Source organism: Candidatus Binataceae bacterium (assembly GCA_035500095.1).
Taxonomy (GTDB): Bacteria; Desulfobacterota; Binatia; order Binatales; family Binataceae; genus JAKAVN01.
This window is the reverse complement of sequence record DATJXN010000022.1, coordinates 1-57,430: the sequence shown is the minus strand read 5'-3', so window position 1 is coordinate 57,430 and position 57,430 is coordinate 1. Positions and strand designations below refer to the sequence as shown.

General features: G+C 63.2%; 53 protein-coding genes. 24 read left to right on the top strand and 29 right to left on the bottom strand.

All coding sequences use genetic code 11. The features are described from left to right. Positions 1-115: 115 nt before the first annotated feature. Positions 116-454, top strand: coding sequence for a P-II family nitrogen regulator (locus tag VMI09_03350; protein HTQ23705.1), 339 nt, complete (start codon positions 116-118; stop codon positions 452-454). Positions 455-638: 184 nt separating this feature from the next. Here VMI09_03350 and VMI09_03345 read toward each other — a convergent pair whose 3' ends face one another. After that, complete coding sequence (locus tag VMI09_03345) at positions 639-995, bottom strand: hypothetical protein (protein ID HTQ23704.1); 357 nt, start codon at positions 993-995, stop codon at positions 639-641. A 325-nt stretch (positions 996-1,320) separates the two neighbouring features. On the opposite strand from VMI09_03345, the gene VMI09_03340 reads away from it, so the two are divergent. Then, complete coding sequence (locus VMI09_03340; protein HTQ23703.1) at positions 1,321-2,676, top strand: glycine--tRNA ligase; 1,356 nt, start codon at positions 1,321-1,323, stop codon at positions 2,674-2,676. Positions 2,677-2,768: 92 nt separating this feature from the next. Then, complete coding sequence (ppdK, locus tag VMI09_03335; GenBank protein HTQ23702.1) at positions 2,769-5,504, top strand: pyruvate, phosphate dikinase; 2,736 nt, start codon at positions 2,769-2,771, stop codon at positions 5,502-5,504. Positions 5,505-5,532: 28 nt separating this feature from the next. Here ppdK and VMI09_03330 read toward each other — a convergent pair whose 3' ends face one another. Further along, positions 5,533-6,441: a S1C family serine protease gene (locus VMI09_03330; GenBank protein HTQ23701.1), complete on the bottom strand. Its 909-nt coding sequence runs from the start codon at positions 6,439-6,441 to the stop codon at positions 5,533-5,535. A gap of 244 nt (positions 6,442-6,685) precedes the next feature. On the opposite strand from VMI09_03330, the gene VMI09_03325 reads away from it, so the two are divergent. The 3 genes from VMI09_03325 to VMI09_03315 are packed head-to-tail and all read left to right on the top strand — an operon-like array spanning position 6,686 to position 8,724. Next, the gene (locus tag VMI09_03325) at positions 6,686-7,162 is read left to right on the top strand and encodes an aromatic-ring-hydroxylating dioxygenase subunit beta (protein ID HTQ23700.1); all 477 of its coding nucleotides are present in this window, start codon (positions 6,686-6,688) and stop codon (positions 7,160-7,162) included. 2 nt (positions 7,163-7,164) lie between these two features. Beyond that, entirely contained in the window at positions 7,165-7,404 is a 240-nt protein-coding gene (locus tag VMI09_03320; GenBank protein HTQ23699.1) for a hypothetical protein, read from the top strand. Between the two features lie 51 nt (positions 7,405-7,455). Next, complete coding sequence (locus VMI09_03315) at positions 7,456-8,724, top strand: Rieske 2Fe-2S domain-containing protein (GenBank protein ID HTQ23698.1); 1,269 nt, start codon at positions 7,456-7,458, stop codon at positions 8,722-8,724. A gap of 5 nt (positions 8,725-8,729) precedes the next feature. Here the strand turns inward: VMI09_03315 and VMI09_03310 are convergent, their stop codons facing one another. After that, positions 8,730-9,950 carry a CaiB/BaiF CoA-transferase family protein gene (locus VMI09_03310; protein HTQ23697.1) on the bottom strand — a complete coding sequence of 407 codons (1,221 nt, stop codon included), beginning with the start codon at positions 9,948-9,950 and terminating at the stop codon, positions 8,730-8,732. Positions 9,951-10,132: 182 nt separating this feature from the next. Here VMI09_03310 and VMI09_03305 point away from each other — a divergent pair, with 182 nt between their 5' ends. After that, positions 10,133-10,855 (top strand): enoyl-CoA hydratase/isomerase family protein, encoded by a 723-nt coding sequence (locus VMI09_03305; protein HTQ23696.1) that lies wholly within the window; start codon positions 10,133-10,135, stop codon positions 10,853-10,855. Positions 10,856-10,901: 46 nt separating this feature from the next. Here the strand turns inward: VMI09_03305 and VMI09_03300 are convergent, their stop codons facing one another. Then, the gene (locus VMI09_03300; protein HTQ23695.1) at positions 10,902-12,137 is read right to left on the bottom strand and encodes a CoA transferase; all 1,236 of its coding nucleotides are present in this window, start codon (positions 12,135-12,137) and stop codon (positions 10,902-10,904) included. Beyond that, positions 12,134-13,312, bottom strand: coding sequence for a CoA transferase (locus VMI09_03295; GenBank protein HTQ23694.1), 1,179 nt, complete (start codon positions 13,310-13,312; stop codon positions 12,134-12,136). The genes VMI09_03300 and VMI09_03295 overlap by 4 nt, the downstream gene beginning before the upstream one ends. Positions 13,313-13,692: 380 nt before the next feature. On the opposite strand from VMI09_03295, the gene VMI09_03290 reads away from it, so the two are divergent. Genes VMI09_03290 through VMI09_03275 form a run of 4 tightly spaced genes read left to right on the top strand, consistent with a single transcriptional unit; the run spans position 13,693 to position 20,072 of the window. Beyond that, on the top strand, positions 13,693-17,910 hold the full coding sequence (locus VMI09_03290) for a G8 domain-containing protein (protein HTQ23693.1): 4,218 nt from the start codon (positions 13,693-13,695) through the stop codon (positions 17,908-17,910). A gap of 27 nt (positions 17,911-17,937) precedes the next feature. After that, complete coding sequence (locus VMI09_03285) at positions 17,938-19,122, top strand: RidA family protein (protein ID HTQ23692.1); 1,185 nt, start codon at positions 17,938-17,940, stop codon at positions 19,120-19,122. 21 nt (positions 19,123-19,143) lie between these two features. Continuing rightward, complete coding sequence (locus VMI09_03280) at positions 19,144-19,647, top strand: MaoC family dehydratase N-terminal domain-containing protein (GenBank protein HTQ23691.1); 504 nt, start codon at positions 19,144-19,146, stop codon at positions 19,645-19,647. After that, a complete protein-coding gene (locus tag VMI09_03275; protein ID HTQ23690.1) occupies positions 19,644-20,072 on the top strand; it encodes a MaoC/PaaZ C-terminal domain-containing protein in 429 nt (142 codons plus the stop codon). Before VMI09_03280 ends, VMI09_03275 begins: the two co-directional genes overlap by 4 nt. A 65-nt stretch (positions 20,073-20,137) precedes the next feature. Here the strand turns inward: VMI09_03275 and VMI09_03270 are convergent, their stop codons facing one another. After that, a complete protein-coding gene (locus VMI09_03270) occupies positions 20,138-20,749 on the bottom strand; it encodes a hypothetical protein (GenBank protein HTQ23689.1) in 612 nt (203 codons plus the stop codon). Positions 20,750-21,084: 335 nt separating this feature from the next. Between VMI09_03270 and VMI09_03265 the strand changes: the two genes are divergently transcribed. After that, positions 21,085-22,692 (top strand): alkaline phosphatase family protein, encoded by a 1,608-nt coding sequence (locus VMI09_03265; protein HTQ23688.1) that lies wholly within the window; start codon positions 21,085-21,087, stop codon positions 22,690-22,692. A 685-nt stretch (positions 22,693-23,377) separates the two neighbouring features. Here VMI09_03265 and VMI09_03260 read toward each other — a convergent pair. Further along, complete coding sequence (locus VMI09_03260) at positions 23,378-24,844, bottom strand: DUF1329 domain-containing protein (protein HTQ23687.1); 1,467 nt, start codon at positions 24,842-24,844, stop codon at positions 23,378-23,380. A gap of 365 nt (positions 24,845-25,209) precedes the next feature. Between VMI09_03260 and VMI09_03255 the strand changes: the two genes are divergently transcribed. After that, a complete protein-coding gene (locus tag VMI09_03255; GenBank protein HTQ23686.1) occupies positions 25,210-26,418 on the top strand; it encodes a hypothetical protein in 1,209 nt (402 codons plus the stop codon). 40 nt (positions 26,419-26,458) lie between these two features. Here the strand turns inward: VMI09_03255 and VMI09_03250 are convergent, their stop codons facing one another. From VMI09_03250 to atpD, 9 genes are read right to left on the bottom strand one after another with little or no spacing between them, the layout of a single operon-like run. Next, positions 26,459-27,319: a FoF1 ATP synthase subunit gamma gene (locus tag VMI09_03250; GenBank protein ID HTQ23685.1), complete on the bottom strand. Its 861-nt coding sequence runs from the start codon at positions 27,317-27,319 to the stop codon at positions 26,459-26,461. Between the two features lie 34 nt (positions 27,320-27,353). Continuing rightward, the gene (locus tag VMI09_03245; protein HTQ23684.1) at positions 27,354-28,880 is read right to left on the bottom strand and encodes a F0F1 ATP synthase subunit alpha; all 1,527 of its coding nucleotides are present in this window, start codon (positions 28,878-28,880) and stop codon (positions 27,354-27,356) included. Continuing rightward, entirely contained in the window at positions 28,864-29,616 is a 753-nt protein-coding gene (locus tag VMI09_03240; protein ID HTQ23683.1) for a F0F1 ATP synthase subunit delta, read from the bottom strand. The genes VMI09_03245 and VMI09_03240 overlap by 17 nt, the downstream gene beginning before the upstream one ends. Continuing rightward, the gene (locus VMI09_03235) at positions 29,613-29,858 is read right to left on the bottom strand and encodes a F0F1 ATP synthase subunit C (GenBank protein ID HTQ23682.1); all 246 of its coding nucleotides are present in this window, start codon (positions 29,856-29,858) and stop codon (positions 29,613-29,615) included. Before VMI09_03235 ends, VMI09_03240 begins: the two co-directional genes overlap by 4 nt. 13 nt (positions 29,859-29,871) lie before the next feature. Then, positions 29,872-30,540, bottom strand: a complete 669-nt coding sequence (locus tag VMI09_03230) for a F0F1 ATP synthase subunit A (protein HTQ23681.1) — start codon at positions 30,538-30,540, stop codon at positions 29,872-29,874. Continuing rightward, on the bottom strand, positions 30,537-30,824 hold the full coding sequence (locus VMI09_03225) for an ATP synthase subunit I (protein ID HTQ23680.1): 288 nt from the start codon (positions 30,822-30,824) through the stop codon (positions 30,537-30,539). Before VMI09_03225 ends, VMI09_03230 begins: the two co-directional genes overlap by 4 nt. After that, positions 30,821-31,126 (bottom strand): AtpZ/AtpI family protein, encoded by a 306-nt coding sequence (locus VMI09_03220; GenBank protein HTQ23679.1) that lies wholly within the window; start codon positions 31,124-31,126, stop codon positions 30,821-30,823. Before VMI09_03220 ends, VMI09_03225 begins: the two co-directional genes overlap by 4 nt. An 18-nt stretch (positions 31,127-31,144) precedes the next feature. Next, a complete protein-coding gene (locus tag VMI09_03215) occupies positions 31,145-31,570 on the bottom strand; it encodes a F0F1 ATP synthase subunit epsilon (protein HTQ23678.1) in 426 nt (141 codons plus the stop codon). A 10-nt stretch (positions 31,571-31,580) separates the two neighbouring features. Beyond that, positions 31,581-33,032 (bottom strand): F0F1 ATP synthase subunit beta, encoded by a 1,452-nt coding sequence (gene atpD / locus VMI09_03210; GenBank protein ID HTQ23677.1) that lies wholly within the window; start codon positions 33,030-33,032, stop codon positions 31,581-31,583. A gap of 250 nt (positions 33,033-33,282) precedes the next feature. On the opposite strand from atpD, the gene VMI09_03205 reads away from it, so the two are divergent. Then, entirely contained in the window at positions 33,283-33,714 is a 432-nt protein-coding gene (locus VMI09_03205) for a DUF2267 domain-containing protein (protein HTQ23676.1), read from the top strand. Positions 33,715-33,784: 70 nt separating this feature from the next. Here VMI09_03205 and VMI09_03200 read toward each other — a convergent pair whose 3' ends face one another. Together VMI09_03200 and VMI09_03195 are read right to left on the bottom strand one after the other, a co-directional pair. Further along, positions 33,785-34,225: an OsmC family protein gene (locus tag VMI09_03200; GenBank protein HTQ23675.1), complete on the bottom strand. Its 441-nt coding sequence runs from the start codon at positions 34,223-34,225 to the stop codon at positions 33,785-33,787. A 115-nt stretch (positions 34,226-34,340) separates the two neighbouring features. Beyond that, complete coding sequence (locus VMI09_03195) at positions 34,341-34,802, bottom strand: hypothetical protein (GenBank protein ID HTQ23674.1); 462 nt, start codon at positions 34,800-34,802, stop codon at positions 34,341-34,343. A gap of 206 nt (positions 34,803-35,008) precedes the next feature. Between VMI09_03195 and VMI09_03190 the strand changes: the two genes are divergently transcribed. The 8 genes from VMI09_03190 to VMI09_03155 all read left to right on the top strand — a co-directional run bounded on the left by VMI09_03190 (position 35,009) and on the right by VMI09_03155 (position 42,501). After that, positions 35,009-35,575, top strand: a complete 567-nt coding sequence (locus VMI09_03190; GenBank protein HTQ23673.1) for a hemerythrin domain-containing protein — start codon at positions 35,009-35,011, stop codon at positions 35,573-35,575. Between the two features lie 28 nt (positions 35,576-35,603). Beyond that, positions 35,604-37,376 carry an acetate--CoA ligase gene (acsA, locus tag VMI09_03185; GenBank protein ID HTQ23672.1) on the top strand — a complete coding sequence of 591 codons (1,773 nt, stop codon included), beginning with the start codon at positions 35,604-35,606 and terminating at the stop codon, positions 37,374-37,376. 20 nt (positions 37,377-37,396) lie between these two features. Beyond that, entirely contained in the window at positions 37,397-38,398 is a 1,002-nt protein-coding gene (gene pdhA, locus VMI09_03180) for a pyruvate dehydrogenase (acetyl-transferring) E1 component subunit alpha (protein HTQ23671.1), read from the top strand. Beyond that, positions 38,395-39,399, top strand: coding sequence for an alpha-ketoacid dehydrogenase subunit beta (locus tag VMI09_03175; GenBank protein ID HTQ23670.1), 1,005 nt, complete (start codon positions 38,395-38,397; stop codon positions 39,397-39,399). Before pdhA ends, VMI09_03175 begins: the two co-directional genes overlap by 4 nt. 7 nt (positions 39,400-39,406) lie before the next feature. Beyond that, a complete protein-coding gene (locus VMI09_03170) occupies positions 39,407-40,726 on the top strand; it encodes a dihydrolipoamide acetyltransferase family protein (protein ID HTQ23669.1) in 1,320 nt (439 codons plus the stop codon). After that, the gene (locus VMI09_03165; GenBank protein ID HTQ23668.1) at positions 40,723-40,965 is read left to right on the top strand and encodes a phosphopantetheine-binding protein; all 243 of its coding nucleotides are present in this window, start codon (positions 40,723-40,725) and stop codon (positions 40,963-40,965) included. Before VMI09_03170 ends, VMI09_03165 begins: the two co-directional genes overlap by 4 nt. Positions 40,966-41,030: 65 nt before the next feature. Continuing rightward, a complete protein-coding gene (locus tag VMI09_03160) occupies positions 41,031-41,195 on the top strand; it encodes a hypothetical protein (GenBank protein HTQ23667.1) in 165 nt (54 codons plus the stop codon). A 31-nt stretch (positions 41,196-41,226) separates the two neighbouring features. Next, positions 41,227-42,501, top strand: coding sequence for an MgtC/SapB family protein (locus VMI09_03155; protein HTQ23666.1), 1,275 nt, complete (start codon positions 41,227-41,229; stop codon positions 42,499-42,501). Positions 42,502-42,515: 14 nt separating this feature from the next. Here the strand turns inward: VMI09_03155 and VMI09_03150 are convergent, their stop codons facing one another. From VMI09_03150 to VMI09_03140, 3 genes are all read right to left on the bottom strand, one after another. Then, positions 42,516-42,923 (bottom strand): hypothetical protein, encoded by a 408-nt coding sequence (locus VMI09_03150; GenBank protein HTQ23665.1) that lies wholly within the window; start codon positions 42,921-42,923, stop codon positions 42,516-42,518. Positions 42,924-43,195: 272 nt separating this feature from the next. Continuing rightward, a complete protein-coding gene (locus VMI09_03145) occupies positions 43,196-43,693 on the bottom strand; it encodes an Hsp20/alpha crystallin family protein (GenBank protein HTQ23664.1) in 498 nt (165 codons plus the stop codon). Between the two features lie 199 nt (positions 43,694-43,892). Further along, positions 43,893-44,351, bottom strand: a complete 459-nt coding sequence (locus VMI09_03140; protein HTQ23663.1) for a universal stress protein — start codon at positions 44,349-44,351, stop codon at positions 43,893-43,895. A gap of 153 nt (positions 44,352-44,504) precedes the next feature. Between VMI09_03140 and VMI09_03135 the strand changes: the two genes are divergently transcribed. Then, on the top strand, positions 44,505-45,887 hold the full coding sequence (locus VMI09_03135; protein HTQ23662.1) for a sigma-54 dependent transcriptional regulator: 1,383 nt from the start codon (positions 44,505-44,507) through the stop codon (positions 45,885-45,887). Here VMI09_03135 and VMI09_03130 read toward each other — a convergent pair. The 7 genes from VMI09_03130 to VMI09_03100 all read right to left on the bottom strand — a co-directional run bounded on the left by VMI09_03130 (position 45,884) and on the right by VMI09_03100 (position 53,190). Next, positions 45,884-47,017 (bottom strand): ABC transporter permease, encoded by a 1,134-nt coding sequence (locus VMI09_03130; GenBank protein ID HTQ23661.1) that lies wholly within the window; start codon positions 47,015-47,017, stop codon positions 45,884-45,886. The two genes, VMI09_03135 and VMI09_03130, sit on opposite strands and share 4 nt — an antisense overlap. A 13-nt stretch (positions 47,018-47,030) precedes the next feature. Then, positions 47,031-48,164 carry an ABC transporter permease gene (locus VMI09_03125; protein HTQ23660.1) on the bottom strand — a complete coding sequence of 378 codons (1,134 nt, stop codon included), beginning with the start codon at positions 48,162-48,164 and terminating at the stop codon, positions 47,031-47,033. Between the two features lie 2 nt (positions 48,165-48,166). Next, positions 48,167-49,171 (bottom strand): ABC transporter ATP-binding protein, encoded by a 1,005-nt coding sequence (locus tag VMI09_03120; protein ID HTQ23659.1) that lies wholly within the window; start codon positions 49,169-49,171, stop codon positions 48,167-48,169. Then, positions 49,144-50,121: an ABC transporter ATP-binding protein gene (locus VMI09_03115; protein HTQ23658.1), complete on the bottom strand. Its 978-nt coding sequence runs from the start codon at positions 50,119-50,121 to the stop codon at positions 49,144-49,146. Before VMI09_03115 ends, VMI09_03120 begins: the two co-directional genes overlap by 28 nt. Further along, positions 50,114-51,073: an HlyD family efflux transporter periplasmic adaptor subunit gene (locus tag VMI09_03110; GenBank protein HTQ23657.1), complete on the bottom strand. Its 960-nt coding sequence runs from the start codon at positions 51,071-51,073 to the stop codon at positions 50,114-50,116. Before VMI09_03110 ends, VMI09_03115 begins: the two co-directional genes overlap by 8 nt. A gap of 245 nt (positions 51,074-51,318) precedes the next feature. Next, positions 51,319-51,705, bottom strand: coding sequence for a response regulator (locus VMI09_03105; protein ID HTQ23656.1), 387 nt, complete (start codon positions 51,703-51,705; stop codon positions 51,319-51,321). A 72-nt stretch (positions 51,706-51,777) separates the two neighbouring features. Continuing rightward, complete coding sequence (locus VMI09_03100; GenBank protein ID HTQ23655.1) at positions 51,778-53,190, bottom strand: ATP-binding protein; 1,413 nt, start codon at positions 53,188-53,190, stop codon at positions 51,778-51,780. A gap of 100 nt (positions 53,191-53,290) precedes the next feature. Here VMI09_03100 and VMI09_03095 point away from each other — a divergent pair, with 100 nt between their 5' ends. After that, positions 53,291-54,451: a sigma-54 dependent transcriptional regulator gene (locus VMI09_03095; protein HTQ23654.1), complete on the top strand. Its 1,161-nt coding sequence runs from the start codon at positions 53,291-53,293 to the stop codon at positions 54,449-54,451. Between the two features lie 611 nt (positions 54,452-55,062). Here the strand turns inward: VMI09_03095 and VMI09_03090 are convergent. Next, positions 55,063-56,688, bottom strand: a complete 1,626-nt coding sequence (locus VMI09_03090) for a hypothetical protein (GenBank protein HTQ23653.1) — start codon at positions 56,686-56,688, stop codon at positions 55,063-55,065. Between the last annotated feature and the right edge of the window lie 742 nt (positions 56,689-57,430).

The following is a 57,430-nucleotide window of genomic DNA, read 5'->3' as shown; positions in this document are numbered from 1 at the left end:
CTCACCGCGCCGCACCGAGCCGGGGTCTTGCGCGAGCCGCCGCGTATCTGGAACAGATAAGCTCAACCGCAAGGCGGAGGGGATGTCCGTCCGGACGCGTGCCGGGAGGGGTCATATGAAAAAAGTCGAGGCGATCATCAAGCCGTTCAAGCTGGACGAGGTCAAGGAAGCGCTCTCGAGTATCGGAGTACAGGGGCTCACGGTGAGCGAGGTGAAGGGCTTCGGCCGCCAGAAGGGCCATACCGAGCTCTATCGCGGCGCCGAGTACGTGGTCGATTTTCTGCCCAAAGTGAAGCTGGAGATAATTGTCTCGGACGAACTGGCGGCGCAAGTCGTCGAAACGATCGAACGCGCCGCCCGTACCGGCCGGATCGGCGACGGAAAGATCTTTGTCATGCCGATGGAAGAGGTGGTGCGGATTCGCACCGGTGAGCGCGGCTCCTCCGCGTTATAGCGTCGCGGGCGGCGATAGCGCGCTCGCACGAGATTACGAGCAGGGGCGACATGGGGCGAGGCGGCATGCGTTGCCGACTCGCCCCATGTCGCGCCGGCCGCCCGCCCCGGCGGCAACAGCCCATGAGATGCCGGGCGGCGTGGCGCGCATCTCGCCGCCCGGCATCTCACGCGTCGTACCGGCCTCAGTTCACGTTTTGCCGCGGGACGAAGCCCGTGACGCCCTTGAAGGGCCCGTCCGTTACCTCGACCACGCTGCCTTCCTCGTTGCTGGTGACAATCCGCACTGGCGTCTGATCGTCAACTTCTTTGGCCGCGAGGTTGGCGCCGATTCCGCCCAGCATCCCCATCGCCCCGCCCTCGGATTTCATCTTGGCCACCTTGTCGTAGGTTGCCTGGTCGGGGAAAACTTTAACCGTATGCTCGCCGGCGCTGGCGACTACGCGATGGCTGCATCCGGCGGCCACGATCGCTATCGCAAGCGCCGCGAGCGTGAGAAAGGATCGTGCGCCGCGATGGAATGTCGAGCTCTGGTTTCGCATAGAAATCTGGTCCCCGTATGTCGTCCTTCTTCCGGCCTGCCGCACCGCAGCCGTGTTTCAAGCTCTCCGCGGCAATACTAACGATACAGCAACGAAGTTATTACATAGGCCTGCAAAGCGGTGAAGGAGCGCGAGGCACGGTCTCTGGACGGCCCGCGGGCAAATTTGCCGCCGCCCTAGGCGCATGGTACGTTTTTCAGGATCGCGCGAAGGCTCGAAGCACCCGTGAAATCGCCGGTTTGGGAAATCCGCCGGACGGCAGTGACCGGATGGCAGTGAACTGATCGATCGCGGGTTGCGCACACTCTGCACAGGAGAGTTTCGTTTGTCCGTACCGAAAACCGAGGAAACATCGCCCGCGAGCACCAAGCGCGCGGTCACGATGGAAAAGCTGGTCAATCTCTGCAAGCGCCGGGGTATCGTCTTCCCCGCCAGCGAGATTTACGGCGGCCTCGGTTCGACCTGGGACTATGGCCCGCTCGGCATCGAAATCAAGCGCAACGTCAAGGAGGCCTGGTGGCGCGCGATGGTGACGACGCGCAGCGACGTCGTCGGCCTCGACAGCGCCATCCTGCAGCATCCGCGCACCTGGGAAGCTTCGGGCCATCTGCAGAGCTTCAGCGACCCGCTGGTTGACTGCAAAAGCTGCAAGCAGCGCTTCCGCGCCGACCACGTCAGCGGCGGGCGATGTCCCGAGTGCGGCGGCGAACTGACCGAAGCGCGGAGCTTCAACCTGATGTTCAAGACTTTCATGGGTCCGGTGGAGGACAGCGCGAGCGTCGTGTACCTCCGTCCCGAGACCGCGCAGGGCATATTTCTGAACTTCGCCAACATCGTCGACACCCAGCGGGTCAAGCTGCCGTTCGGCGTCGCGCAAGCCGGCAAATCGTTCCGCAACGAAATCACGCCCGGTAATTTCATCTTTCGCACGCGCGAATTCGAGCAGATGGAGATGGAGTTTTTCGTCAAGCCCGATCCGGCCGAGGAGGCGCAATGGTTCGACTACTGGGTCGGGCAGCGCTTCGATTGGTACGTGAGCCACGGCGTGCGGCCAGAGAATCTGAGGTTGCGGCCGCACGGGCAGGACGAACTTTCGCACTACTCGCGCGGCACCACCGACGTCGAATATCTGTATCCGTTCGGCTGGGGCGAGCTGGAAGGAATTGCCAAGCGCGGCAGCTTCGACCTCGATCAGCACGCCCAATACAGCGGCAAGGACCTGACCTATTTCGACGAGGAAGCCAAGGCGCGCTATCGTCCGTGGGTGATCGAGCCGGCCGCCGGCGTGGACCGCGCGACGCTCGCCTTTATGCTCGACGCCTACGACGAAGACCTGGTCGAGAATGAAGAGCGGATCGTGCTCCGGCTCGATCCGCGCCTTGCGCCGATCAAGGCTGCGGTCTATCCGCTGCTGCGCAAGGGCGGGCAGCCGGAGAAGGCGCAGGAGGTATTGCGAATGCTCAAGCGGCATTTCACCGCCGCCTACGACCAGGCCGGTTCGATCGGACGGCGCTATCGCCGCCAGGACGAAGTGGGGACGCCGTTCGGGATCACGATCGATCATCAGACGATGGAAGACGACACGGTCACGCTGCGCGATCGCGACTCGACCGAGCAGGTGCGAATTAAAATCGGGGCGCTACCCACGGAGTTGACCGAGCGCATCGGCTGGCATCGCTAGGTCAGGCCGCGCCCGTGCGGCGCCGCCGGCCGGCGGTCAAGCTTGTGTCCTGAAGTCCCCGCGCGAGCGGGAGAGGAGAATCATTTCCGACGATGGCGCGTGTTCATCCTGAAATCTACTTCTTCGGCGCGGGCGCGGCAGAGGGCCGCGCCACGATGCGTGAGCTTCTGGGCGGCAAGGGCGCAGGCCTGCACGAGATGGCTTCGCTCAAGCTCCCGGTGCCGCCCGGCTTCACCATCACCACGCGCGTGTGCACCTATTTTTACGAGCGCGGCGGCAAATATCCGGCGGGACTCAAGGAGGGCGTCGCCAAAAGCGTCGCGCGGCTCGAGAAGGCGATGGGCCGGCGGTTCGGCGACGCCCACAGCCCGCTGCTGGTTTCGGTGCGCTCGGGCGCGCGCGTCTCGATGCCCGGGATGATGGACACGGTGCTCAACCTGGGGCTCACCGACGAGACGGTCAAGGGGCTCGAATCGGCGAGCCAGAACCCGCGCTTCGCCTGGGACTCCTACCGACGCTTCTGCCAGATGTACGGCGACGTCGTGCTCAAGCTGAAGCCCGAGAACAAAAATGACCCCGATCCCTTCGAAGAGCTGATCGATCGAAAAAAGGCCCTGCGCGGCGTCGTGCAGGACGTCGATCTTACCGCTGAAGATCTGAAGGAGCTGGTCGGAGAATTCCGCGAATTGATCCGCGCGCGCACCGGGCAGGACGTGCCGCAGGATCCGTGGGCGCAATTGTGGGCGGCAATCGGCGCGGTGTTCGAGTCCTGGAACAACGATCGCGCGGTAACCTATCGCAAGCTGAATAACATCCCGGGCGACTGGGGCACCGCGGTTACCGTGCAATCGATGGTTTTCGGCAACCTCGGCGCCGACTGCGCAACCGGCGTCGCTTTCACGCGCGATCCCTCGACCGGCGCCAAGGGCATCTACGGCGAATTTCTGCCCAACGCACAGGGCGAGGACGTGGTCGCCGGTATTCGCACGCCGCGCCAGATAAGCCTCCGCGCCGGCCGCGAATGGGCGGACCGCAGCGGCGTCAGCGAAGAGGAGCGCGGCGCCAGGCACGCCACGCTGGAAGAAGGCTTTCCTTCCGCCTATCGCGACCTGCTAAAGGTGGCCTCGCGGCTCGAGCGCCATTTCCGCGACATGCAGGACCTCGAATTCACCATCGAGCGCGGCAAGCTCTACATGCTCCAGACCCGCACCGGCAAGCGCACTGCCGAGGCCGCGGTCCGCGCGGCGGTCGAGATGACGCAGGAGCGGTTGATCGATCGCGGCACGGCGCTGCTACGCGTCGAACCGGTGCAACTCGAGCAGCTGCTCCATCCGCGGCTCGACCCCCGCGCGCCCAAGAAGGTGCTGGCGCGCGGACTGCCCGCCTCGCCGGGCGCCGTGGCGGGCGAGGTCGTGTTCAGCGCCGACGAAGCGGTCGCGGTGAGCAAGGCCGGACGCAAGGTGATCCTGGTGCGCGTCGAAACCTCGCCCGAGGACATCCACGGGATGCAAGTGGCCGAGGGAATTCTCACCGCGCGCGGCGGGATGACCAGCCATGCCGCGGTGGTGGCGCGCGGGATGGGCAAGTGTTGCGTGGCGGGATGCTCGGAGATCGAAATCAACTACGCGGCGGGCACGCTCAGCGCCGCGGGCCAGGTGATGCACCGCGGCGAATACCTCACGCTCGACGGCACCGCGGGCGAGGTGATCGAGGGCCGCGTGCCGACCGTCGAGCCGGTGATGTCGCCGTTCTTCAAGAAATTCCTGACCTGGGCCGACGCCGAGCGGCGCCTCGGCGTACGCGCCAATGCCGACACGCCGCATGACGCCAAGGCCGCGCGCGACTTCGGCGCCGAGGGAATCGGGCTCTGCCGCACCGAGCACATGTTCTTTGCGCCGGAGCGCATCGAAGCGGTGCGCGAAATGATTCTCGCCGAGACCGGCGAACAGCGCGCTCGCGCGCTCGCGAAAATCCTGCCGATGCAGCGCGAGGATTTCATCGGCATCCTGCGCGAGATGAAGGGGCTGCCGGTGACCATCCGCCTGCTCGATCCCCCGCTGCACGAATTCCTGCCCAAGGAAGAAGCAGAGATTCGCGATCTTGCCGCCAAGATCGGCGTCACCGCGGACCATCTCCGGCAGGTCCGCGACAGCCTGTTCGAGTTCAATCCGATGCTGGGACATCGCGGCTCGCGCCTGGGCATCAGCTATCCAGAGATCTACAAGGCGCAGGCGCGCGCGATCCTCGAGGCCGCCCAGCAGCTGCACGCCGAAGGCGTGCGCGTGATCCCCGAAATCATGCTGCCGCTCATCGGCGAGCGTCGCGAATACGACGTGCTGGCCGGCGAAATTCGCGAGGTCGCCCGCGAGCTCGGAACGCGGGTCAAGTATTCGATCGGCACGATGATCGAAGTGCCGCGCGCCTGTATCGAGGCCGGCGAGATCGGCGCGGCGGCTGAATTCTTTTCCTTCGGCACCAACGATCTCACGCAGATGACGTACGGGCTGTCGCGCGACGACTCGGGCAAGTTCCTCGAGGACTATATCGAGCGCGGGATCTACAAGCACGATCCGTTTGCGCAGCTCGATCCCGACGGCGTCGGCGGCCTGATGCGAATCGCGATCGAGCGCGGCCGCAAAGCCAATTCCAAACTTAAGCTCGGCATCTGCGGCGAGCACGGTGGCGATCCCGCCAGCGTGAAGCTGTGCCATCGCCTGGGGCTCGATTACGTATCGTGCTCGCCCTTCCGGATTCCGATCGCGCGGCTGGCCGCCGCGCAGGCCGCGATCGAGGAACGCCGCACCAAGCGCGCCTTCAAGGACGTATAGTCATGGCGCCGGCGCCGCGCGGCCGGCGTCAGCCGAGGTAGTCTTCGACGCGAACCGCGGTGACGGGGATCTGGCGCACCCGGTTGTCGCGCAGGATTTTCAGCTTGACGATCTCCCCAGCGTGATGGCTGTTGATGGTGTCGTAGAGCGCGCGGCGGTCGTGGATCTCGCGCTCATCGGCGGCCAGCACCACGTCGCCCTGCTTGAGCCCGGCCTTTTCGCCCGGGCTCCCCGGCATCACGCTCGCGATCACCACGTGCTCGCGCAGCGTGTACGACATTATTCCCAGCCACAATCGCGAAGGCACGCTGACGCGCCGTCCGTGGCGCACCAGCTCGTCGCGCCCCAGGATGAAGCATTCGCCGGGGATCGCCAGGATCGCGCGGCTCAGATCGGCGAAGTTGAGATAAGAGATGCCGATAATCTGTCCGCGCGAATTGCAGATCGGGCCGCCGTTCAGCCCGATGTTGAGGGCCGAGGCGGTCACGCACACGCAGCGCTCGAGCACGAATTCCCAGGCCGCGTCGAACGGCCCGAGGTAGGTGATGTGCCCGACGTCGGCGCAGCGCTTCTCGCCACCGAGACTCGACACCATCATCACTTCCTGTCCGGCCGAGCAGGTCAGCGACGAGATGGCCTGGAGGAAGGGCAGGCCGCGACCGTCGATCTTGAGCAACGCGATGTTGGTGGTGAAATCCTGCGCCGCGATCGTCGCCGGAACCTCCTGCCCGTTGTTGAGCGTCACCGACACGCTCTGCGCGCCCATCAGCATGTAGTTGACGGTGATAATCAGCCCGTCGGCACTGACCAGGGCGCCGGTGCCGTTACGATCGGTGCCAAGGCCGATGCTGGCCGAGGGATGCGAGGCCGGAATCACCGAATGGATACCGACCGTCGCCTGGGCGACCTTTTCGAGCAGGTACAAAGTTGCGTTCACGGACGGGCTCCGTAAAAACTGGCGGCCGGCCTTCCGGCCTCCGCGCACGTGCGCGCGTGAGATGATTTGAGCATAGTTGCGCGCCGTTTCAAGCTCCGCGCAGCACGCGGATCAACACATTTGACGGCGGATTCCGCCGCCGCGCCGAGCCAAGCTTGACTTTTATCGCCCGCGGAGCTTACGCACAATTCTGTGACGCTGGCGGCGGCGGAAGGCTTTTGCCAACGGAGAGCGCCTTGAAACGATGAGCGTTGAGCGCAGCGCGATCGAACGGTTTCTCTACCACGAAGCGCGCCTGATGGATAACCATCGGTACGACGACTGGCTTGCGCTGTGGGCCGAAGACGGCCAGGTCAATTACTGGGTCCCTTGCAACGGCGAAGACCTCGATCCGCTCACCAACGTCTCGATCATTTACGATACGCGCACGCAGTTGCGTAACCGGATCGCGCGCCTGCGCGAAACCCTGTGGCTGCGCGAACAGGCGCCGCGGCTCACTCGGGTGGTCTCGAACGTCGAGATCGAGGACGAGACTCCCGCAGAGGTGACCGCCAGTTCCAACTTTATCCTTGCCCAACTGCATCGCCATCAGCAGTATCTGTGGGCGGGAACCTCGATTCACAAGCTGGTCCCCGCCGCCGGCGGCTTCAGGATCCGCTCCAAGAAGGTCGTGCTGATCAACAACGATGAACCGATGCCCAACCTGATGTTTCTAATTTAGCCATGGCCGCCGGCAAAGATGCGAACCACGGCCTGCCGCTGCGCCTCGCCAGCGAATTCGCCGCGGTCGAAATCGCACGCGACGATCGCGGCAACGGGCCGCGGCTGATGATTCGCGATACGCAGAGCGGGCGCTCGGTCTTCCTCGATCCGCTCGAGCTTGCCGCGCTCGCCTGCGCGCGCCATGAGGACCTGACGCCGTTTCTCGATCCCGCACGGCTGGAGAGCGATCGAAAACCGTAACCCGCGGATTGATCGAAAAGCGTACCCGCGGAACTGAGCAAGGTGCCCGAGATGCCTTCGACGCAAGCCGACTACGAGCAACTGGTCCAGGACGATCGCGTAAGCGGACGCCTTTACTACGATCCCGCGGTGTTCGAGGAAGAGCTTGCGAAAATATGGTATCGCGACTGGATATACGTCGCGCATGAAAGTGAAATTCCCGAGCCTGGCGACTATGTAACGCGCCGGATCGGCCTGCAACCGGTTATCGTCTCGCGCGATGAGGACGGCGCGGTCCATCTGCTGCTCAACCGCTGCATGCATCGCGGCAACACCGTATGCCAGAGCGAGCGCGGCAACGCGCACGCTTTCCGCTGCGCCTATCACGGATGGACTTACAACAATCGCGGCGCGCTGGTCGGAGTCCCGTACGCGGCGGGCTACGGCGCCTCGTTTTCCCGCGCGGACTATCCGCTCGCGCGAGTGCCGCGGATGGCGGCCTATCGCGGACTCATCTTCGGCAGCATGAGCGCCTCAGGGCCAGGCCTTAAGGAGCGGCTGGGCAGGGCCGCTGAGCTTGTCGACCGCTTCGTGGATCTGTCGCCCGAAGGCGAGGTGGTGCTGCGTTCGGGAGTACTCAAACATTCCTTCAAGGGCAACTGGAAGATGGCGCTCGAGAACTCGGTCGACGGCTACCATCCGAACATCCTGCACCATGCGGCGATGATGCTGATCACCAAGGGACGCAAGGTCGACATGGAGTCGGTCTTCGGCGAACATACGGACGCGCTCGCGCGCGATCTCGGCAGCGGCAGCGCGCAACTCGATTTAACCGCGGTCAATCGCGAGCGCGGCGGGCGCGTGGTGCCGCACGGATGGAGCGCCGCGGCTTGGGAGCAGTACCTGGGCGCGATGGAACGGCGCTACGGAGCGGACCGCGCGCGCGGGATAATCCAGACCGGCGGGCCGCACTTCTGCATATTTCCGAATATCATCTTCATCCTGAATCAGTTCCGCGTGATCCAGCCGGTGAGCGTCGACGAGACGGTCGTTTATTACTATCCGACGATGCTCAAGGGAGCGCCCGACGAGATGAACCATCGACGCCTCGCCGAAACCTACCTGATTCACGGTCCGGCGGGGCGCGTTGCGCCCGACGACTTCGAGGCCTACGAACGCAACCAGGAGGGCTTCCGCGCGCGGACCAATGAATGGCTGGTGCTGCGCCGCGGACTTCATCGCGAGCAGTACGAGCCCACGGGCACGATCGCCGGCCATGAGACCGACGAGACCACGCAGCGCGGAATCTGGCGGCACTACCGCGAAGTGATGCGATCGTAGCGTCGTCAGCGCTGCTCGCGATGCAGGATACCCGCCCGTTCGAGTTCCTCGACGCGCTCGTGCGAGTAGCCGAGGTGGCCGGCGAGGATCTCCTCGTTATGCTGCCCGAGCATCGGTGCGCCCTCGCCGGCCGGCTCGGGAAAGCTCGAGAAGTGAAGCGGAAAACCGGGCAGATCGAAACTTCCCAGGATCGGATCGTTCACGGTCGCCACGGTGCCGCGCTCGCGCAGATGCGGCAGCCTGAGCGCCTCGACCGGCGAGAGCACGGGCGCGGCCGGCACGCGAAACTCGGCCAGGCGCGCGATGGCCGCTTCGTCGCTCGGCATCGCGGCGAGCCAGCCCTCGATGATTCGAATCAGTTCCGGAAGATTTTTTAGCCGGTCGGCGTTGGACCTGAAGCGATCGTCGCTCGCGAGCCCGGGCTCCGCCATCGCGCTGCACAGCTGCGCGAACTGGTGGTCGATGCCGGCGATGATGAAGATGTAGCGCTCGCGCCCTTTAAACATCCCGCACGGCGCCGCGTAGGAGATATGATGGCCGCTGCGCTCAGGCTTAATCGCGCCGCCGCTCAAGCTGTACATCTCGATTGCCGTGTGATGGCAGTGAAAGTACGCGTCGAGCAGCGCGACGTCGAGAAACTGGCCCTCGCCGGTGCGTTCGCGATGGAGCAGCGCAGCCACCACGGCCAGCGCGGCGTGCACGCCGGTGCTGATGTCGCCGAGCGCGGCGGCCGGAAAGAAGGGCGGACCGTCGGCGTCGCCGATCATGTACGTGATTCCCGAATAGGCCTGGGCGATGAAGTCGTAGCCCGGCAGATGCGCGAGCGGGCCCTGCTGGCCGAAGGTCGAAACCGAGCACATCACGATCCGCGGATTGAGCGCACGCACGGTTTCGTAGTCGAAACCCATCCGCCCGATCACGCCCGGCGCGAAATTCTCCACCACCACGTCGACCTTCGCGGCCAGTTCCCGCAAAATCGCGAGTGCGGCCGGATTCCTGACGTCGAGGCATAGGCTCCGCTTGCCGATATTCTGCTGGACGAAGTAGCCGCTCCGCCCGTCGCGCACCAGCGGCAGCGTGCGGGTGCGGTCACCCGCGGGCGCGATCTCGACCTTGATCACTTCGGCGCCCATCTGCGCCATCATCCTGGTGACCGTAGGTCCGGCGATGAACTGGGTGAAGTCGAGGACCTTGTAGCCGTCGAGAACGTGTGTCGGGCGCGTCATGCAGTTGTCCGGGGAACCTGGGTCGAGCGCGCGGCCTGATGCGCGCACACGGACGCTTGCGGTTAGGACCGGAAGCTTTGCGGTTAGGACTAAGACAAGCGCGTTCGGGTTGTCAAGTTTGATCGGTTTAGGGCAGGCTCGGCATCGAAGACGAGACTCGCGGCGAAAGGAGCGAAAGCGCCATGGCGGGAAGTTTCCTGCTCGAAAAAGACGGCCGGATTGCGACACTGACTTTCAACCGTCCCGAGAAACGCAATCCGCTGAACGAAGAGGTCATACTGGAATTCGAGGCGCTGTTGCATCAGGTGCGCGACGATCGCGATATCCGCGTGCTGATCGTCACCGGCAGCGGCAACGCCTTCTCCGCCGGTGCCGATCTTTCGACGCTCAAGGAAGTCACCGACCCCGCGGAGCGCCAACGCCTGTTCGCCGGGCTCTCCAAAAGACGCACACGTCTTATCGGTCGCGCGCTCGGCCTGCTCGCCAATCTCGAAGTGGTGACGATCGCCGCGGTCAACGGCTACGCGATCGGCGGCGGATGGGGCATCGCGCTCGCCTGCGACCTCCGGATCGCGGCCGCCGGCGCGCAATTCTGGTTTCCCGAAGTTGACCTCGGCGTATCGCTGAGTCCCGAGGCCACGGCGCTGCTCGCCGCGCAAAGCGGTCCCGCGATCGCCAAGGAGGTCATCATCACCTGCCGCCGCTACATCGCCGAAGAACTGCTGCCGATGGGACTGGTCAACCGGGTGGTGAAGAAGGAAGAACTGTACCCGGCCGTGCGCGAGATGGCGCGCGCGATCGCGGAGAAGAATCCGGCCGCGGCGATGGGCGTCAAGGCGACGGTCAATGCGGTCAGCAGCGGCGGCCGCGCGCTCAGGCTGGACCTGCTGCTCGACCGCAGCTAAAGCGCCGCTGCGATCCGCGCCAGCGCGCCACCCTCGGCCCGCCTGCTCAGTAGAGCGGTCGGGTCCCGATGATCTTGTCCGCTTCCAAGCCGGCGATCTCGGCGTCGCCGAGGCCGAGGATTTTCGACAGCACGTAATGATTGTCTGCACCGAGGATCGGGCCGACCCGTTTGATTGGCGGATGCTCTCCGTCGATCAGCGCGGGAAAGGAAGGATACGGATGGCGGCCGGCGGCCGGATGGTCGACGAACTGGAAGAAATCGGCCGCCGCAAGGCCGGGATCCTTGAGCAGGTCCGAGGGCGCGAGCACCGGGGCCGCTGGAACGCCGCGCGCCTGCAGATCGCGCGCGAGTTCGTAGCGATCGAAGCGCGCGGTCCACTCGGCGACGAGGGGGTTGAGCGCCTCGCGATTGCGCCGGCGAAGCATCGGGGTGGCGAAGCGCGCGTCGGCGGCCCATCCGGGTGCGCCCATCGCCGCGAGCAGCGCGCGCCACTGTTCTTCGGTCGCGACGCTGATCGCGACCCACGCGTCGTCACCGCGCGCGGGGAACGCGCCATGCGGCGATGCGGCCGAGTCGTCGCTGGTGGCGCGTGCGCGCGGGCGTCCGGTGAACTCGAATTCGACCAGCGCGTCGGCGATGTACTGCATGCTCGCCTCGAGCTGCGAGACGTCGACGTGCCGGCCCTCGCCGGTTGTGCGCGCGTGATGCACGGCGGCGAGCGTGCAGAAGGCGGCGAGGTAGCCGGCGAACGGATCGGAAACGCCCACGCCGTGAATCAGCGCACCCTCGCCGGTGTATCCGCTCAGTCCCGAGATTCCCGAGAGCGCCTCGCCGATCGCGGCGAACGAAACGTAGTCGCGCCACGGCCCCTCCTGTCCGAAGCCCGAGACGGAGGTCATCACGATCGCCGGATTGACCTCGCGCAAGGTCTCGTAGGAAAGCCCGAGCTGCGGCATCACGCGCGGCGAGTAGTTCTGCACCACTGCGTCGGCGCGCTTGACGAGTTCCTTGAACAGCCGTACACCCTCGGGCCGCGCCAGATCGAGCGTCAGGCTGAGCTTGTTGCGGTTGGTGGCGTTGAATGGCGGCGACAGCTCGTAAACCTCGGCGGGATCGCCGGGGATCGCGACGATTCGAAACTGATCGGGCCGCTGGATCGATTCGACCTTGATCACTTCGGCGCCGAGGTCGGCCATGATCGCGGTCGGCAGCGGCCCGGCCCAATAAGCGGTGAAATCGACGACGCGGACTCCGTCGAGCGGCAGGCGATCGGCGCTCATATCACCCCCATCTCGGCAAGCGTGGCGAGTTCTGCGGCCGCGTGCTTAAGCTCGCCCGTCAGAATTTGTTCCGTATGCTCGCCGAGCAGCGGCGCGCGGCGGGGAACCGGCCATTCGCCGCCGCATTTGGCGGGTCCTCCAGGGAAGCGGTGGCGTCCGGCAACGGGATGTTCGATCTCTTCGAAGAAGCCGCGCGTCTTTACTTGCGCCATCGCAGCGACCTCATCGATCCGGTTGACCCTGCCCATCGGGATGCGATTTTCCTGGCACTGCCGGAAAATCTCCTCGCGCGTGTGCGCAGCGGTCCATCGGGAGATCTCGACTCCGAACTCATCGACGCGCGCCTCGCGGTCCCTGCGGGTCTTGAAGCGCGGATCGTCGACGCCCGCGACTTTCATCAACGCTTCGATTTGCGCGTCGGTGGCGGCCGCGGCGGTGACGTCGCCGTCGGCCGCTTTGAACGTGCGGTAGGCGGCCCATGCCGGATAGCGATCGCCCGCGCGTTTGATTTCGGTGCCCGTATAGGAGAGGAAAGTTTCGTTGAAGCGCGTGGTGAAGAGCAGCGCCTCCTGCGCGGCCACATCGATGCGCCGGCCGCGCCCGCTTGCGCGCGCGCCGCGCACCGCGGCCAGTGCCGCGATCGCGCCGACCACGCCCGGTACGAATGCGGTCATCGTGCGGCTGTTGCTGATGAGCGGCGTGCGCCGCGGCTCTCCGAGCTGTGCCATCCATCCGCCGAGCGCGGCCAGCTGAAGCTCGGTCGCAAGCCATTTCTCGTACGGTCCGCCCGCGGCGAAGCGGCGAAAGACAATGCGCACGAGCCGCGGATTCGCGCGGCCGGCGGAACCCTCGTCCGCCGCGCCGCTGAGGCCGCGATCGTCGATCAACACGTCGGCGCGTTCGAGCAGACGCTCAAGGATTGCAGTTCCGTCGGGGTGCTCCGCATCCAGCGTGAGGCTGCGCTTGCCGGAAGCGGTAAACATGAAGAGCCCGCCGCGTTCGAGGCCCGCGCGATCGTCGAGGAACGGCGGCAGCCATCGCACCGCGCTACCCGTGCGCGGGCGCTCGACCAGCATGACGTCGGCGCCCATCCGCGCGAAAAGCCGCCCGCAGAAAGCGGCGGAGCATCCATCGCTCAATTCGACGACGCGGACGTCTCGCAGCAAATCGGTCATCGCACGCTCCCCAGGATTCGCGGCAGCCTCCAGCGATTTCCGCAACGCGGAGCGATTCCGGGCTGTGCGCCGGCGGCCTCGCTAATCTAGTCTCGCTCGCGCGGTAATGCTAAGTGCTACACGGTCTAGCTAATCGCACGGACCGCGCCGCGGGACAAGAGCGGTGCTCCGCCGGCTAGCGAGACGAGGGCGGTTGGGAAGAAGTATTCGAAGCCTAAGTAATATCGAGCCGGCTCGCCCGCGCCGGTCCCTGCGGTACCAGGGCTCCACATTCAAGTCGCAAGCCCGCAGTTCAACCAGGGCTTCGCGTCCACGGCCCGACGCATCGTGCCGGGGCATGATCCGAGAAGCACAGTCTTTAGTAGTCGAGGGGGAAAGAAATGGAAGGAGCAGGGATCCGGCGATGGATCGTTGTGATAGCGGTGGTGCTCGGTGGTCTTGCGGCGAGGCCGAGTCCGGCGGCGTCGCAGGTTTGCGGCAGCACACCTCTTATCAGCTGTCCCGTCGATCGCGCGGACATCGAAATCAACAGCCACGTCTGCCTGCAGCAAGACTGCGATTTCGGCAAGATCACGATAAAAAGCGGCGGCGAGCTTGATATCCCCGACCAGACGCGCGCGCTCAAGGTCAAAGAGATAATCGTCTCGGGCAGCCTGCAGATCGGCACGGCCGCCATGCCGGTCGGCACCTCGAGCCTCGGCAATCGCATCACGATCACCTTCACGGGCGAGCGCCCGTGCCCGTCGCCGCAGAAGTGCGCGAAATTCTCCAAGGGCATCGAGGTGATGTCCGGCGGCGCGCTCGGCCTGTACGGGCTCAAAGGCGTTCCGCCAAGCCAGGTAAGCTGGAGCTACCTTGGCGCGGCGGCGGGGCCGCCGGGGCGGTACGGCGCGGGCACCGGCGTCGGCAACCCGGTCGCGGCGAACGGCGATACGGTGATCCAGCTGGCGGACGACGTCAGCAGCAAGGGCTGGCAGGCGGGCGACTGGATCGTGGTTGCGACGACCAGCTTCAATCCGTTCGAGACCGAGTTCGTGCAGATCGATTCTTTCCCGGCGCCGAACATGATCAAGCTGGTGCAGCCGCTTAAGTACTATCACTTTGGTTTCGGCGGACCCGCGCCGAACTCCTGCACCGGCGGCGCGCAAACCGCGGGCTGCAACTACGGCGTCGACGAGCGCGCCGAAGTCGGACTCATCACGCGCAATATCAAGCTGACGGCGGCGATCCCCGACGATCCGAACAGCCGGCATTGGGGCGGCGACATCATGTTCCACAGCGGTTTCGACGAGGCCGCCACCCGCGTCCAGGGCGTCGAGATCGAAAAATTCGGCAAGGACCAGCTCGGCAGCTATCCGATTCATTTTCACCGCGACGGCGCGCTCAGCAACGCGACGGCGCTGGTCAACGCCAACAGCATCCATCACAGCTTCAACAAGTGCCTGGTGGTGCATTCGACGAGCAACGTGACGCTGAAGAACAACGTGTGCGCGCGTATCGTCGGCCACATCTTCTACGAGGAGTGGGGGAACGAGACGGGCGTCGTGCTCGACAGCAACCTCGGCCTCGGTGCGATGAGCAACAACTTCAACATCAATGCGCCGACGCCGGGACTCAGGAAGAAGCTGGTCGAAAACTACTGGTGGACCGGCGATAACCTGGTCAAGCAGGCGGGCTACAACTACAACGGCTTCAATATTCCCGATACCGATGGCCAGCAGAATCCGACGCGCGGCGGATGCGGCATTGCCCAGGGCGACGGCACGCTGAAGCTGCAGGATCCCAAGGAGATTGAGACCAACGTGGGCGGGCAACCGGGATGGAAGAACTGCCCGGAGGGCCAGATTTACTTCGAACCGGCGAGCGGGTTCTGGATTGTCAATCCGACTACGGTGCTTACGAACAACTCGATCGGCGGATGCCAGGGCACCGGGCGCGCATACTGGTATGTTCCGCCGAAGATCAATATTTCCAATCCGAAGGATCCGCTGGAAAAGGAAGTCGACGTCAAGTTCCAGCCCGAGGGCTTGTTCCAGAATAATCGCGCCCACGCATGCTATTCGGGACTCTATGCGGAGGGGGAGGACGGCGTGCTTTCCGACCAGCTCTTCCCGCACAAGCCCGCCTCCAGCGGCGTACCGGCGACAGCTGACGATCCGCCCCTGTTCAGCACGTTTGACCGCATCACAGCGACCCGCAATCGCGACCGCGGCGTGTGGCTGCGGCCCGACTGGTTCGTGGTCAAGAATGCGCGGCTCGCCACCAATCGCGACAGCGTTTCGCTGGTGAGCGCGGGCGGCTTCGACGGCGCGGCTCCGGGAAGCTGGGCGATGCTGGAAAATTCGGTGGTCGTCGGTCTCAGCCAGAACAACGTCGATCGTTTCGGCCCCTGTCCTTATCCCGATCAGGCGATGGGACTGCCCAACACGGGCCGCATCACCGGATGCATCGACGTGACGCCGATAACCTTCAACGACGGCAAGCCGGTGCTGCCCAATCCCGGCTACGACGTAGTGGCGCGCGGCTATCCCACGCCGAACTGGAACTTCGCGGGCTTCATGATCTATGACGGCCCGGCGCTGATCTTCAATGACGCGTTCGTCAACTTCAACGTCGATATCAGGAAGTATCTCACCGGCGAGGATCGCGCCGCGCTCGACTATTTCACCCGCAACAACGAATTCACCAATCATCTCGGGGTTTACGAGGGCGACGCCGCGCTCGGATGGTTTCAGTCGAACCAGAGCAGCTATCCGAACGCGCAGGCAAGCGAAGGCCTGACCTTCGATCACGTCGATCTGCGCCATCAGATCTATACTGACAAGGTTAACCTGGGCCCCTTCAATGACGGCGACAAAAACACGCTGATCGTCGATCTTGACGGTACATTGACGGGTTTTGAAGTTGTTCATGGCGGCAACGTCAAGGTCGATAACGCAATCTCGCTCAACAATCTGCCGTTCAACGCGACCGCCGTGCGCGCGCAGCCGGCCGACGAGCAGTTGACGCAGACCTCGGCGGATGAGTGCCTGGCGCAGGGCGCGCAGGATACCTTGGCCGAGCAGCGCCCGACGTCGCTGATCGAACCCGGAAGCCTGGGCACGCTCGAGTTCGAGGCCGAGACGCCACAGACCTGCGAGGCGGCTCCGAACCAGACGCCGCCCTGCGATTGCAACCTGGAGGCAGGACCCAACCCTCCCGCATGCACGCCGGAACAGCAGGCGGCGCTCTGCACGTGTCACAGCAACTGGCAGCACATGACTTTTACCAAGGATTCGACCGACTACGATGCGCTATTTCCGCAAGACAAACCCAAGCACTGGAGCATGGTGCTGCACGGGCGGAATTTCCTCGGCGTATGGGAGCCGAAGGTAATGAACGGTTACGGCTACACGATCGGCGCGAGCTCGGGCAAGAAAAGCGGCAACAACGCGACGGTGGGGATTCCATCAACCATCGATCTGACGCTCGCCGATCTCAACATGCCCAGCATTTCGGCGGGCAATCCTTTCTACGTTCGAGTGGGTATTTGCTATAGCAACAAAGACCAGACGCATCCGTCGAACGATTTCAAAATCGTGCGCGGCTATAAGTCTTTCGGCGCGGGGAACGTTTCTCCCAAGGACCCCGAGCTGCAGAAATACTGGAACAAACTTCCCTGCGATCAGCTCGACAGCCAGCATCCGCCGAACGCTACGGCCTGCCCGAGCGAGGGCGCGGTGGTTGATGGCGCATGCCCGGACGGCCAGGCGCCGGTCGCCGGGATGTGTCCGAAGGCCCAACTGGACGATAACGGGATAACATCGGTTGCCGACCTGCTGGATTCGAATACGCATCTGCCGGTTCCCAACAAGTATTTCTACGACAAGAAATCCGGGATGCTGCTTTTCTACATGGTGCAATCGGCGCCGAACGCGCTGGGGCCGTCGCCGCTCGGAAGCTGCGGCGCCAATGCGCAAACGCCGCTGCCGCCGGAATGTCCGCACGGGAGCGAGACTTACTATACGTGCCCGGCCGGAGGATGCACTTCGTATCGCGTGAAGATGAAAGGGGCGTACGATCCCGGACGGTCATCCTGCAATCCCTATCCGCCCAACGATGCGAACCACAACTTTACGCAGGATCCTCCGGCGAACCAGAACACGCTCGCTTACGTGGTGCCGAGTCCAGCTCCCAGCCCCGCCCCGCCGTTCAACACCGGCGACCCGGTGACGCTGACGGTGGGCGGCACCCCGGAATACCCGCACGCGACAGCCAATCCGCCGCCGGTCTGCCAGGTGGCCGCCGGTACCAACACGGACCCGGGACCGCCATGGTCCTCCGGGTCCGAGTACGCCTACTATCAGATTGGCGTTAACACCGGCACGCTGGTGACGATCAATAACGCAGTACTTGCGCAGCGGTCGCCCAACCAGTTCATCGCGCCGCTGCAGATCGGCCAGACTTATACGCTGTCGGCGATGAATGGCGCCGCCTCCTGCAGCACCAGCTTCACGACCACGGGAACGCCGGAGAATCCTTCGGCGACGGTCGGCACGCCCGACACTTGTCGCCTGAGCCCGAACGGGAGAATCTTCGGCTTGCCCCCGCCGTTTTAGAGGGAGATGGTATTTGGGGAAACCGTGATGGAACGAATCGCGCTCAGGCCGGGTAATTTTCCCTGGTACGACTATTCGCGCTACACGTTCTCGCTCGGGCTTAGCGCCGGCGGGCGAACGATGCTCTCGGGCCACTCGGCTTCCGAGTATGATGCCGATACGCGCGAGATGGTTGTACGCGGAGGGATGCGCGAGCAGGCGCGCACCGCATGGGCAAAGATCGCCGCCATTCTCGAAGCCGGCGGCCGAAGCCTGGCCGAGGTCGTGCGCTTGGTCGAGTACGTCACGCCGGAAGGGATCGAGCGCTATGCCGAGGCCGCCGCGGTTCGCAGCGAATTGTTGGGCGACAACCGCCCGGCGGTCAGCATCGTGGTGGTGAACCGCCTGCTGCGGCCGCAAGCGCTCATCGAAATCGAAGTCGACGCGGAGCCCTCGGAGCCGCCGCCGAGCGCCGGGCGCGGATGGCCGCCGACAGCGGCGGCCGCGCGAGCTGCCGGCGGGGTGGTCTATCTTTCGTCCATTCTGCCGCTCGACGATGCGGGTGCGGTCATCGCGCCGGGCGATCTCATCGGGCAGGCGCGCGCAATTTACCGGCGCGCAGCGGGCATACTATCCGCGCTGAGTCTGGGAATGGACCGCGTGGTGAAGACGGTTGATTATCTCACGCCCGCCGCATTGCCGAACTACAGGAAGACCGGCGCGGTGCGCCGCCAATTCCTGGGGCCGGTTTATCCCGCCGCGACCGGAATCGTAATGAAGCGCGTCGGCTATCGGGACGCGATGCTCCAGGTCGATTTCATCGCGTCGCGCCATCCGCCGGCGGCGGTCAATCCCGGATGGACGCGCTATGCGGAGTTAACCTACAGCCCCGCTGTGCGCGCAGGCGAAATGCTTTTCATCGCCGGGCAGACGGCGCTCGATCCGCGTAGCGCAACCCCGATGCATCCGGGCGATGTCGCTGCGCAGGCCGCCTACGTGTATGACAACATCCTGCAAGTGGTCGCGGCGGCGGGCGGCGGTCCCGAACATCTGGTCAAAACCGTCGAGTACGTCACCGCAGCCGCGCTCGAGCGCTATCGCGAGGTGGCGGGCGTGCGCTCGCGGATGTTGCGGACGCCGTTTCCCGTGTCCACCGGATGCGTATGCGAAACCCTGCTGCGCCCGGAATATCTGATCGAAGTCGATGCGCTCGCGATAGTTCCCGCAGCCTAGTACCTAACGGAGCGTTCTCTAATCGACGCGCTGCTGACAGACGAGCTTCGAGGATGGATCGGGCGCGAGTTCAGTTATACGGCGCCCGAGGAGATCGGCCGCGCCTCGATCCGCTATTTCGCGCTGGCGATCGGCGACGAGAATCCGCTCTATACTGACGAGGCCTACGCGCGCGCCGCGGGCTATCCTTCGATCGTCGCTCCACCGACCTTCGTGTGCGAGACCAGCCAGTACGCGCATCGTCCGCCCGATTCCGACGGCTATGTGGGCCACACCTGGGACTTGCCGATCAGGAGCTGCCGTATGATCCGGGGCGGACACGACTACGAATTTTTCCGCTCAGTGCTGCCGGAAGATCGGATCACCGTCACCTGGCGGCTCGAGGATATTTCGGAGCATCGCTCCTCGCGAGGCGGGTCGATGCTGATCGTGATCTCCGCGGCGACCTACGCTAATCAACGCGGGGAACTTCTCGCGCGCAACCGCGAGACGCTTATTTTTCAGCCGCTTGAGGTTTCGCGATGAGTCAGCAGACAGAGGCTCTGCCCGCGCTGGAGATCGGCGGGCCGGTCCCGCCGCTCGAACGCACGCTGACCCAGGTGCGGCTGGTGGCCTACGGCGGCGCAACCTGGGACTGGCATCGCCTCCACTACGAACCGGAGTACGCCCGCGCGCGCAACATCGCCGGACCGATCGTTGACGGGCAGATGTTCGGCGCGCTACTGGCCGAAGCGCTGCTCGACTGGCTCGGGCCGCGGGCATTCATCCGGCGGATGAGCTTTCGTCTGCGCGCGATGGTATTTGCGGGCGAGACGGTGCGCTGCGAGGGCGAGGTGGCGTCGATCGTTACCGAAGCGGATCGCCACGTCATTCAAGTGGCGCAGCGCGTGCGCGTGGTCGACCGAGTCGCGGTCGAGCCGGCGAGTGCCGAGATCGTTATCGCGAGATAGTTGCCGCAGGACAACTGAAGCTGTTGTGATTTCCGCGACCAGGAAGCCAGGACTTTGCCCCGACTCTAAGATTTGGGTTCGGGCGGCGCCGGGAAGCATGGCAGCTTGTGCACCACCGCGTAACGGAAGGGCCGTTCGTTCCAGGTGAAAGTTCCGCCCGCAGACCCAAAGCCCATCTCCAGCGCATTCAGCTGATCCTGTTCCGTCACGTCGCGCGCGTCCGCCGGCGCATAGGCCACGAAGGCGGTCGAGTCTGCGGTAAGCTCGCTCTGCAGCGGAGGCTGAAAGTTCATCTTGGTGAAGTTGCTCGCGAGCTTCCATCCGCCGTCCTTCGTGTCCTGGTTCGGCATCGCCGCCCATGCCGGGTCGAGGTCAGTGCCGACCAGGCTCAACTCGCGATAGCGGGTGACGCCGGTCTTGTCGGTTTTCAATTCGACCAGCATCGGCACCTCCTGCGACAGTTCGTCGCAGACGTCGCTGTCGGGCGGAGGCATGTCCTTGTCCTGATGCGATTGATGCGAGGCCACGATGCCGCCCACGGCCAGATTGGCGACGCCGCTGCCGACCGCCTCGGCCGCCTGGATAGCCACCGGGGCGAGTTGAATTGCCGCCATCCAGCATCCACTGGCGACGACGGCGAGCGCGAAGGCTCCGGCCGTCAGTGCGGCTCGCTTCAACGTCGCGCGATGCGACACGCAGTTGATCTGAGCTCGTCTCGCACATCTGCGCCGGCCTGACCGCCGGCGCGAGAGCTGAGCTCCCCCCTCATCAGGCGCCACTTTAGCATTAGCGAGGCTGGTCCGCACGATAGCGGCTCGTGGCATGAGGCGGCTCCATGGCGAGGGCGGCGACCGGAACCAAAACCTGGGCCGATATGAAGATCGTTGATCGGGCGACGAGAGAAATGTGTGATACTCATGTGAGAGAATCTGTTCGCCAACGGCGCCTACCACCCATTCTCCTGAGCCTCGCTGCCGGGATCGCGCTATTCGTTGTTCAGGATTGCGCGTTCGTGGCCAAAACCGTTTCCACCGGCGGCGAGCAGCCGGTTCGTGTTGCGGTCGTGACCAAGGCCAAGGCCCCGCCGAACGAAGGCCCGCGGGTGATCGTTTTCTGCCTGGACGGAGCCGGCTATCCGCAATTGATGGAAGCCATTCGATCGGGCAAAGCGCAACGCATTGCGGCGCTCCTGGGCAAGGAGCAGGGCAACGGGTTGTTCGAGCATGGATATTCGGCGCCGGGCGTCTTGAGCGTGCTGCCATCGAGCACGGTCGCCGACTGGTCGGCGGTATTCACCGGCAAGCCGCCTGCGCAAAATGGATGGCCCGGCGACGAATGGTTCGACCGCGCGCATCAACGCTTCTATGCGCCCGTGCCGATCACCGTTACCCAGACGGCCGACTTCTCGGCGATGCTCAACGACGATCTAATCGGCTCGCAACTCAAGGCACCGACATTGTACGAGCGGCTGAAGCGCCGCTCTTATGTTTCGATGCTGATGGTCTATCGGGGCTCGACGCTGTTCACGACCGTGCCGCCCGCGACTTTCGCCGGCTTCGTCGGCAACCTGGTCGAGGGCAAGCTCGCCGGAGAGACCGCGCTCGAGGCTATCAGCAAGACGCTCGACCTGGACTCGACGAGCAAGCTTCTGCAAGCTATTGACGAGCATGGACTGCCGCGGCTGCAGATCGTTTATTTCCCAGGGATTGATATTTTCACGCACGCCTCGCCCGATCCTCTACATGCTCAGGTCAATTACATCGAGAATTCCACCGACCCCGCGGTGGGCGAGGTGCTCGACGCCTACGACAAACGCGGAGCGCTCCCCAACACCTTCGTAATTTTTGTCGCCGACCACGGTCATACGCCGACCTTGAATGAGACCAGGAATCGGCTGGGCCCGGACGATCCGGGCTCGCCTTTTGCCACCCTCAAGGCGGCCGGGTTTCGAGTCCGCAAGGCGTCGCTCACGGTGAGTAAGAGCGAAGAGGACTATCAGGCCGTGATCGCCTCGCAAGGCTTCATGGCGTACGTCTATCTCGCCGACCGCTCGACCTGCGCGGCCGCCGGGCACAAGTGCGACTGGACGAGGCCGCCGCGCTTTCACGCGGACGTGATGAGGGCAGTGCGCGCCTTCTACAAGGAGAATCAGGCCGGGCAGCCGATCCCGCAAGGCAAGGGCACTATCGATCTTATTTTTGCCCGCGAACCTGCCGAAGCGGACGAGGAGGCGGAGGCCTTCAAGATTTTCGACGGCCGCACGCTGGTTCCGATCTACCGCTATCTGCGAAGACATCCCCGGCCGGACCTCACAGATCTCGATGAGCGCATGAGATGGCTCGGAGAAGGTCCGTATGGCGGCCGCGCCGGCGATATAGTGCTTCTCGCCAAAGCCAGTTCTGCGATTCCGATCCAGGACAGATACTACTTCGCTGCCACGACGCACTACTCATGGCATGGAAGCGCGGATATGTCTGACAGCAATGTGCCGCTGATTCTGGCTCTTGAGGGCGGCTCCGGCGCCGCCATGCAACGGATCGTCGATGAAGTGAGCGAGGACGTTACGCTCTCCGAAATGGCCGTTACGCCGCTGGTGCTCGCACTGATCGGCCGTGAATAGGCCCGCTGCCGCGCCAGCTTGCGTCCCTTCGCGGAACCTTGCTTCGGTTGGGTATTCGGACGAAGGAAACTTCCGGCAGGTTCAGACGCTCATGCGACGCTTCGCGCGTGAGCGCGTTCGCGACTTGTGACAGCGACATACGCAGGCGCTGTTGGCGCATCGCCCGTGACCGCCGGTCGCGCATTCGATCACATTCGTGACGCTATTGAGCAATCCCTGCACCTCTGACGCCAGCGGCTCTTCCGGCAGCATTCCTACTGGCGTTGCGGCTTTGACCGAAAAGAGAGTGCCCGCGGTTCGCACAGCCTCTTTAGCTGTGCGTAAATTCGACAGCCACGAAAGAGTCGAAAATTGACCCGGCCGGATGAGGCTGACAGTTTTTGTAGACTTCTTCTTGTTCAAAGTCACGACAACCGATTGTTGCGGACGCCTGAGTTTCGCGTTCACCAAAATCAGCTTATCAATCTTGCGCGTGGCGACGGAAGCAAAATTTCATGCGTTGACCAGAAAAGATACGTGTTTGCGGCCCCTAACTTCAGAAGCAGTCTGACCAGTTAAAATAGAACGTGCAAAATAAAGCCTAAGCTAGGGCATATTCTGATGTGATTTATCGTCGCGCAAAAATACCCAGCTGTGGAAAATCGTTCGCCGCGGATCGTTTCATTCGCCGTGCGCCGTCGAAATTTCAGCGATGGAACTCCTCCAGTTTGCTGATGTCGAAGATTTTGCCCACCTGCTCGAGATTGACCGCCGGATAGCCGGTTCCGAAATCGGCAAATATCGTCGCGCGCTGATTGATGTAGTCGGTCGCCGTGATGCCTTCCAGCTGAGTCGAATCCACGCCGTGATTGATCTCCGCCCATTCTTTGTAATCTTCAGTCCACCGGGATGAATAGACGATCGTCTTCCACAGCTTGTGCTGACGGTTGAACGTTCCGGCCATCCACGGATGCCAGTTTTCGGCGTCCCAGAACATGACCACGCCGCTATACGGATGGTCGGGCTTTTTGGAGATGCGCTCGACCACCGCCATCCGGCGGATCGACCAGACGTCGTCGGGCAGATTGCCGTTGGGGCCGTAATAATGCCCGTAGTCGTTCTTGCCGTCCATCACAACCAGCATGTCCTTCCATCCGAGGAACTTGAAATTCCACTGCGCGATGCGGTCGGAGAAAGTGTAGAAATCCTCGTTGGTCTGATCGCTGCCGCCGAGCGAATCTTCCTTGACCTCAACCGAGACGCGGCGCACGCGCCGCGACTGCGGATCGTAGGCCCAGGCGTCGTCGGAGCGATGGGGATCGTTATAGCGGTAAGTGATAAAAACCTGGCCGCGCAGGTCGAAGGGCGAGAAGAAGCCGGAGAACTCCTTGTAATAGATGTCCTTGGCTTCGGGCAGGGGCAGCAGCCCGCCGGCGTCGGCGCGCGGCGCGAGATGGCTGAAGTAAACCCGCTCGTACAGGATGTTCGCGGTTTTGACGAACGTGCCGCCGCCGCCGAAGAACTTCGACGCTTCGCTCGGCAGCTTGCTCTTGTAGTCAACCCCGCTGATCCATCCCGCCGGCGGCGTCTCGATCACGTTGGGCGCCTGGCCCTGATGGCTGCCGCCGAAGCGGTCGTAGAGAAAGAGCACGCTGATGATGATTGGTCCGTAGTTCCACCATCGAGCCTCGAAATTCCACGCTGCCTTGTAGCCCGAGAGCGGATCGGAGGCGCTAAGCGATGCGTTGGCGAAGGGTTGTCCGCAGAAATAGTTGTCGATCGAGCCGTCGGCATTCATCTTGACCTGCGCCTGGTACTTCTCGGTGCAATCCATGTAGTCCCTGCGCGGCGTGTGATTGCGGGTCGCGATGATCTCCATGCGCATTTCCGGAAAATTATACTGCTCGACATAACCCGGCATCATGAACGGGCGAATCCGATCGAGATCCTTGGCCGTCAGGACGTCGCCGGGTTTGAAATCGGGCTTGGCGTCGCGATATTTCGCGAGCCACTGGTCGATGTCCGCGCGGGTGGTGTCGCGAGGATCCGCCGCACGCGCGAAGGCCGCGCATCCGGCGACCAGCGCCAGCGCAAGGCTCACGATCCCGCCCACGCGTATCAGTCGCGCACGCGCGCTGGAAACTATCACGGTCTTCGAAGAGTCGCTGCTCACGAATTCTCTCTCCCTCACGGAGTGCAAGGCAGGCCCGGACGCCCGAGCGGACGCTCGGGCGCGCGTTTTTTTGCACTCGATAGCTGACGGCTGGGCCGTTTGTTCTGTCTATGTTGCAGGCATTGGGCTCCGCGCCACCATCGAGCATAGGAAACAGCGGCGGCCGTTCGCAAACGGATCAGGCCACGCGCGCCGCCCTCGCAATGTCGTCGGACTGCCGGCCGGCGGCGTGCCGGGCGGGCGGCCCCGTTGCGGGCGGGCGCAAAACAGCCTGTACTGTAAGGGGGGGACGCATGATTACGCTTCGTTTTTCGTCCGGCCCGGGTTTGGCAACGAGGACCCGGGCTTCGGCTGAAAATTCCGCCGTGACGCTCGCTCTCTTCGTAGCGATGGTATTGCTGCCGCTATCGAACGCGCCGGCGCTTGCGCAAGGCACCTGCAGCGGGATGAGTCTCGGGAAACTTGCGAGCCTCAACGGGTTCGTTCCTTTCCCGCCGGATAATTTGTGGAACACGGATATTTCCAGCGCCAAGCTGGACCCGAACTCGGACAACATCATCAATTTCATCGGCGCTGGCGTGACGCTGCATCCGGACTTCGGCTCCGGTCTCTACGGTGGACAATCGATCGGCATTCCGTACCAGGTTGTGGGCGGCAAGCAGCCGAAAGTGGGGATACGGCTGGGCGCCTACGCCAGCGAAAGCGATCACCAGCCGTTGCCGATTCCGTACAACGCACTGATCGAAGGCTCTCCCGCGCCCGGCAGCGGCGATCGTCACGTGCTGGTGCTCGACCGGCACGGATGCTGGCTATACGAACTCTATAACAGCCATCGGCTGACGGCGCCCGACTGGAGCGCCGACTCGGCCGCCGTCTGGGACATGGCCGCCGACGAGCAGCGGCCCTATACCTGGACTTCGGCCGACGCCGCGGGATTGCCGATCTTTCCGGGTCTGGCAAGATACGACGAGGTCGCCGCCGGCGCGATCAATCATGCGCTGCGGTTCACCGTGCCGGTGACGCGCCAGGCGTTCACGCCGCCCGCTTCGCACTGGGCCTCCTCGAATACGAACTCCGACGCGCCGCCGATGGGCATGCGGCTGCGGCTCAAGGCCGATTTCGATATCTCGGGATTTTCGTCGGCCAACCAGGTGATCCTCACGGCGCTCAAGAAATACGGGATGATCCTCGCCGACAACGGCAGCGCCATTTATATCAGCGGCGCGCCGGACCCTCGATGGAACAACGACGACCTGGGCAACCTTAAGACGATCGCCGCGTCGAATTTTGAAGTGGTGCTGATGGACCCGGTTTACACCAGCTCTGACGTGCCCAGCGGTCCGCCTCCGATGATCGGCAGCTTCACGGCAAATCGCCGCTCGATCGCTGCCGGCCAGTCGGTAAACCTTAACTGGAGCGTCAGCGGCGCGAGCTACGACATTATCTCGCCGCTGGTCGGGCCGGTGCGGGGCACGAGCGTCAGCGTCACGCCGGGGGCGACGACGACGTTCATCCTGCGCTCGACCAACGAGTACGGGCGAACCAGCTCGAGCGTAACCGTCACGGTGCACTGAAGCGCCGCATCACGCCATGCAGTTCAAGCAACGGCGATATTCATCCGGAGGAGAGGGCTTCGGCGCCGCTTATCAGATCCAGGATCTCCGTCGTTATAGTTTCCTGCCGCAGGCGGCGCGCGAGGCTGGTAAGTTCCTTGGACTTGTTTCCGATGTTCTGATGGGCGGCCTCCATGGTCCGGAAGCGCGCCGAGTTTTCGCTGAAGAAGGATTGCATCGCCGCGTTCTCCAGCGCCGCGAAGAAATATTCGCCCACGATGTCGTCGAAGAGCCGGCGCGGGCGCAGATTGATCAGAGGCGGCGTTGCCGGGGCGGGCTCTTCGAGAACCGGCATTTCGAGCGGCAAAAGCCGATGCTGCTCGAGCCGCGATAGCTGACTATCTGCAAAGCGCGCGTAAATGACCTCGACTCCCGCGATCCGGCCGTCGCTGAACATGCGATAAAGTTCTATCGCGACCCGACCGGCCGCCGCCGTAACTCCCGCGCAGTGAGTAGCCATCGGGAGTACTATATCCGGGTTCAAACCGCGCTCGCGGCCTATCTGCGCCCCCCGCGATCCTACCACGATCAGCACCATCCGGCCTGCCCGATCGGCCAGGGTTCGGACCGCGGCGTTAAGGGGTTGTTCATTGAAGCCACCGCAGAGACCGTGCTCGGCGCAAAACACGATCAAGCCCGACTTGGCCGGCGCCGGCGCCGGCGTAACGGTACCGTCCGCGGGCAGCATCGTTGCGGCATCCGACAATGCCGCCCGGATCGTTTCCGAATAATGGCGGATTGGTTCGAGCGAGCGCAGCGCCTGTTGCATCTGCGAGGCCGCGATCGCGCGGATCGCCGAGACCACGTTGAGCAATTCGTCCAGCGACGCGATCCGCGTCGCAAGTTCCCTTTCCTGGGCCATCGTCTTGTCAGCGCCGGCAAAAGCCGCCCCGGCGTCAGGCGGTTTGTTCGACCAGCTCCGTGATGGCCGCCACGAGCGCCGAGCGTCCGCGGCTGTCGAGGTCGCCGGTGGCGTTTATTCGACCGCCCAGTTCGCGTCCCTGCGTCCCCAGCCATTCGCCGATCTTGGTTCGCAGTTCAGCCATCCGGTCTGCGGGAAGCCGGTCTATGAGCTTTTCTTCAATCGCCAGTAGCAAGGCTACCTGGTGCGCGAGGGAGAGCGGAGCGTATTGTGGCTGGGTCAGGATAGTTCGAATCCTGCGGCCGTGCTCGACTATATTGCGCGTGCGTTCGTCCACCATGCCTCCGAACCGGGTGAAAATTTCGAGTTCGAGGAATTGCGCGTATTCGAGCCGGAGCTTCTCGGCGAGCTGGCGCATCGCTTCCGACTGTGTCTTGCCGCCCACGCGAGAGACGCTTCGGCCGACATTCACCGCGGGCTTTTGTCCCTCATGGAACAAACGCGCGTCGAGAACGATTTGTCCGTCGCTGATGGAGATCAGGTTGGTCGGTATGTAGGCGGAGAGATTGCCTTCCTGGGTTTCCGCGATGGGCAGGGCGGTGAGCGATCCTCCCCCCCGCGCGCGGCTCAATTTCGCCGCGCGCTCGAGCAGCCGGGAGTGGATATAGAAGATGTCCCCAGGATAGGCCTCGCGCGCGGGCGGATTGCGCAGCAGCAGCGACAGCTGGCGATAGATCACGGCGTGCTTGCTGAGATCGTCGATGATCAGCAGCGCATCGCCGCCTTTTTCGGAAAAATACTCGGCCATCGTGCAGGCCGCGTATGGTGCGAGCCACTGGACGCCGGGCGGATCGTCGGCGGCGGCGAACACGAAGATGCAACGCTCGGGAGCGCCGTAGCTCCGAACCGCGTCGATTACCTGGTTGACCGACGACGTTTTCTGCCCGACCGCGCAGTAAACGCAAACGACCTCACTGTCGCGTTGGTTGATCATCGTTTCGATGGCCACCGCGGTCTTGCCCGTTTCGCGATCGCCGATGATCAGCTCACGCTGTCCGCGGCCAAGCGGCAGCATCGCGTCCACCACCAGGAGCCCGGTGTTGAGCGGGCTGTTGACGAGGTCGCGATCCACGATCGCGGGAGCCGGCCGCTCAACCGGCTGCACCGAGGCCGCCTCGATCGCCGCGCCGTCGTCGAGCGGCGCGCCGAGCGCGTTGACGATGCGGCCAAGAAGCTTCTCGCCGATCGGCACGCTTGCGACCGTGCCGGTTCCGCGCACGAGGTTGCCGGCCTCCACGCCGCCCGCGCCCAGCATCGCGCATCCAATCAGCTCCGGGTCGAGGGTGAGAACGATGCCCGCAACCGGCGCTCCTCCGTCCGAGCGCTCGAAGAGCAGCAATTCACCCAGCCGCGCGTCGGGCAGGCCGCGAACGCTCGCGACGTCGTCGCCGATCCGCCCGACCCGCCCAATCAGGTCGAGCCGAGGCTCAACCCTGAGCGCGCCTATCGCGTCGGCGGCCTTCTGCAGGCGGGCGCCGATTGACTCAGCGAGAATGTTCATCGCCGTGGAGTTCGTGCAGCGCCGCCGCCAGACTATCGCGCCAGTTGAAGCGCAGGACCGCGTGCGGGAGCGTGATAACGGCGCCGGCGATAAGCGCCGGGTCGGCGCTGAACGTGACGTCAGAGTTTCCGCCGAGCCGCTTGGCCAGTTGCTCACTCCATCGGGCCTGCTCCTGGGGCTCCAGCACGTGCGCCGTGGTTACCGAGAGGGAGCCTGCGCCCGGATTCAGAACGAGCCGCGCACGTTCTTGCCCGGGCAACTTATCGAGATAGTCGGTCACCCGCGCGAGAAACGGCTGTTCCATCGAGGGCATGGCCAGTTCGCGCAAGAAACGCTCGGCAAGGTTGGTTGCGAGCGTGACCGTTCGTTCGAAAAGTTCGTCGCCGGCTGCGACACGTTCCTCGTCAAGCCGTTTGAGCGTCTGCTCCCGGATTGTCTCCGCCTCCTTGCGGGCCTGCTCGATTATCTTTTGGCGCTCGGCTGCGACCTGTGCGCGCTCCTCCTCGATGATTTTCTGACGCTCGGCGTCAAGCTGGGCCTGCTTGGCCTCGAGTTCCTGCTTCAGCCGTTCGGCATCCTGCTTTTGCGCCGCAGCATCGGTCAGCGCGCGCGCGATTTCCTCCTTGCGCCGAGCGACGATCGCCTTGATGGGCTTGAACAGAAAGTGCTGCAGCAGCCACACGAGGACAAGGAAGTTCGCCGCCTGCAGCGTGAATGTCCACCAACTGAAATTCATCGCGCGGCAAACGGGTTGGCAAACAGCAGCAGCAGGGCGACTACCAGGCAGTAGATCGCCATCGTCTCGATCATCGCGAGGCCGACGAACAATGTGCGCGCGAGCGAGCCCGCGGCTTCGGGCTGGCGCGCGATCCCTTCCATAGCGGCCGCGATCGCGCGTCCCTCGGCGAGCGCCGGACTGATCGAACCGACCGCCACTGCGACCACCGCTCCGATTATGCTCAGCATCTGTACCGTCATCCCGAGACCTCCGTCACTTCGCAATAGTGCCGATACCGCCGCCGATATACACGGCGGCCAGGACCGTGAAGATGTATGCCTGCACCAGCCCGACCAGGATCCCGAACGCCATGAACGGAATCGGCACCAGCAAACCCGCCAGCGCCAGGATGATGGCGACCACCAGCTCCTCGCTCATCAGGTTGCCGAACAGGCGCATCGCCAAAGAGAATGAGCGCGTAATTTCGGACAGGATATTGAACGGAAGCATAATCGGGTTCGGTCTCAGATAACCCTTCAGATAGGGTACGAAACCCTGAAACCGAATCCCGTAAAAATGCACCGACAGAAAGACGATCGTGGCGAGCGCCGCGGGAGTCTCGAGCGAGGCCGTCGGCGGTCTGACGCCGGGCAAAACGCCGCACAGGTTAGCGACCACGAGAAAGATGAAGAGGGTCCCGAGCAAGGGCAGGAAGGGGCCCGCATCGCGATCGAGAGTTGACGCTATCTGCTCTTCAATTTCGAGAACGGCGGTTTCGATGACAGCCTGCGGGCCCTTCGCCACGACCTGCAGCGCGCGGGTCGCGATCCAGCAACCAACCGTCAGCACGGCCATCAATCCCCAGGTCGTTATAACCGTGCTGCTGATGGGTACGAAGCCGAGATGGAAGAGAACGGCCGTGCGTAGTGGGGATTCGATCATGGATTTTTTCCCATGGCGGTTCGATGTCTGTTGACCGCAACGATGCGGATCACCTGAAAGCCGGCCAAGGTCGAGAGCAGAGGCAATGCGCCCTGGCGCGCAGCGAGCGTGAAGATCGCGGCGGCCATGAGCAGGCGCGTTACATGGACCAGCGGAGCCTTCCAGTCGGCGCCCCCCGCGACATAAAGCAGCACGTTCCAGTCGAGCGCGGAAAAGAAGGCGATGCCCACGAGAGCGCCGAGCACGCCGTAGAGCAGAACTCGCAGGATAGCCGGGTCGGTCATTCGCTGTTCATCCTTTTCCACATCGCCCAGAAGCCGAAAGCGGCGCCGGAGAAGACCAGGGTTGCGCTCCAGAAAACGCCGCTGTTGAAAGTCCGGTCAAGCCACCGCCCGGCGAAGGCGCCGAGCAGAATTGGCGTGACCATGGTCCAACCGAAGCGGCCCATCATCGCCAGCGAACGTCCAAGCGGCCATTCGCCGGCGCGCAACCAATGCTCGCGTCTGCGGTGCGCGCGTTCGACCGCCTCCTCGAGTTCATCTTCTTCGCGCCGAGATTCCTCCTCGCCGGGTTCCTTGCGAGTCACGATGAGCGGCCTCGTCGCCTATTCCCGAGTCTTCGCCTTGACGGGCTGGTCCGCGGGCCGCAGATAGTGATAGATCTGGCGAATCGCGGCGTGCTCCAGCCGCAGCGCTCCAGCTCTCGCGGATTGCTCTTGCTCGACGTTCTTGATCATCGCCGAAAGAACCTGATTGCGCAGCAGCGCGAGATCTTCGTTGACGACCGCCTCGCGGGTCGCGATTTCGACAAGCTGACCCTCGCGGACGCGCAGCACGCCGCCGCGAACCGCTACATATTTCTCGGCGTTGCGCTCGTCGCGCCACCTGACCACGCAAATCGCAAGCGTCGTCAGCAGATCCGCGTGGCGAGGCTCGATTCCGAACGCGCCGCTGGAATCTTCGGCGCGAACGTAGCGCACCCGCTCCTGGTTGACCGCGACCTCGGTGGGCGTGGTGATCACGAGCTTCATCGGCATCCGCCTAGGCCTGCTCCTTGCGCATGGCGAGCTCTTTTTCGCGCGCGTCCTCGAACGTGCCGACCATGTAGAACGAGCTTTCTGCCCATTCGTCGCCTTCGCCCGACAATATCGCGCTGCAGCCCGCGATTGTATCTTCGACCGCGACCGATTTTCCCGGTACTCCCGTGAATTGCTGGGTGACCAGGAACGGCTGCGTGAGAAAGCGCTCGAGCCTCCGCGCGCGGGCCACGGTCCGGCGGTCCTCGGCGCTCAATTCTTCGACGCCGAGCAGCGAGATGATTTCCTGCAGCTCCCTGTAGCGTGCGATCGTTTGCCGCACGGCCTCGGCGACCGAGTAATGCTTCGCGCCCACGACTCGCGGATCGAGCAGTATCGAGGTCGAAGCCAGAGGATCGATCGCGGGGTAGAGCCCCTGCGCAGCCATATCGCGCGACAGCACGACCGAAGAGTCGAGGTGGCGGAAAGTTTCGACCACGGCGGGATCGGTAAAGTCGTCGGCCGGCACGTAAACCGCCTGGATCGCCGTCACCGAGGCGCCCGCGATGGACGCGATTCGCTCCTCCAGCTCCGCGATCTCGGTTGCCAGGGTAGGTTGATAGCCGACCTTCGAAGGCAGGCGCCCGAGCATCCCGGACACTTCCGCCCCGGCCTGGACGAAACGGAACACGTTATCCATCAGCAGCAACACGTCGCGGCCCATCACGTCGCGGAAATATTCGGCCACGGTCAAAGCCGTCATACCCACGCGCCAGCGCGCGCCCGGAGGCTCGTTCATCTGGCCGAAGATGAGCGCGGTGCGGCTCAGCACTCCGGATTCGCTCAGTTCAGTCAGAAGTTCGTGACCCTCGCGCGAGCGCTCGCCGATTCCCGCGAAGACCGAGATACCAGAATACTTTTCGACCGTGCTGCGGATCAGCTCCATGATGAGCACGGTCTTTCCGACGCCTGCGCCGCCGAACATCCCGGCCTTACCGCCCCGCGCAAGCGGGGCGAGAAGGTCGGCAACCTTGATACCGGTGCGGAAGACCTCGCGCTGGTGTTCCTGGCGGCTTATGGACGGCGAGCTCCTGTGAATCGGCCAGCGTTTGATTGCGGAGTCGAAGGGGCCGAGGTTATCGATCGGCGATCCGACCACGTTGATCAGCCGGCCTAGCACCATTTCGCCCACGGGAACCACAATCGGGCTGCCGGTCTGCCGGACCACCGCTCCGCGGCGCAGCCCTGCGGTGGTCTGCATAGCCACTCCGCGTACCGTTTTGCGGTCGAGATGCTCCTGCACTTCGATCACAAGTTGCACAGCTTGAGCATCACCGTCGGATTCGACGACGAGCGCATGGTAAATGGGCGGCAATCGCTGCGACGGGAACTCGACGTCGACCACTGAACCGCGAACCCGACTAACGGTTCCCGGCAGATCGGGGCCGGACACTGGGTTTTGAAGAGCTTCCTGCATGACATTGGAGATATGCGGCGTCCGTTACTCCACGGTATGGCAAAAGATCGGACGGCGCCGTTTCGAGTCGCCGCGACGAGCTTGTGACATGAAGCCTCGGTCCTGATTAGTCATGCGGTGTATCGGATGGCGCCAGCAAGGAAATGTGCCGCGTTGGTTCACGTCAAGCGGTGCAGACTTGTGCGGAGGAAAGCGACACGTGGGTCTGGCTCGCAGACGGCATGGTTAATGCTCTCCTCAGGTGCAACGGATGGATACGACCATGCAAGAAGAAAAATTCATACATTCCGTCGCCGAGCAATTGGCCATTGACAAGCAACAGGCGAGAAAGATCGTAGAGGCGATTTTTCACGAGCTCCGCGATCGGCTCACGCCCAAGGAGGCCGTGGACGCGGGCGCCCAGATGCCGACGGGTCTCAAGGAGATCTGGCTTGTCTCCGAGTCCCCGCAGAGGGCCGTCAGGCGCATCCACAAGGCGGATTTTATCCGCGAAGTTGCCGAGCGAGCCGAGATCCAGGAGGTGGAGGCGTCGCACGCGGTGAAAGCCGTCTTTCATGCCCTGCAGGTCCTCTTTCAGAGTCCGACCGGACAGGAGGGGGAAGCATGGGATATTTTCAGCCAGCTTCCCAAGGACCTCAAGAAACTGTGGATGGAGGCGGCGCGATCGCAGCAGCAACGATAAAGTCCGCATGCGCGGCGGCCGGGCGCTCGGAGTAAGACGGGTTTCATTAATCGCTTTATTCCGAACCCGGTCAGGATTCGGAAACCAGGATACGCGGCTCCAGCCGGACCTGAGCGGCGAGCGAAGCCGAAAGGAAGCACAGCTTCGCACTCCTCTCCAGCACCTTCGTGGCCTCTGCGGGATCGGAGCCGGCGGGCAAACCCAGGACCGGTCTCAGCACTATCTCGGTGATCCGAATGACGCCCTCCTTGCGCTGGAGGAGTCCCTCGCCGGTGATATGAATCGACGCGTATTCAAGCCTCGCTTCTGCCGCCACCGCACGAAGAGTAAACAGAAAACAACTTTCGACGGACGCGACCAGGAGCTGTTCCGGACTCCACGCATCCCCGGGGCCGTCGAACTCGACCGGCGGCGCCATGCGCAACTCGGGCGGCCCTCCAGCGGAGAGAGTCGCATAGCCGCCGGGGCCGTCTTTCAGGCTGACCTCGTATAGATGCGGGAGTGGCTTCATCGCTACCTCCGGTTTGCTCGTTCGGCGGCGCTGCAGGGCGAAGCGCGCTCACGACCGAGATCCGTCACGGCACCAAGACTAGCGCATTTCCGGCAGAGCGTCGCTCGAACCGAAATCAGGCGTGCTCCACCTTTTCCAGATGCTCCCGCAGTTTCATCGCCTGGTCGGTCATCTTTCTGTGGTTGGCCTCGCCGGTTTCGAGTTCAGCCTTGACCGCGTCCAGAGCCCCGCTCATCGCGCGGACGCGTGCTTTCTGCGTCTCGGCCTCCTGCTTGGTTTCAGTCTCCTGGCGGTTCAGATCCTTGAGCTCGTCCTGAAGGGTCGAGACGAGAAACGGGTCCGTTCGCAGGCGCACCAATTCGTCCACATGATCGTGCAGCGCTTTCGCTTCCGCACAAACCCGTTCGTGTTCACGGATCGCGGCCGACTGCTGTCTCAAGCTGGCCTCGATATCACGCCGGGACTGTTCCGCCTTCTCCCGGAGTTGCGCAACGTTCACGGCACCATGGATGGCGCTGTCAGTCAGCTTCCTCATGCTTTCCTGCAAAGCCCGGAGTAATGTTTCGTTGTTCTTCATGGCAGTACCTCGAGCAAGGTCTGACAGCATCAGTCGTGCCATAACTGGGCGGCAGACTCGCCGCGTCGGCAACCCGAGGCTCCTTCCTTGGCTGGGCGGAAAGGAAACATCGCTGTTGCCTCTGGAGTCAGTCTTCAAACATTGCGAATCGAGCACCGAAAGCGTGCCATGACGGACTAACGTTGGGTACCGTTTCGGCTTCCGCAATGAAGACAAACGTGCGGATGCGTGGCACAGGCCGTGCAAGCCAAGTCAGCGAAGCACTCGACGGGGCCAAAACAATGGACACCAAACAATTACCGCAAGCAGCGAGCAGAGAGTCTCAAATGAGGACCACCTTGGCCAATCTGGCTGAGGAGGATGCGCGGCTAAGGCTGCCGATCCTGGAAGCGGCCTCGATCGCGGCTCGGCTCTGCCTTGACCCGAGCGATCTCGAATTGCGTCAGAGGGCCGCCAAGATATGGGCGCGAATCGATTCCGTTATTGCCAGACACCTTAGCAAGGAGGAGAGCGCGGTGTTGCCGTGGGCCGAGTCGCTCAAGGACTTTCCGCATCAGCTGGTCGATCGCGCACGCAAAAAACACGAACAGATGATCGCCCTGCATGACATCATCGCCACGCACTCTTTTGAAAAGGGGCGGGACCAGGATATCGCAGCCGAGGCGCGAAATCTGTGCGTCTATGCCACCACCCTCGACGACCTCATCGCCGGCGAGGAACGCGATCTCTTCCCGGTGATGCGCCGGGTGTTGTTCCGTCACCCGCAGAGCTGAGCCCGGGTGCAGCTCTACGAGGCCACGCGTGACCTGGAAGACCATTGAGAAGCCGCGGCAAGGCTGGGCGATCGTACCGAATCTGGTCGACTACGAGCGGACGCGGACGGCGTTCTCGTGGCGGACCGCCCGCGCCGCGCTCGACGGACTTCCCGGCGGCGGGTTGAATATCGCCCACGAGGCGGTCGACCGGCATTGTGCCGGGCCGCAGCGCGATCATCTGGCGCTGCGCTGGCTGGGCAAACGCGGGGAAGTGCGCGACTTCAGCTACGCGGACCTGGCCCGGTTCACCAACCGCTTCGCCAACGTGCTGGCCCGGCTCGGCTTGGAGAAGGGGGAGCGCGTGTTCCTGCTGGCGGGCCGTATTCCCGAGCTCTACATCGGCGCGCTCGGCACCCTCAAGGCGGGTGGAGTCTTTTGCCCGTTGTTCTCGGCGTTTGGCCCCGAGCCGATCCGTCAGAGAATCGGCATCGGCGACGGACGGGTGTTGGTAACCACGGCAGCGTTTTATAAGCGAAAGGTCGCGGAGCTGCGGTCATCGCTCCCCGGTTTGCGCCACGTGCTCTTGCTTGGGACGCCGGAGGAAATTCGCGCAATCCCCGGCACGCTCGACTTCGAGCGGCTGATGAATGAAGCCGACGATCATTTCGACGTCTGCCGTACCGGCCCCGCGGATCTGGCCCTACTCCATTTCACAAGTGGAACGACCGGAAAGCCCAAGGGAGCGATGCACGTGCACGAGGCGGTTGTCGCTCACCACATGACCGCGAAATACGCCCTCGACCTTCATCCTGAGGACATCTTCTGGTGTACGGCCGACCCTGGCTGGGTAACCGGAACCTCTTACGGCATCATCGCTCCGCTCACCCACGGCATCACCAGCATAGTCGATGAAGCCGAATTCGATGCCGAGCGCTGGTACGCAATTCTCCAGAATCAGCGAGTCAGCATTTGGTACACCGCGCCAACCGCGGTGCGCATGATGATGAAGGTTGGCGTCGACGTGGTGCGCAAGTACGACCTCGGGCGGCTGCGTTTTGTCGCGAGTGTCGGCGAACCGCTCAACCCGGAGGCGGTCGTGTGGGGACAGACGGCATTCGGCCTGCCGATCCACGACAACTGGTGGCAGACGGAAACCGGCGGCATCATGATAGCCAATTATTTGGCCATGGATATTCGTCCCGGTTCGATGGGCCGCCCGCTGCCGGGTATCGACGCCTCGATCGTCCGCCGCCGCAAGGACGGAACCGTCGAAGAACTGACCGAAGCCGGAATCGAGGGCGAGCTGGCTTTGCGTCCGGGATGGCCCGCGATGTTTCGCGGCTACCTCAACGAAGAAGAACGCTATCGAAAATGCTTCGTCGGCGGCTGGTATCTCACCGGCGACCTGGCAAAACGTGATTCCGACGGCTACTTCTGGTTCGTCGGCCGCGCCGACGACGTGATCAAGTCATCCGGCCATTTGATCGGCCCCTTCGAGGTCGAAAGCGCGCTGATGGAACATCCCGCGGTGGCCGAGGCCGGCGTTATCGGCAAGCCCGATCCGATCGCCGGGGAAACGGTCAAGGCGTTTGTTTCGCTGAAGCCGCCGTTTGTCCCGGGCGAGGAGTTGCGGCTCGAGTTGCTCGGCTTCGCGCGAAAGCGTCTGGGAGCGGCGGTAGCTCCCAAGGAGATTGATTTTGTCGCGAGCGTGCCCAAGACGCGCAGCGGCAAAATCATGCGCCGCCTCCTGAAGGCGCGCGAACTCGGTCTGCCCGAAGGCGATACTTCCACCCTGGAGGGCGAGCCGGGCTCCGCCTGACCCGCGTTCGGAGCAACCCGATGGCTCTGGAAACCGACTTGACGCAGCCCGCGCTGGAGCGGGATCGCGCGCTCGCGCGCTTGCGCGAGATGCTGCGGATCCGCCGCTTCGAGGAGAAATGCGCCGAACTCTACAGCGCCGCCAAGATCCGGGGCTTTCTCCATCTGTATATCGGCGAAGAGGCGGTCGCGGTCGGGGCGCTGAGCGCTCTCGAAGCCGACGACGCGATCGTGGCGACTTACCGCGAGCACGGACATGCGCTGGCTCGCGGAGTCTCCGCTGCTTCGATCATGGCCGAGATGTTCGGCAAGCGCGAAGGATGCAGCCACGGCCGCGGCGGTTCAATGCATCTGTTCGACGCTACTGCCCGCTTCTATGGCGGTAATGCGATCGTCGGCGGCGGACTGCCGCTGGCGGTCGGATTGGCGCTGGCGGACAAGATGCAGGGCCACGCGCGCGTCACAGCATGTTTCTTTGGCGAGGGCGCGGTGGCGGAGGGGGAATTCCACGAGAGCATGAATCTCGCGGCGCTGTGGAAACTGCCGGTCGTCTTCTTTTGCGAGAACAATCTCTATGCGATGGGCACCGCGCTCAAACGCTCCGAATCCGAGGTCGACCTGAGCCTCAAGGCGGCGAGCTACGAAATTCCGGCGTGGCCCGTCGATGGGATGGACGTTATCGCGTGTGAGGACGCCGCGCGCAGGGCGGTTGCGGCCGTGCGCGGAGGCGCCGGCCCGTATTTCATCGAATTCCGCACCTACCGGTTTCGCGCGCACTCGATGTACGATCCGCAGTTGTATCGCTCCAAACAGGAAGTCGAACAGTGGAAGACGCGCGATCCCATCGCAACCTTCCAGGCGCGCTTGTCCGAATCGGCGCTGCTGAGCGAAGCCGACCTCAAGGCGATCGAGGATGACGTCGCGCAGGAGATCGCCAAATCGGTCGAGTTTGCCGAGGCGGGAACCCTGGAGCCAGTCGAGGACCTGACCAGGTTCGTGTATTCCGAAAGGACGCCGTCATGAGTGCGGACGTGACGCCCCCCAACCGCACGACTTATCGCGAGGCGATGCGGCAAGCGATCCGCGAGGCGCTCCTGCGCGATCCGCGCGTGTTCCTGATGGGCGAGGACGTTGGCCGCTATGGCGGCTGCTACGCGGTGAGCAAAGGATTGCTGGAAGAGTTCGGCCCCGAGCGGATCCGGGACACGCCGCTCTCCGAATCGGCCTTCGTCGGCGCCGGGATCGGCGCCGCACTGGGAGGGATGAGGCCGATCGTCGAGATCATGACCGTCAATTTCAGCCTGCTCGCGCTGGATCAGATTGTGAACAACGCCGCGACCATCCTTCACATGTCCGGCGGCCAGTTCAATATTCCATTGGTTATCAGAATGACTACCGGCGCCGGACGCCAGCTCGCCGCGCAGCACTCGCACAGTCTCGAGGGTTGGTATGCGCATATCCCGGGCATCAAAATACTCACTCCCGCGACGCTGGAAGATGCGCGCGGCATGCTATGGACAGCACTCCAGGACCCGGACCCGGTGCTGATTTTCGAACATGGCACGCTCTACAACCTGGAAGGCGAGTTGCCGGCGGACGCCAGCGCCGTCGCTATTGACAAGGCTGCGGTGCGCCGGCCCGGCGACGACGTAAGCCTCATCACCTACGGCGGCACGCTGGGCAAGGCGCTGCAGGCCGCCGAGGAGCTGTCGGCCAAGGGCATCGATGCCGAAGTCGTCGATCTCCGCACGCTGCGTCCGCTCGACACGGCAACCATCCTGAATTCGGTTACCAGAACGCATCGGGCGGTGATTGTCGATGAAGGATGGCGCAGCGGCAGTATCTCGGCCGAGATCAGCGCGCGCATCATGGAGGGCGCATTTTACGAACTTGACGCTCCGGTTGAGCGGGTTTGCAGCGCCGAAGTGCCGATGCCGTACGCCAAACATATGGAAGAAGCGGCGCTGCCCCACGTCCATACCATTGTCGAAACCGTGAGCCTCATGATGGGTGATCGTGGCTGAATTTCGCATGCCCGCCTTGGGTGCCGACATGGAGGCCGGCACTATCCTCGAGTGGCTGGTCAAGCCCGGCGACGCGGTCAAGCGCGGAGACATCATCGCCGTGGTCGATACGGAGAAGGCCACGGTCGAGGTCGAAGTTTTTGATACCGGGGTCATCCAGGAGATTATTGTCCCGCTGGGAGAGAAGGTTCCCATAGGCACTCTTCTCGCCCTGATCCGCAGCGATGGCGAAGCTGCTGTGCCGTCGGCGCCAAAGCCGACGCCTGCCGCCGCAGTGGCAAAAGTCACGGCCGCTCCGACAGCCGCCCCGCCCGCCGCCGCCAAGCCGTTGCGACCGCAGGCGCCGCCTCGCGCGGAGAGGCCTGCGCAATTGCCGACGCCGCCCGCCGCGCCTGGCCGGTTGCGCATCTCGCCGCTTGCCATGCGCGCGGCCGTCGAACTGAAAGTGGACCTTTCCAGCGTGAAGGGAACGGGGCCTCACGGAGCGATCACCAGGGCCGACGTCGCGCGGGCAGCCAAGGCGCCCAAGGCGCCGCCGCCCGTCCCGCCAACCGCCGTGGCACGGGCGCCGGTCCCTTCAGCGGCGGCGCCCGCAGCGGCAGGGGCGCCGGAAATATCCGCGGCTGCCACCCAACGCAGGGCCGCCATCGCGCCCGAGGAGCGCCGCGAAGCGATGCGCAAGGTGATCGCGGCGGCGATGGCGCGCTCCAAGCGCGAAATTCCACACTACTATCTGGGGACCCGGGTCAACATGGGGCGCGCGATGACCTGGTTGCAGGCCTATAATCTCCAACGCCCGGTGACCGAACGCTTGCTCTACTCAGTCCTTCTGCTCAAGGCCACTGCGCTCGCGGCGCGGCAGGTACCGGAAATGAACGGCTTTTGGGTGGACGGCGCATTCAAACCCGCTGGGGCTGTTCATGTCGGCGTCGCGATCTCGCTGCGGCAGGGTGGCCTCATCGCGCCGGCGATTCACGATATCGACAAGAAGCCGCTCGACGAGATCATGGTCAACCTGAGGGACCTGGTAAAGCGCGTACGCGCGGGAGTGCTGCGAAGTTCCGAGATAGCCGACGCCACTATCACGGTGACCAGTCTCGGCGAAGAGGGCGTCGAAACCGTCTTCGGGATAATCTATCCGCCGCAGGTTGCGCTGGTGGGATTCGGCAAAATCACCGAACAGGTGTGGGCGGCCGATGGGATGCTTGGCGCGAAGCCGACCGTGATGGCGACGCTCGCCGCTGACCATCGCGCCAGCGACGGCCATCGCGGAGGTCTTTTCCTCGCCGCCATCGACCGCATTTTACAGGAGCCGGACGAGCTGTGAGCGACGACGAAATCAAGGCGATGGTCCTGCGGGAGTTAGGCAAAATAGCGCCCGAGGTCGAGTCTGAAATCGATCCGGCGACCGATTTACGCGAGCAGATCGATCTCGATTCGATGGACATGCTCAACCTGATGATTGCGATTCACGAGACGACGGGAGTGGATATTCCCGAATCGGACTATCCGCAACTGGCGACTCTAGGCGGTTGCGTCTCGTATTTGCGCACACGCATCAAATGATCCAGATTGACTATTCGAGATAATAGCCATTTCTGCGATAGCCGCGTTTAAGAGGATTGGCGGACGTGAGCGAATACCCGAGCTACGACTACCAGGGTTATACGGTCAGGAAAAACCCCGCCACCGGCAGGTGGGAAATCCTCTGGAAGGACACCGTCGAGGCGATGGATTTTCCGCGTTCTGCTGACGCCGAGCAATGGATCGACGATCAGATGCCGCTGAACAGATGAACCGCAGCCGCCGCGAGTCATCGGATTCCGCGTGATCCTTCCCGGAAATTACGGCCTGATCGCACGTCTCGCCGTCGCCCTGGCCATCGGGCTCCTGATCGGCCTCGAACGAGGATGGGAGCGGCGCGAGCTTCCCGAAGGCCAACGCGCGGCCGGTTTGCGCACCTTTGGACTGATCGGACTTCTGGGCGGCGTCACCGCACAGGTAGGCGGGTCGCTGCACGGGATAGTTATGGCCGTAGCTGCGGCGGCAGTCAGCGCGTTCATGGCGTTAGGCTATTCGCGCGAGCCATGGCGCGGCCAGGACGTGAGCATCACCGGCCTCGTCGCCGCGCTTTTGACGTTTTGCCTGGGAGCGCTCGCAGGCGCGGGTGAAACGACGGTCGCATCCTCGACCGCGGTGGTCGTGGCGTTGCTGCTCGGCTTCAAGCCCGAGCTTCACAGCATCCTCCGGCGTATCGAGCGGTCCGAACTGTTGGCGACGCTGCGCCTGCTTCTGATTTCTGTCGTGCTGCTTCCGGTGCTGCCCAACGCCGGCTTCGGTCCGTGGCAGGCCTTCAATCCTTATCGGACGTGGTGGATGGTGGTGCTGGTGGCCGCGGTTTCATACGTCGGTTACTTCGCGATCAGAGTCTTCGGCGAAAGGCGCGGACTTCTGATGACCGCGCTTTGCGGCGGCCTCGTTTCATCGACTGCCGTCACCGTGAGCGTGGCGCGCCGGGCCAACGACCAAAGCGCGAGAGCCGACCTGCTGGCCGGTGCAGTGGCAGTCGCGACCGCGACCATGCTTCCGCGAATTCTGGTAGTCGTTGGCGTGGTTTCGCTGGCTCTCGCCCGGGCGCTGGCCATCCCGGTGCTGTCGGCCGGCTTGCTGACGCTGGCCGCGGCGGCATGGTTTTCGAGCCGCAGCGCAACGGCGACTGAGAGCGAACGGGGCGACGAACCGAGTAATCCGCTCGATCTGAGACTGGCGCTGAAGTTCGGCCTGTTTCTCGCAGTGACCATGATCCTGGCGCAGGGCGCGAATCAGGAGCTGGGATATAAAGGGATCTACATACTGGCCATCCTGGCCGGTCTGGTGGATGTCGACGCGATAAACCTCTCGTGCGCGTCGATGGTTAGCCAGGGCCAGTTGCCGATCGGCGCAGCTGCGGACGCGGTGCTGTTGGCAGCCGCGACGAACACACTTCTAAAGCCGCTCATAGCTGTCAGTGTTGGCAACGTGCGGTTGGGTTGGCGTGTGATCGCGACGGTGGGGGCCGCCTTTGCCGGCGGCGCCGCAGGACTTTTGCTGTTGGCCCGGTGAACGCGTGATCGCGGTCAGCGGCTCTTACGGCGTTGCTTCGCTTTCGCCGTCTTCGGCTTTCGCTGCTCGAACTCCCAGGTGGCGAACAGGGTGCCGTCGTCGCTCCAGTTGTAGGAGGTCCGTCCGCCGAAGAGCTTCTTCAGCTCGTGTGCGATCCGGTGGGTCAACTTCTGCGAGGTCGTCAGCACCTCGATCGACTTTTCACCTTTGGCTTCGATCGCATCGATCGAAACGATCCGCCGCTCGGGCTGGGTCGCCATCGCTCTGCTGGCGACGTTCTCCATCCGGCTGCGGATGAGGGCGCGGTTGCCGGCTATTCCGCTTCCGCGGATGATGAGCCGTCCCTGACCTTCCTGCTGGCTGACTTCGTCACAGGCCGGACAGAATCCCCATACACGCCGCTCCAGTAACTCGTCAGTCAATTTATGGTCATGGCGCCAGGTCTTGCGGAGGTACAGCGCGCCGCATCGCGCGCACACGGTGGCCTCCTTCGGCTGAGCCGTCTTTCTGACGACCTGGGGACTTTTGTCGTCGCGGGCGGCGCTGCGATTGAGACTCCGAATAAGCCCGCGGGATTGTTTGGTGGCATTGCCAGGTGAGTTCCGCATAACGTTCCGGTTATTTCCCTGTAGTGGTTAGATTGCAGTCAGAACCACGCCGCTCGAGCATCTCGTTGGGCGACTTGGCTGCGGGTTCAAGCGGTCTTTTTGGCGCCGTTGTCCTTTTTTTCGCCGTGGCCTTCGATCTGGACCTTGACCTCTTTAGGCACCGCTTCTTTGGGCATCGCCGCGGTCAACTCGAGAATGCCGTCGCGATAGGTGGCCTTGAGGTCGTCGGCTTTGACTCCCTCCGGCAGCGAAATCGACCGTTCGAATGATCCGTAACGGATCTCGCGCCGATAGAAGTTGCTTTTCCTGGTCTCGGTTTTTTGCTCACGCGAGCCCTTCACGGTGAGGACCCCACCCGTGACCTTGATAGCAATCTGCTGCGGGTCGATACCAGGCAGTTCCATCCTGACAACGAACTTATCACCCTCGACGTATGATTCCACCGCCGGTCGAAGCGCGCCGGAAGATTCCCAGTCCTTGCGAAACGTGCCGCGCTCGAGGCCAAATTTTTCGAGCAGGTCGTCGACTTCATGCCTGAATCGCTCCAGGTCGCGCGACGGGTTCCATTTCTCCGGCGGTACCATGGTCCTGCCCTCCTTTCTGCCCGGTTTCGCTTTACCAAGCTTCTACGGCACGACTTAATTCTAAGCGGGAGCAAGGTGAGTGCCATCCAGGAGCGCGCTGAAACATTGATTATAGGCGAGTACTGTCGCCAAAGGCGACATCTTTTTTCACCCCGCTAATTTTTGGTGACGCGACCGGCCACAGTATAGCCGCGAGTCGTCAGCCCTTGGCCGAGTGCGAAGCCGGCCCCGGATTTCGAACGGTCAGAACCGGACACTCGGCTTTGCGCACCACGGCTTCGGCCACGCTTCCAAGAAAAAAATGTGCGACCGCGCCGCGCCCGTGAGTAGCCATCACCAGCAGGTCCGGCTTGAATTGAACAACGGCTTGCAGGATGCCGCCGACGACGTCGCCGATGAAGACGATCGACTCGTACCCGAGGTCGCCGAGTTTTTGTCCGGCGATCTCGGCCAGCCTGGCCTTGGCGGTCTTCTCCTGCTCCGCATAGACGCTTGCGGGCATCGGAAAGTTTCCGACCTGTGCGACCAGTGGGACCGCATGTACCAGGATAAGCTTTGCGCCGAAGTGCCGGGCGATTTCAGCGGCCCGGTCCAGAGCAACGAGGGAGTTCTCGGTGAAATCGACGGGACACATTATTTTGCCATAAGGAAAAGCCATAGCCGCGGTCGCCTCCGCAAAAATTTCCCTGTCTTTTGCCGGACCATAACATCGTACATTCGCCGCGCCCAGCCCGCATGACCCGCGATCACCCCGCGGTCCGGCCGCTCCGGCCTGCGTGGACCGGACTGCGCGGTGTTGGCATAATCGAAAATGGTGCAGCGCATACTCATCGTCGACGACGAACCGGATATGACCGAAACCTGCCGCCGCGCCCTCGGCTCGGCCGGCTACCAGTGCTTCACAAGCAATGACGCGCGAGAAGCTTTGACCTTGCTTGCCTCGGAGCGGCCCGATCTGCTGCTCACCGATTTGCGCATGCCGGAGATGGATGGGATGGAGATGCTGCGGAGGGCGAAGGAGGTCGATTCGCAAATCCCGGTCCTGATGCTCACCGCGCATGCGACGCTGGAATCCGCGGTGGCGGCGGTCAAGGCCGGCGCCTTTGACTTTATTGCTAAGCCGTTTTCCATCGATCAGCTCAAGCTCGCGGTCGAGCGCGCGCTGACCTGGCGGCGGCAGCAAAACGAGATCCTCCAATTGCGCGAACAACTAGGGATTGTCGGCTTTGAAAACATCATCGGGCGCAGCAACGCGCTGCAGCAGGTGTTGGAGCTGGTGCGCAAGGCGGCGCGCTCCGACGCCAATATCCTGGTGCTGGGCGAGTCGGGGACCGGAAAAGAGCTGATCGCGCGAGCGGTCCGTGCCAATAGCCCACGCGCGGCGCAGCCCTTCGTCGCGGTCGATTGCGCCTCGCTGCCGGAGAATCTGCTCGAGTCGGAGCTCTTCGGCCATGAGAAGGGAGCGTTTACCGGGGCGATCGCCGCGAAGCAGGGGCTCGTCGAAATGGCCAATCGCGGCACCCTTTTTCTGGACGAGCTTGGCGAGCTGCCGCTGGGCCTGCAGGTCAAGTTCCTGCGCGCGCTCCAGGAGCGGCAAATTCGACGGGTCGGCGGCACGCGGCCAATCGACGTCGATATTCGCGTGGTCTGCGCCACCAACCGCGACCTGCGCGAATTGGTGAAGGGAGGCGCGTTCCGCGAGGATCTCTACTACCGCATCGCGGTCATCGACATCGCGCTCCCGCCGCTGCGCGAGCGTCCGGGCGACGTCGAGCTGCTGGCCATGAGCTTTCTTGCGAAATTCGCTCGCCGCGATACGGCCGCGCCACGGGGCTTCGAGCCCGAAGCGATGGCGGCGCTGGAGACGTATTCGTGGCCGGGCAATGTGCGCGAACTGCAGAACGTGGTCGAGCGAGCTTGCGCTCTGACCGAAGGCGAGATGATCACGCTTGCCGATTTGCCCGCTCATCTGAGGACCGTGGCGCCGGCGCCATCGGCGCGTCCACCCGCCGCCGATACCGCGAGCAAGCTCACCCTGAAAGAGGCCAAGGAGCGTTGGATAAGCGACCTCGAGTCCGCCTACGTCGCCGAACTGTTGCGGCGCGAGGGCGGCAACGTATCGCAGGCCGCGCGCAAGGCCGGCGTCGATCGCAAGACGCTCCATCGCCTGCTCAACAAACACAGCATCCGCTAGTCAAGCGATTTGCGCAGCCTGGTCGTGGTGAAGGCGAGCAGCGCCGCTCCGATCAGCGCCATCGCCAGCATGTTCGGCCACAACACGCCGAGGCCCACACCCTTCAGATAGAGGCCGCGCAGGACCACCAGGAAGTGGCTCAGCGGGTTGAACTCGCAAATCCACTGCAGCGCCGGCGGCATCGAACTCACCGGCGTTCCGAGCCCGGATAGGGTGATCGACGGCATCACGACAAAGAAGCCGGTCACCATCGCCTGCTGCTGAGTCGTCGCGGAGGTCGAAATCAGCAGCCCGATGCCGAGCATGCTGAGCAGGAACAGCGCGGCCCCCAGCAGCAGCAGCGGCGCGCTGCCGCGGAAGGGCACGCCGAACCACAGCGTGCCCACCGTCGCCACCACCGCCGTGTCGGCGAGTCCAACCAGGAAAAAGGGCACCGTCTTGCCCAGGATGAACTCCGACCGTTTGATCGGCGTGACCATGATCTGCTCGAAGGTCCCCAGCTCGCGCTCCCTGACCACGGCGAACGCCGTGAGCTGCACCACGGTGAGCAGCACGATGCTGCCGATAAGGCCCGGCACGATAAACCACCGGCTGAGCAGGTCAGCGTTGAACCAGGGCCGCGGTTCGAGCACGACGCCAGGCACCACGGCGACCAGGCCGGGGTCGGTGCGATTCAGCCGGTCGCGCAATTGATCCTGCGCGAAGGTTTCCGCGATGCGCGACACGTAGCCATAGGCGATGAGCGCCGTGTTGGAGTTGGTGCCATCCAGGATCACCTGCAGCGGGGCCGTACGCCCCTTGCGCAGCAGCTCCGCGAAGCCCGGATGAATTTCGATCGCAAGGTAGACGTCGCTCGCGTCGATAAGCGTGCGTATCTCCTCACGGCGCTGGAGGCGGTAACGGATGTCGAAGTAGGGACTCGCGGCAAAGCGAGCGATCAACTCCCGGCTCTCCTGGCTATGGTCGAGGTCGAGCACCGCAGTTGGCACGTGGCGCACTTCGAAGGTCGCCGCGTAACCAAACACCATCATCTGGATAAGCGCTGGTGCAAACAGCACGAACCGCGCCTTGGGATCGCGCAGGAGCTGGATGAATTCCTTGACCAGCATCTGCCGCAGCCTGCCAAGCATCGCCCGCCCCGCTCTAATCGATCCGTTTGCGGAAGCTCAGCACCGCGACGCTCGCGATCAGGAAAGCGAAACCCGCCAGCGCCAGAAAATTGAACTGCAGCTCGCCGACGCCGACGCCCTTCAGAAACACCCCTTTGAGAATCGTGTCGTAGTACCTGGCCGGCACGAAGTAGCTCACAAATCTGATCTGCGCCGGCATCTGGTCGAGCGGGAAGATGAAGCCCGAGAGCAGGAACGCCGGCATGAAGGTCGCCACCATCGCCACCTGGCTCGCGACGAGCTGCGAGCGCGCCAGGACCGAGATCCAGAAACCCAGGGCGAGCACGACCGACAGAAAGAGCGCGGACGCGCCAAACAGCGTCGTCAGATGGCCCCGCAGCGGAACCTCGAACCATAAGGTGCTGAGTCCCGCGCACATCGCGGTGGCGGCCATGCCGATCCCGAAATAAGGAATCAGCTTGCCGAGCACGAGTTCGAGCGGCGTGACCGGCGTCGAGACCAGCTGCTCCATCGTGCCGCGCTCCCATTCGCGCGCGATCGTGAGCGCGGTGAGGAACGTCCCGATTACCGCCATCACGAGCGCGATTACACCCGGCAGGATAAAGGCGCGGCTTTCCAGGTCCTCGTTGAACCATGTCCGCGCGTCGACCGACAGCGGCGGATCGATGTTGGTGATCCCCTGGCGCTCGAGCCATTCGATCTGGACCTGCTCGGAGAATCGGCTGACAACCCCGTCGCTGTAACCGATGATGATGTTGGCGGTGTTGTCGTCACTGGCGTCGATCAGCGCCTGTACGCCGACTGTCGCGCCCTCGGCGAGACGCTTTGAGAAATCGTGAGGTATGATCAGCGCAAACTTACAGCGTCCCGAATTGATGCCGCGGACGACGTCGGGATAGTCGTGAACCACCTTGACGATACGAAAATACTCGGAAGCCTGAAATCCCTTGAGCAAAGCCTGGCTGCGCTGACTGCCCTCGCGGTCGAAGACGTACATCGGAATGTGCTTGATATCGAGCGTAACGCCGTAGCCGTACAGCAGCGTCATCACGATCGGCATCAAGGCGATAATCACCAGGCTGCGCCAGTCGCGCACGACCTGGATGATTTCCTTGCGGGCGATCGCCCGCAGTCGCTTCCAGCGCATCGCTAGTGCCCTTGCGCCGCAGTATTCGGCCGATCGCGCGTAAGCGAAACGAACACGTCTTCCAGCGTGGGCCCGATGCGCTCGATGGCCAGGACGCGGATTCCAAGCGCCGCCAGATACTGCGCGAGGCCTTCGATCGACAGATCTTTCACCGCCGTCAGGTGCAGGCCGCCGCCGAAGATCGCGGATTCGATCACTCCGGGCGCCGAGCGTGCCGCCTCGGCCGCTTCGCTAAGCGGCGCGCACTCAACCCGCAGCAGCGCGCCCGAGGCGAAACGATGCTTGAGCTCGGACGGCCGCCCCAGCGCGACGATCCGGCCACGCGCGACGAGCGCGAGGCGGTTACAATACTCCGCCTCCTCCATGTAATGCGTCGTTACGAACACGGTTGTGCCGTCATCGGACATCTGATGGATGATGTTCCAGAAATGCCGCCGCGACATCGGATCGACGCCGGAGGTCGGTTCGTCGAGGAACACGATCGGCGGCCGATGCAGCACCGCGCATCCGAGCGCCAGCCGCTGCTTCCATCCGCCTGCCAGGTCGCAAGCCGGGGTCGATTCGCGTCCGTCGAGCCCGGCCATCGTCACCGCCCATTTGATGCGCGCGGCCAACTCGCGGGCCGGCACTCCGTACATCCCGCCAAAAAAGCGCAGGTTCTCGCGGACCGTCAGATCCTGGTACAGCGAGAATTTTTGCGACATGTAGCCGATGTGCCGACGCACCGCTTCGGGTTCGGCCGCAACGTCGATCCCCGCCACCGTGGCGCGCCCCGAGCTCGGCCTCAGCAATCCGCACAGCATCCGGATGGTTGTGGATTTGCCCGAGCCGTTGGGTCCGAGGAAGCCGAAAATCTCTCCCGGCGCGGTCTCGAAGCTGACCTCGTCGACGGCCACGAACTTGCCGAACCGTTTGACCAGGCGATCCACGCTGACCGAGGGCGCGCTGCTAACGGCCGGTCGCGCCGGCATCGAGGCGTTCACGACGTCGCTCCCTGCGACTTCCACGCAAAGGAAGGCCCGGCTCCCGCGGCGCTGATTTTCGAGACGAAAACGTCCTCGACCGTAGGCTCGGTGCGGATGAATTCGGAGAACGGCAGATTCGCCGCGCGCAGCAGCGCGCTGAGCTCGCCGATTCGCGCTTGCGCGTCGTCCACCACCAGACGGACCGCGTCGCCGAGGAGCAGGACGCTCGAGACTCCGGCGGCGCCTGCGAGCCGCATCTCAACTTTGCGCGCCTCGGGCGAAGTGACCGACAGCACCGCCCCCGGCAAGCTTCGCTTGAGTTCCGCCGGGGACCCGCAAAACATCAGCCGACCCTGATGGAGGAGCGCAAGGCGATGGCATCGCTCGGCCTCGTCGAGGTAGGCGGTCGCGATCAGCACGGTTACGCCTTCGGCCAGAAGCGAGTAGAGGATCTGCCAGAGGTCCCTGCGTGATATCGGATCGACTCCGGTCGTCGGCTCGTCGAGCAGGATCACGCGTGGGCGATGGATCAGCGCGCAGGTAAGCCCGAGCTTCTGCTTCATCCCGCCGGAAAGCTTTGCGGCGAGGCGGCCGCGAAATTCGCTCATTCCGCAAGCCTGCAGCAATCGTGCGGCGTTGATTTCGCGCGCGCGCCCATCGACTCCGAACAGTTCGGCATAGAAGCGGATATTCTGGTCAACCGTCAGGTCTTCGTAGAGGCCAAAGCGCTGAGGCATGTAGCTGATGTGGTTTTTGACCGCTTCGGGATTGGCGCCGACGTCGAACCCGGCCACGATGGCGCTGCCTCGGTCCGCCAACGTTACTCCAGACAGGATCCGCAGGATGGTCGTCTTGCCGGCGCCGTCGGGGCCGACGATGCCGAAAATTTTGCCGGTTTCGGCCGTGAAACTGACGTTGTCGACCGCGGCGACCTTGCCCAGCCGCTTGCTGAGGCCGCGGACCTCGACCGCCTGCGCCGCCGAATCACTCATGGGACGCGGAGGGAACGAGCGCTGTCGATTTCGACGGACCGAGCGCGATTTCCGCATCAACCGGCATCCCCGGGACCAGTTCATGGGTCGGATTGTAAACGTCAATCTTGATTCGATAGACCAGCGTCACGCGCTCGGCGTGCGTCTCCACGCTCTTCGGCGTGAATTCGGCTTTCGAAGCGATCGCCGATATGCGCCCGGCGTATCGCTTGCCCGGATAGGTATCGGTAGTGACGGTCACGGACTGTCCGAACCGCACCCGGCCGATATCGGTTTCATTGATGTAAGCGCGGACCCACACATGGTCGATATCGGCCAGCGTTGCCACCGGAGTGCCGGGCAGCATCACTTCTCCGACCTCGGCCTGGCGCGTCAGCATCACGCCGTCGAACGGTGCCCGGAGGACCGTATAGCCGAGGATGATCTCGCTGAGCTTGAGATTTTCCGCGGCGCTGCGAACCGCCGCGAGCGTTGCTTCGACGTTGCGCTCTGCGGCGACGGTCAAGGCCTTGTCGCGCATCCAGACCGCTTCAGATTGCCTGAACGCGGTTTCCGCGAGGTCTCTCATCTGCGTCGATGTTACCTTGGCCTCGTAGAGCGCTTGCGCGCGCTTGTAGTCCACCGTTTTCTGGTTGAGATCCGCCTCGTCGCTCTGGACCCCTTTTTTCGCAGCCTCCAGGTTTGCAAGCGCGAGGCTGTACTGCTGCTGGCTCTGGTCAGAAGTCGCACGCGCGAGTTCCACTTTCTGACGATAGTCGGCGTCATCGAGACGCGCGATCAGATCGCCGTGGTGCACCCATTGGCCCTCGTCGAAGGGTAATTCGACGATCCGCGATTGCACCTGTTTGAAGCTAAGCACGCTTTCATGAGCTTCGATATTCCCGGAAATCGTCAAGGTCGTTTGCGGCGCACCTTTCCATAGGCCGGCAAACCAGCGGGACTCGGAGCCCATCGCGCCGAGAAGGAGTGCGCCGCCAAGCGCGACGAGTATATTCCTGGTTCTCGGCTTCATTTTGTGCCTGGGTTAGCGGTTTCTCCCTTGCTCGAGTGTCGGGCCTCGGAGCCGAATGGCTGGTGGGTCCCAAGACCCTTGTTGAGCAAGGATCTTGCCATCCAAATTTCATCGGGCAGATGTGCGAAGGTATCTTTAGGAGGGCGGCCGCAGTGGCCCTAACTCGATACAGTAGCTCGCTCAGCCTAAATTTCAGACTTGCCGTTTACGTGTTGGCGGAGAAGCATCTTCACAATCGCGATCAGCTCGGCGTTCGGAAAGGGTTTGCGAAGGTAGCCTGCCGCCCCAGCCTGCTGCACATTCCGGGCTATTTCCGGCGTGTGGTAGGCGGTCATCAGAACTACTGGAATTTTCGGAGACTTCTTGCTTGCGTGACGCGCCATCTCGAAGCCGTCGCTGTCCGGCATCGTAATGTCCGAGACGACCAATGCGGGCCGTTCCGAATCCATCAGTGCGAACGCTTTTGCGCTGTCGTAGGCCACCAGGCAGTTGAATCCGCCCGCTCGCAGCACCCTTGCGCAGGTATCTGCCATCTCCGTCTCATCATCGACGATTAGAATGGTTTCAGGCATGAAATCCTCTGCCCCGTCCCCTTCGATTGTTTAAGGAATGAGCAAAGGCTATGCCATCCAGGCGCTGCCAATTCATGACCCTTCGCGACTCCCTTCGGCGATGGCCCGATCCCGGATAGTGGGCAGCGTCAGCGTAAATTTTGTTCCTTTTCCGGGCTCCGATTCTACTTCGATCCTACCGCTGTGTTCGCGAAGGGTGCGGTATGCAAGCCACAGTCCCAGTCCGGTCCCGCTTGTCTTGGTGGTAAAAAAGATATCGAAGAGCTTCGGCAACACGTCCGCCGGAATGCCTGCCCCGGTGTCGGCGACGGACAATTGCAGCATCCCGGCCTGGTCCCGCGCCGGCCCGCTCACGATGGTCAGGTTGCCCCCCTCGGGCATCGCATCACGCGCATTCATCACCAGATTCATCAGCACTCGCTGCAACGCCGTGGGATCGCCTGGAACCAGTGGGACGTTGCGGTCAAGCGAAGTGATGATCTCGATGTTCGAGCGGCGAAATTCTCCGCCGATCAACAGGAGAGATGCTTCAACCAGCTCATTGATATTGACGGGCTGGCGCTCGCTCGCGCGCTGGGCGGCCAGCGTCAACAGTCCGGTCGCGATGCGGCTTGCCCGTTGGGCGTTGCGCCGGAGAACCTCGAGATCCTGGCGCAGATCGGGATTTCCGACATCCAGCAGAGAGAGCATCAGCTCGGAACGCGAGGAGATAATCGCGAGCGGATTGTTGAGGTCGTGCGCGATTCCAGCCGCGATCGAACCGAGCGCATTCATCGTTTCGGCCTGCCTGGTCTGGCGTTCGAACGCCACGCGCTCGCTGATATCCGTGATAAAGCAGACGACGAACTGACTAGCGGTTACCGGCGCGACATAGTTAAGGCTGATTTCGAGGGGGAATTCGCTGCCGTCCTTGCGCCGTCCCGCGAGATCCAGCCCGATCCCCATGGGGCGCGACCGCGGCGCCTTCATGAAGCTCGCGCGATGCGCGACGTGTTGGCCCAGCACGCGCTCAGGCACCAGGATTTCAACGGGCCGGCCTTCGAGTTCTCCGTGTCCGTAGCCGAACATTTGCTCGACCGCCGCGTTGGCGCGCACCATCTTTCCGTCGGGCGCCACCATCAGGATCCCTTGTCCAGCCGCGTGGAAAAAGACGTCCGCTATGACGCCGCTTTCCTGCAGTTGCGAGGCGTACCGGTGAGCCTCGCTCCACCCCCACCACCGCAACACGACCATCAACGCCGCCGTTCCTGCGACGAAGATGAGCCGGTTTGCCAGCGAATGCGGCGCAGGCCAAAAAAGCTCCGAGACGGCAAGCCATGTGAACGCGACGAAGCAATAGGCAATCACGACCCGATTCTTGGGATCGCTCAGAAGGGACGGTGCTTTCGGATTAGGTGTTCCCGCCATGGCAAGGCAGCAGATTTGCACCCTGATCGTCCATTTACAAATGCTGCGGCCTCCCGTCGTGTGGTCTTCATTACCCATATGGGACATCGATGCCCCAGGCTGCCCAGCCGTTCGGGTTGCAATTTACAAAGTGTTTCAAACCGAATCAGATGGCACAGAGTGTGCTGCCTAAGGAGGCATGCCAATCAACACGACCGCGGCTATAGAAGAACGACGACCGCAGTTTGACGGGAATTTCTCTGCCAGCTCCAAGGATGCCGGGAGAACGGAGCCCGAATCAGCCAAGGCCGCGGCAAGCGGGCAGTTTCACGGCCTGGTCGGATCGAACGCCGCTATGCGTCGTCTGTTTCGCCGCATAGAAGCGGTCGCCGCCACCCGCTCGACCGTTCTTATCGTGGGCGAAAGCGGCACCGGCAAGGAGCTGGTGGCGCGCGCGATCCATGAGTGCGGCGCACGACGCGGATCCTTCGTTGCGCTCAACTGCGCAGCGATCCCAAGAGAACTCGTCGAAAGCGAACTGTTCGGCCATCGCCGAGGAGCTTTCAGCGGCGCCAATGCGGACCATCCGGGGCTGCTGCGCGCGGCGGAAGGCGGCACGGTCTTTCTGGACGAGGTTACGGAGATGAGCCCGGACCTTCAGGCGAAGCTGCTGCGCGCGATCCAGGAACGCACGGTGCGTCCAGTCGGCTCGACCAAGGAGATCCCGATCGACGTCCGGATCGTCGCCTCGACCAATCGCGATCCGGCCGAGGCCGCGCGCAGCGGTCAATTGCGCGCCGACCTCTATTATCGCCTGCAGGTCAACGTGCTGGAAATTTCGCCGCTGCGCGATCGCCTCGATGACGTTGCGGACCTGGCGCAGCATTTTGTCCGGTTGATGAACGAAAGAAACGAGGGCCTGAGATCGCTTGTCGGGATCGACGCGGACGCGATGTCCGCGCTGCAGGCGTACGATTGGCCGGGCAACGTCCGCGAGCTCGGCAACACCATCGAATCGGCTCTTACCTTCGGCACGTGCGCGACGGTCACGCTCGACGATCTGCCGAGCAGGATCGTTAACGCATGGCGGACAGCGCCGACAGCAATCCCGTCCCCCACGGCGGCCGCGCCGGCGCCGATGGCCGCGGCGGAGGAGCGCGCGGGCAGCTATGCCGAGTTCGAACGCAACGCCATCGCTTCCGCGCTCGAGCGCGCGGGCGGCAACAAGGTGCAAGCGGCGCGGATTCTGAAAATTTCCCGCAAGAAGCTGTACGACAGGATCGAGCGTTACGGAATTTCGCTCGCGAGCCTGGCCCGGGCGGCAAACGGAAGCCGCCTCGCGCAGGCCTCGGCGGCATAACTCGAGCGAAGTCGGGCGAAAACGATTCGAGCGGAACCGCGACGCTCTAATGCTGAATCGCCGTACCGTACAGCGACTCTCCGCGTCAGAGCGTCGCGATGAGACTCGGATCGTTTAGTTCGTCGAACCGTGACGGGCGTCCCCGCCGATGAGGATGGCCAGCGCGAGCGCCCGCCTCGCCTGCGCCCTATTCAGCACTTCCGGCCCCGCAACCGCCCCGTCAACTCCGACGACAGGAACCCGGGCGTCCGCATGCAACGGCTTTGGCGCGGCCGCCGGCGGCTGAGCGCCGCCCGCCCATTGGCAAGCTCCGAATCCCTGGGTTCCGGCTAGCACTGCCACCGCCAAGGCTCCGAGAAATACCGCCGCTGCCACAATACTTTTCATATAAATCCCTTAGATCCATGCCATCAGGCTTCGAATACAGAGACGCGGGCGAATGGATTCGGTTTCATGGGACCCGCTCGTTCCAGTCACCGCTCAATGCGGCGTGATGGAGTAAAGATGCCAGCCGCCCAGGTTCTTGTCCGGATCTGTTTTCAGGTTGAAGGGATTTGCCGAACCCACGAACAGCGCCTGGCTGTCAGAGATCATGGTTCGGAAGCCGTAATTCAGCGGATCGCTAACCCGTTCCTTGTGAAAGGCGCGGCCGGTGTCGTACCAGAGGCAAACATCCAGATGTCGCCACCTGGATCGAGCAGTTCGTCTTCGGCAATATCTGCGGCCGTCAGGAAGTTCGGGAGTCCGCCAAATGTGCTTCCGCCGTTCTCGAGCCGATCGAGACCGAAGGCGGTGAAGTCGGCATCGGGCAACGCGTCGAAGCTCCAATCGAAGGTCCCAAAGAACAGATAGCCGAAGAAGCTATGCCCACTCCAGGTGTAGGTGTTGAACGGATTTCCGAAACCGGCCGGCCGGTACTCTGGCGCGACGCCCATCGCATTGGGCTGAATCGACCATCCGTGCGGGGACGTGGGACTCTGCACCGGCATTTTCCGCGCGCCATAGAGAAGTTCGGCGTGGGGATGGGAGAGGTTCGTGCAGCATCGGAAAATCGGGATCGCGCGCTCGGTCCCCAGAATAGCCAGCGCGATGTTTGCTGGCGTCAGAGGGATGCCGTAGGTGACAAGATGCGTTAGCGCGGCGGTCATCGGCACCTGCATCAGTCCCCAATAGAGTTGACCGTCGTAGCTCGATAGTGCTCCGCCGGGCCATGAAAGGGCGGTGAGAGGATCCGGCTCGTAATTCGTCGCACTCCAGACCTTGCTCCATTGAGCGACGTTGGCCGGCGTCAGTCCACCTGTGGGAATCGCCGGGCTCATCCAGAGGCCTGCAGGCGTCGTCGTTGGAATTCCCGAGAAGGTCCCCGGCCAGGTAGTTGCGAAGATTCGGCCCTTATGCGCGGCGAGATAGGCCGCAGACAGGTCGAGGTTGCCAACGTTCTCGAACTGGAACGGATTGCTCGTGTTGCCGGTCCATCTGAGAACGCTCCCGGTTCCATCGCTGTTCATGACACCGGCGTAAAGGACGCTGCCGACAGCCAGCCAACTGCGTATGTCAATGTACTGGGAGTAGTGTTGCGCCCCGATAAACTGGCCGGTCGTGCTGTTGTACGCAAACATGTTAATGCCGGCATCGGGCGAGGGGAGCGACGCGATAGTCGGTCCGGCGAGTATCACCACGCCGCTGAGCGAGCCGGCAGAGCGAAGACCGAGCGTCAGCGGATCAAGATTGGAAGGATCCTGCATGCTGGTCGGAGTGATATTGGTAAGCGTCTTGGTATGCACGTCGTAGTTATAAATCTGCGGCGGCCGGGTATCGCCCAGGGAGGCAGGTATGTTCAGAGAGGGATTGGTAGCTCGATAGTTGCTGGAGCCGAATTCGCAGGCCAGCCTTCCGTCCTGAAACGGCGTGAGTGGTAGCCCGGCCTGAGTGAACAAGCCGCCCATTACCAGGCACAGCACGTTCGCGGCGCTGCCAAACCATAGCTTGCGCTCTCCCGTCACGCCCCCCGCCGGGCTGGTGACTCTATCGCCTGCCGCGTCCGTTCCGGTTTCCGTCAGGCCCCAGACGTAAGCCTGATTCACCTTCGGCACGCCGACCATGCAGGTTGGTCCGCCCGGATATTGGTTTCGCGAACTGCCAAGCCCGACGAAACATTCGTCGGGAGGGGCGTTGGCAAGAAGGGTTGTGACAAACTCCGCCGGCGTCGGAGTCGGCATCACGGTCGCAGTGGGCATCGGAGTGGGTGCGGCCCTCGGAGCCGGCTTCGGACCGCCGCCACCGCCACCGCCACCGCCACCGCAGGAAGCCGCTGCTACAATCAATGAAGTTGTTACCAAGACCGCTAACCATCGTGACATCGTTCTCTTCTCTCCGCCGGAACTAGTTATAAAGCCTTTTCGACAACCCGGAGACCCTTGTCTTCTTCGAGCCTCCAAACACCAGATTCAACCCGAGGTCGTACTGGGCATTCGGAACAGTGCTCGTATCGAAGCTGAAACTGGTAGCGGTTCCTTCATCGATAGGACCAAGATAGTTGGGATGCGCTGCAGGTCCAATGGGATCGCTAGCTGACGGCCACGGGCGGCCAACACAACTAGGATTGATGCTGTCCGGACAGCCAATAAAAAACCTCGCGTGGGCAAATGTGCCGCCCGTGCAATTGGCGATAAAGGCCAGACGTATAGTTCCACTGACCGTTATAGGTTTGCCGAAGATTGTCGGCGCGGTCCAAACGGGAGAGCAGGTCACTTTGTGTCGGAAAAAGCGGCAGCCGCCGGACAGCTGAACCAGCATGGAAAGTACTAACCTACTAAGAGGCTGGCGCACCCGGTGCTGCTTCATGTTTGTCATCTAGCGGCCCTAGCAGGTCGTTGATAAACGCCTGAATTTCGTTCCGATATAATTCGTCAGAGTGAGCAATCGGATCGGTGGAGGAAGCGGCGGATGCGGGGAGAAGAGCGGCGGCAGCGGGCGATG

Bases quoted from the DNA above. Each gene is read 5' to 3' on its own strand.
- VMI09_03350 (HTQ23705.1), top strand. From the start codon at position 116: ATGAAAAAAGTCGAGGCGATCATCAAGCCGTTCAAGCTGGACGAGGTC.
- VMI09_03345 (HTQ23704.1), bottom strand. From the start codon at position 995: ATGCGAAACCAGAGCTCGACATTCCATCGCGGCGCACGATCCTTTCTC.
- ppdK (HTQ23702.1), top strand. From the start codon at position 2,769: ATGGCGCGTGTTCATCCTGAAATCTACTTCTTCGGCGCGGGCGCGGCA.
- VMI09_03325 (HTQ23700.1), top strand. From the start codon at position 6,686: ATGAGCGTTGAGCGCAGCGCGATCGAACGGTTTCTCTACCACGAAGCG.
- VMI09_03320 (HTQ23699.1), top strand. From the start codon at position 7,165: ATGGCCGCCGGCAAAGATGCGAACCACGGCCTGCCGCTGCGCCTCGCC.
- VMI09_03315 (HTQ23698.1), top strand. From the start codon at position 7,456: ATGCCTTCGACGCAAGCCGACTACGAGCAACTGGTCCAGGACGATCGC.
- VMI09_03310 (HTQ23697.1), bottom strand. From the start codon at position 9,950: ATGACGCGCCCGACACACGTTCTCGACGGCTACAAGGTCCTCGACTTC.
- VMI09_03305 (HTQ23696.1), top strand. From the start codon at position 10,133: ATGGCGGGAAGTTTCCTGCTCGAAAAAGACGGCCGGATTGCGACACTG.
- VMI09_03300 (HTQ23695.1), bottom strand. From the start codon at position 12,137: ATGAGCGCCGATCGCCTGCCGCTCGACGGAGTCCGCGTCGTCGATTTC.
- VMI09_03295 (HTQ23694.1), bottom strand. From the start codon at position 13,312: ATGACCGATTTGCTGCGAGACGTCCGCGTCGTCGAATTGAGCGATGGA.
- VMI09_03290 (HTQ23693.1), top strand. From the start codon at position 13,693: ATGGAAGGAGCAGGGATCCGGCGATGGATCGTTGTGATAGCGGTGGTG.
- VMI09_03285 (HTQ23692.1), top strand. From the start codon at position 17,938: ATGGAACGAATCGCGCTCAGGCCGGGTAATTTTCCCTGGTACGACTAT.
- VMI09_03275 (HTQ23690.1), top strand. From the start codon at position 19,644: ATGAGTCAGCAGACAGAGGCTCTGCCCGCGCTGGAGATCGGCGGGCCG.
- VMI09_03250 (HTQ23685.1), bottom strand. From the start codon at position 27,319: ATGGCCCAGGAAAGGGAACTTGCGACGCGGATCGCGTCGCTGGACGAA.
- VMI09_03245 (HTQ23684.1), bottom strand. From the start codon at position 28,880: ATGAACATTCTCGCTGAGTCAATCGGCGCCCGCCTGCAGAAGGCCGCC.
- VMI09_03240 (HTQ23683.1), bottom strand. From the start codon at position 29,616: ATGAATTTCAGTTGGTGGACATTCACGCTGCAGGCGGCGAACTTCCTT.
- VMI09_03235 (HTQ23682.1), bottom strand. From the start codon at position 29,858: ATGACGGTACAGATGCTGAGCATAATCGGAGCGGTGGTCGCAGTGGCG.
- VMI09_03230 (HTQ23681.1), bottom strand. From the start codon at position 30,540: ATGATCGAATCCCCACTACGCACGGCCGTTCTCTTCCATCTCGGCTTC.
- VMI09_03225 (HTQ23680.1), bottom strand. From the start codon at position 30,824: ATGACCGACCCGGCTATCCTGCGAGTTCTGCTCTACGGCGTGCTCGGC.
- VMI09_03215 (HTQ23678.1), bottom strand. From the start codon at position 31,570: ATGAAGCTCGTGATCACCACGCCCACCGAGGTCGCGGTCAACCAGGAG.
- atpD (HTQ23677.1), bottom strand. From the start codon at position 33,032: ATGCAGGAAGCTCTTCAAAACCCAGTGTCCGGCCCCGATCTGCCGGGA.
- VMI09_03205 (HTQ23676.1), top strand. From the start codon at position 33,283: ATGGATACGACCATGCAAGAAGAAAAATTCATACATTCCGTCGCCGAG.
- VMI09_03200 (HTQ23675.1), bottom strand. From the start codon at position 34,225: ATGAAGCCACTCCCGCATCTATACGAGGTCAGCCTGAAAGACGGCCCC.
- VMI09_03195 (HTQ23674.1), bottom strand. From the start codon at position 34,802: ATGAAGAACAACGAAACATTACTCCGGGCTTTGCAGGAAAGCATGAGG.
- VMI09_03190 (HTQ23673.1), top strand. From the start codon at position 35,009: ATGAAGACAAACGTGCGGATGCGTGGCACAGGCCGTGCAAGCCAAGTC.
- pdhA (HTQ23671.1), top strand. From the start codon at position 37,397: ATGGCTCTGGAAACCGACTTGACGCAGCCCGCGCTGGAGCGGGATCGC.
- VMI09_03175 (HTQ23670.1), top strand. From the start codon at position 38,395: ATGAGTGCGGACGTGACGCCCCCCAACCGCACGACTTATCGCGAGGCG.
- VMI09_03170 (HTQ23669.1), top strand. From the start codon at position 39,407: ATGCCCGCCTTGGGTGCCGACATGGAGGCCGGCACTATCCTCGAGTGG.
- VMI09_03145 (HTQ23664.1), bottom strand. From the start codon at position 43,693: ATGGTACCGCCGGAGAAATGGAACCCGTCGCGCGACCTGGAGCGATTC.
- VMI09_03140 (HTQ23663.1), bottom strand. From the start codon at position 44,351: ATGGCTTTTCCTTATGGCAAAATAATGTGTCCCGTCGATTTCACCGAG.
- VMI09_03135 (HTQ23662.1), top strand. From the start codon at position 44,505: ATGGTGCAGCGCATACTCATCGTCGACGACGAACCGGATATGACCGAA.
- VMI09_03130 (HTQ23661.1), bottom strand. From the start codon at position 47,017: ATGCTTGGCAGGCTGCGGCAGATGCTGGTCAAGGAATTCATCCAGCTC.
- VMI09_03125 (HTQ23660.1), bottom strand. From the start codon at position 48,164: ATGCGCTGGAAGCGACTGCGGGCGATCGCCCGCAAGGAAATCATCCAG.
- VMI09_03115 (HTQ23658.1), bottom strand. From the start codon at position 50,121: ATGAGTGATTCGGCGGCGCAGGCGGTCGAGGTCCGCGGCCTCAGCAAG.
- VMI09_03110 (HTQ23657.1), bottom strand. From the start codon at position 51,073: ATGGGCTCCGAGTCCCGCTGGTTTGCCGGCCTATGGAAAGGTGCGCCG.
- VMI09_03105 (HTQ23656.1), bottom strand. From the start codon at position 51,705: ATGCCTGAAACCATTCTAATCGTCGATGATGAGACGGAGATGGCAGAT.
- VMI09_03100 (HTQ23655.1), bottom strand. From the start codon at position 53,190: ATGGGTAATGAAGACCACACGACGGGAGGCCGCAGCATTTGTAAATGG.
- VMI09_03095 (HTQ23654.1), top strand. From the start codon at position 53,291: ATGCCAATCAACACGACCGCGGCTATAGAAGAACGACGACCGCAGTTT.
- VMI09_03090 (HTQ23653.1), bottom strand. From the start codon at position 56,688: ATGCCCACTGCGACCGTGATGCCGACTCCGACGCCGGCGGAGTTTGTC.